Raw genomic sequence first — 57,671 nt, forward strand, 5'->3', positions numbered from 1 at the left:
GTATTTCCTCTCCAGGTAGTAGTCGCGCTCGTCTTCCGGGATGTCGTTGGGGTGACGGTTGTCACCTTTTTTCTTCGGAGCCCAGCAGCGCCCGTCGTTTCTGAGCGACTCGGACATGAGGGTCAGTTTGGACTGGTGCTCACCGTGCTGCGGGATGCAGGTCGGGTGGATCTGGGTGTAGCAGGGGTTGGCGAAGAAGGCGCCCTTTTTGTGGGCACGCCAGTTCGCGGTGACCGAGCAGCCCATCGCGTTGGTGGAGAGGTAGAACACGTTGACGTAGCCGCCGGTGCAGAGCACCACGGCGTCACCCACGTGGGTACGGATCTCGCCGGTGATGAGGTCGCGGATCGTGATGCCTTTAGCCTCGCCGTCAACCACGACCAGGTCGAGCATCTCGGTACGGGCGAAGAGCTTCACGGTGCCGGCCTTCACCTGACGGGAAAGAGCCGAGTAGGCGCCCAGAAGGAGCTGCTGACCTGTTTGGCCACGGGCGTAAAAGGTACGGGAGACCTGGGCGCCGCCGAAGGAGCGGTTATCCAGGTAACCTGCGTAGTCGCGGGCGAACGGGACGCCCTGTGCGACGCACTGGTCGATGATGTTGTTGGACACCTGGGCCAGACGCCAGACGTCAGCCTCACGGGCACGGAAGTCGCCACCCTTGATGGTGTCATAGAACAGGCGGTAGATGCTGTCGCCGTCGTTCGGGTAGTTTTTCGCGGCGTTGATGCCGCCCTGTGCTGCGATGGAGTGGGCGCGGCGCGCGCTATCCTGGTAGCAGAAGGCTTCGACGTTGTAGCCGAGCTCACCCAGGGTAGCTGCGGCTGCGCCACCGGCCAGGCCGGTGCCTACAACGAGAACTTTGTACTTACGCTTGTTTGCGGGGTTAACCAGCTTCAGGTCGAAGCGGTGCCTGTCCCACGAGGTCTGAATCGGTCCTTTCGGACATTTTCCGTCGAGTATCACTTGAACCCCCTAAAGTTTCAATAAGCCAGCCAGGATGACGGCAGGAATCGAGATGTATGCGAGCATGAGAACGGCGGAGATAACCTTGCCGCCGGTACCGAAGGCCGGGATGGTCTTCTCGTTGTTCCAACCCATGGTCTGCAGGAAGCTCGGGATGCCGTGGGAAAGGTGGAGGAACAGCATGATCATGGCGAAGGCGTAGGCCAGTGCGATGAGGCCGTTGCCGAAGCTGGTGACCACCATCCTGAAGACGTCCGGACGGTTCGCAGAGTCGAGGCCGATAACGACGTCGGGGGTGCCATGCACGGTGAACTGAAGCAGGTGGTACACGATGAAGGCCAGAACGAGCAGACCGGTCCAGATCATGTTCTCGGAGGCGAAGCTCGCCTTGAGGTTTTTCTTCACCGCGTAGGCGCCGGGGTTGGCAGCCTTGTTCTCCAGGGTCAGCATGACGCCGTAGCAGATATGAACGGCGATGGCTGCGCCCATGAAGAGGCGGAAGGCCCAGACGAGCGGCGGCAGGCTATGCAGGTGCTCAGCATAGGCGTTGATGCCGTTGGGGCCGAAGAAGATGGTGGAGTTGCCGATCAGATGGATCAGGATGAAGAGGATCAGGAGCTGACCCGTGATGGACATCAGGATCTTTCTTCCCACAGAGCTAGTTAAGATTCGCATGTTTTTTTGTCCCTTTGCCTTTTTATCTATTGAATCAGATGGTGGAAATGCTTGCGTACACCGGAGGAGTACAAGTCCCGAAGACCCGATGACGGGGCGGACTCGCGGCTTCCGCTTCAGGGGATGGAGGACCTCGCCACGGGATCAGTGTCTGCATAGCTTTTCTCCTTTTATTAAATTCACATGAGCATCTTCGGATGGTATCTATAGCACAAAAATCGGCGGGTTGATAGACGCGCATATTAAATGCCGTTATACGAAAATGCAACAGTTTTTTGTATACAGCATACAATTAATGGTTCAAGCAAGTTAGCCCCCTCTAAATCACACTAACCATGTTTTGAAATTCCGCTTACGCGGCGTTGCTGTTGCTTTTTACACCCCTCTCTGCTAATTAGGATAACAGTCCGCAGTAAAACACGATAAGCAATGGAAGGTTCATGATTTACAAACTACTGAAGAAAGACAAAAGGTCCGCCGCGCGCCGGGGCGTAGTAAAAACCGCACACGGCGAGATCCAGACTCCTATATTCATGCCGGTGGCAACCCACGCCGCCATGAAAGCGATGACGCCTGCCCAGGTCAAAGAGACCGGCGCGCAGATCATCCTATCCAACACCTATCACCTGCACCTGCACCCGGGCGAGGCCCTGGTGGAAAAGGCGGGGGGGCTGCACAAGTTCATGTGCTGGGACGGCCCGATCCTCACCGACTCCGGCGGGTTCCAGGTCTTCTCCCTGCCGAAGAAACGGATCACCGAGGAGGGGGTTTTCTTCCGCCACGAGGACACCGGCGAGGAGATCTTCCTCGACCCGGCCAAGGCGGTCGCCATCCAGGAGGCGCTCGGCGCCGACATCATCATGAACTTCGACGAGTGCATCCCCTACCCCTGCGACAAGGCGTACGCGGAGCGCTCGACCGAGAAGACGATACGCTGGGCGAAGCAGTGCCGCGAGGCGCACAAACGCGAGAACCAGTACCTCTTCGGCATCGTGCAGGGGAGCGTGTTCGAGGATCTCAGAAAGCGCTGCGCCAAGGCGCTCGTGAAGATGGATTTCCCCGGCTACGCCATAGGCGGGGTATCCGTCGGTGAAGGGCTGGAACTTTTGAAGCAGGTGGTCGGCTACACGGCGCCGCATCTTCCCGAGGACAAGCCGCGCTACCTCATGGGCGTCGGCCTTCCCGAGGACATCCTCGAGAGTGTCGAGCGCGGCGTGGACATGTTCGACTGCGTCATCCCGACCCGCTACGCGAGGAGCGCGACCCTCTTCACCAACCGCGGCCGCATCAGGCTAACGAATAAGAACTACCGGCGCGACTTCTACCCGGTCGAGCCGAACTGCACCTGCTACACCTGCCGCAACTTCACGAGGGCCTACCTGCACCACCTGTTCACCTCGAACGAGGTGCTCTCGGCGATCCTTGCAAGCATCCACAACGTGCACTTCTACCTGAACATGATGTCCGAGATCCGGACCGCGATCGAGGAAGACCGCTTCGTCGAGTACAAGGAGCAGTTCCTCGCCGCCTACATGAAGGGTAAATAGGAGGCCGCCATGAATAGGTGCCTACTCGTAGCGGTTATGGCGACCGCGCTTGCCGCCGGTTGTTCCAGGCACGAGGAGACGCAGGCTCCGCAGCAGAAGAAGTCCCCGGCGCAGCTGGAACTTTACGGGGAGGCACTCTTCAACGAGCGCTGCCGGGATTGCCACGTGGTTGGAGACAAGGGGGGAGCGGTCGGCCCCGCGCTCACCCACGTGGGGAGCGCGCGCGACCGTCGCTTCCTCGAACGCGTGATCCGGGAGCCGTCGAAGGTCTATCCCGGCACCGCCATGCCCCCCTACGACACCTTTTCGAAGAAACAAATCGACTCCCTGGTCGACTACCTAAGCGGGCTCAAGTAGTTCCAGACTCCCCCTCCCCTGCCCTCCCCCGCCGGGGGAGGGAATAATTCCTTCCGGAGAACCATCCATGTCCACCGAAACCATTCAAGACCGCTTCGACCGACTCATGACGATCATGCGCCAGCTGCGCGCACCGGGGGGATGCCCCTGGGACGCCGAACAGACCCACGATTCCCTCAAGCGCTACCTCCTGGAGGAGTCCTATGAGGTGATCGAAGCGATCGACGCCAAGGACGACGCGCTTTTGAAGGAGGAGTTGGGGGACCTGATCCTGCAGCCGGTCTTTCACGCGGCGGTCGCCGAGGAGCGCGGCGCCTTCACCATGGACGAGGTGCTCGACGCCATCAACGAGAAGCTCGTGCGTCGCCACCCCCACGTCTTCGGTGACCAGGTGATCGAAAGCAGTGCGGCGCAGGTGGAGAACTGGGAGAAGATCAAGAAGGGAGAAAAGGGAGACGAGCGGAAATCGGCCCTCTCCGGCATCCCGCCGCACCTCCCTGCGCTCATGAAGGCGCATAAGATCACGGAAAAGGCGGCGCGGGTCGGCTTCGACTGGGAGCACACGGACCAGGTCTTCGCCAAGGTAATGGAGGAACTGCAGGAATTCCAGGAGGCGATGGCGGCCGGGGACCAGCAGGAGATGGAATCGGAGCTGGGCGACCTCCTCTTTGCCATCGTGAACCTCGGGAGGTTCATGGCGATCGACCCGGAGGAGGCCCTGAGGAAGACCATCCAGCGTTTCACCCGTCGCTTCAGCCACATCGAGGACACCCTGCACGGCAGGGGGGAACGGCTGCAGGACACAAGCCTCGAGGAGATGGACCGGCTCTGGGAAGAGGCCAAGAAAATGGAGAAACGTTGAATCTAGTTAATGTTTTTGGAGGACCAGAGAATTATCCACACATTTTGTGGAAAAGGTGTGGATAACGGTGTTGACAATTTTAGAAACCTACGCCTTTTAAGCACTTTCCGCGTTCTGCATAAATATTGGCCACGCTGATATTCGAACGAAAAAACAGCTACTTACAAATTTTTGTATACATTTGAGGATTATCACCCCCAACAAAATTAGTCCAACCTAATTAGGCTTAAAGCCATGGTGGAAATCCTGTGCATAAGTGTAGGAATTCTACCGAATCACGCCCCCTCCGACCACGACATTTACCCCTTCCATCATGAGAAGCTCCCGCTTGGAATCGATCCCTCCCGGGGCGGTGAATCCGGTCATGACTCCGCTCGCCCCCACCACGCGATGGCAGGGGATGATGATCGGCAGCCGGTTCTTCGCCATGGCGCCGCCGATGGCCCGCGCCCCCCTCGGTGTTCCGCAGGCGCCCGCCACCTCTCCGTAACTTTGCACCGTTCCGTAAGGTATCGCGGCGACCATCCGGTAGACCTCCCGCTGAAAGGGGGTGAAGCCGGTCAGGTCCAGGGGGAGGTCGAAACCGACCTGCTCGCCGCGGAAGTAACGCTCTAGGAGCGCGGCCGCGGCCCGGGTCAAATCGCTCCCCTCTTTCGCCAGCGGATGGGACATGCCGGCGGCCTCGAGCGCATCGGCGTGCGTCTTCAGACCATAGGGAAGATGATGGGCCAAAAGCCCCTTACTACTTGCCGCGACAAGGCCGAAACCGGCGGCGCTCTCGTAAATGCTCCAGGCGGTGGCTGCTGCTTCCTGTTTCATAGGTCGACTCCATAAAAAAACGCGCAAGATCCGTGACATGCCACAAAGAACAAGGGAGACGATACCATTTCGTCCCCCTTTCTTTCCAGCGGAATCTGCACGTTCTTGCGCGTCCGGTTCTAGTCATGCCCGGTCTATCTTCTTAGCAGCTTTTTCCTCACCAGGGCGACCACGTCCCGCGCCTCGTCGCAACGCAAAAGGTGCGAGGCGGCAAGGAAGACGACGATCCCCACCAGCACCCCTCCCCCGAGTACGCCCCCCTTCAAAAGGCGCCTGCCGGCCATGGACCAGTCGATGAGGCCCATGATCCAGTACACGGCAACGGCCATCGGCACCGAAGCGGCGATCCCTTTCAGGGCGGACACGGTGATCGCCCCCCCACCGAAGCGACCGATCTTTTTCCTCAAGAACCACAGGAGCAGCAGCATGTTGCCGAGCGCCGAGAGGGAAGAGGCGAGCGCCAGCCCCCCGTGCAGCATGGGCCCCATCAGGAGCAGGCTGAAGAGTAAGTTCAGCAGGAAGGCGATGAAGGCGGTGGTAACCGGGGTCTTCGTGTCCTTCAGCGCGTAGAAGGCCGGGACCAGCACGCGCACGAGCGCAACGAAGGTGAGGCCGATCGAGTAGTACAAAAGGGCGACGCCGCACTTTTGCGCCTTAGCGTAGTCGAAGGCCCCGCCCATGAAGAGGAGCGAGAAGATGGGGGTGGCACAGAACATGAGCCCGACCATGGCCGGGATGGTGATGAAGAGGGTGAGCCTCACCCCGTAATTGAGCGACTCCTTGAGGGCGTCCATATCCCCCACCGCGGCCTGCCGGCTCATCGAGGGAAGCACCGCCTGGGCCACCGACACCGTGAAGATCCCCTGGGGGAACTCGAAGAGCCGCTGGGCGTAATAAAGGTAAGAGACGCTACCTTCCGGGAGCAGGGAGGCGAGGATGGAGCCGACGGTGATGTTGAGGTAGTAGACGCCGACGCCGAACACCGACGGTCCCATGAGGAGCGTGATCCGTTTCAACGCGGGGTGGTTCAGGTTGAAGTTCGGGCGGATCGGGAAACCCATCCGGTAAAGCACGGGGAGCTGCAGTGCAAGCTGCAGGACACCGCCGATGAGGACGCCGACGGCAAGCGCCACGATGGGGACCTGGAAGCGGTCGTGCAGCAGCAGGGCCGAGAGGATCATTGAGATATTCAGGAACACCGTGGAGATGGCCGGGGTGAAGAAGTGGCGCAACGTGTTCAGTATCCCCATGCAGAGCGCAACCAGGCTAACGAAGAAGATGTACGGGAACATGAGGCGGTTCAACAGGATGGTGACCGAGAGTTTCTCGGGGTTGCCGGAGAAACCGGGGAACATCAGGTGCACGAGCTGCGGCGAAAAGATGATGCCGAGGATGGTGACGGCCGCCATCACGATGGTGAGCGCGGTGAAGCACACGTTCGCGAGCGCCCTGGTCTCCTCCTCCCCTTTCGTGGTATGCCACTCGGAAAAGGTGGGGACGAAGGCCGAGGTGAGCGCACCTTCGGCGAAGAAGCGGCGCAGCATGTTGGGGATCTGGAAGGCGGCGAAGAAGGCGTCCGTGTAGAGGCCTGCGCCGAACAGGCGGGAGACCACCATGTCGCGGATCATCCCCATGATGCGGGACAGCATGGTGGCAGCGCCCAAAACGCCGGCGGCGCGGGCTATGTTTTTCTTTTCAGACAAAATCCCTCCAAAAAATCAAAAGCATCAAGACTCAACGCAAAGACGCGGAGCCGCAAAGACGCGAAGAAAACCTGAAGTCAGGGTTGAAAGGCGTAATCCGGAGGACGCTGAGCGTTCCGGACTTGTTGCGTCACACGCTGATGCATGAGAACAGGTTTGAAGGCTTTCTTTGCGTCTCCGCGCCTTTGCGTCTTTGCGTTAAAGCATTTCTTCCACCCGCCGGAAGTATTCCTCCCGGCAGAAGTTCTCGACGTCGACCATGGTGGCAAAGGCCTCGCCGAATCCCTCGCGCCCGAGGGTGAAGACGCCGTGCCCGTAGACGATGGCGGACCCGCTCGCTCCGATCACCGGAGGGACGCGCTTTGCCAGCCCCCCGGCGCCGATCTCGCCGGCAACGACCGGCGTTCCGCCCAGGTCGCGCACGTGCGGACAGTCCTTCCAGCAGTCCTTGATGCTGCACTCTTTCTTCCGGTCGCACAGCATGCTCATCACCACGGCGAACTTAGGATGGCCGTGCAGGATCACCCGTGAGCCGGTCTGTTCGTAGATCTTGCGGTGCGCCAAAAGTTCGCTGGAAGCGGTGATCCCGGTGGTCGAGGAGTTGTCGGCGGGAACCGGGTCAATGCACCCTTTCAGTTCGTCGAGGCTCGCGGCGGTCTGCGATATGTAGATGAGCTCTCCCGCCACGGCGGAGATGTTGCCGAAGAAGGAGTCGACGAGGCCGCGTTCCACGGTGTAGCGTCCCACCCGCTCGATCTCGGCCAGAATCGCTTCTTTATCCCCAGGCAACGACGGGACGAAATCGAGCCCTGCTGCCGAGAGAGGCCTAAGCCACTGGCTGCGGAACGCCTCGAACGCCTCCCGCTCGCCCGGAAGCCTGAACCCGTCGGCCAGCACGTCCTGCAGGTATTTTACGAAGGTGGAATGGAACACCGAGGAGTAGTTGATGAAGGCCTGCTCCACGGTGATGGCGCCGACGGCGACGATCCCCACCCCTTCCACGATCACCCCTTTCCGGTTGCCTAGCAGCTTGGCAAGTACGGGGGCGGGATCGCCGGAAAGGTCCTTTTGACGTAGGAAGGGGATGTCGTGCAGGAAGGTCCGCGTCTCGGTGTCCTGGGGGACTATGCACTCCTCCTCAGCGTCAGTGCGTGCGATGAGGAAATCGGCAAAGGGGAGCGAGGGGCGCGCGGCGACGAGCGCCAGGGAGTTCAGGCGCGAAAGCGTGTTTCCCGCCAGTTCGGCAAGCCCCGGCGCGCCCGCCGTGATGAGGACGTCATCCTGCGCGGCGAAGGCGATGCCGTCGGGGCAGGCGGAACGGTCGGCAAGGAGTTTTCCCATGTATTTATCGATCTGGTCTCGCATCTCTCACTTCGCTCCCTGTTTAGGGGATCTCCTCCAGGATGTTGCGGCCGCCGAAAGAGCCGTTCTCGTCGAGGCCGCGGATCCGGTAGTACTTCTGCAGCTCCTCCGAGAAGCGCTCCCGGTCCACGGGTGGAACGTCGATCCCTTCGCCGCCGCTCCCCGGTTCGGTGAAGAAGCGCTCCGGAAGCGTGTCATCGGCCCGGGAAAAGCCGTTTTCGCAGTTGTAGAAACGCTCGGTCAGGTAGATGCGCTCCCCGATTGTCTTGAGCAATTCCGGTCCGTACTCCACGCCGGTCACCGCTGTCAGGAGCTCGCCGTACTCCTCGAGCGTTGCGCCGAAGAAGGCGAACTTGCAGGCGACGAGGGAGTCGACCGCGGCGTTCACATCCTCGGCGATCTTGATGATGCGGGCCTTGCCCGAGAAGGAGAAGCGGTCGGTCGGGACCGGTTTTCTCAGGATCTCGTGCGAGATGGGGTAGGCGCGCAGGTGGCAGCCGCCGCGGTTCGAGGTCGCGTAGGCGAGCGCCATGCCGTAGGCGCCGCGCGGGTCGTAGGCCGGCAGCTCCAGGGATTTCACCGACATGGAAACCTCCCGGCGCCCCAGATGCTCGGCGGCGCGGCGCGACCCCAGACTCAGAAGCTCCCCCTCTCCCCTGCGGCAGGCGATGTCGGCTAGAAGAGTCGCAACCTCCGTGGGGTCCGGGAAGCGTCCCCGTGCCTCACCGAAAGCGGAAAGCGTGGCCGCCGCAGAGATGGTGTCCATACCGAGCTCGTTGCAAAGCGAGTTCGCCCTCACGATGGCGTGCAGATCCGAGATGCCGTTCAGGGCGCCAAAGTGGTTCACCGTCTCGTATTCGGGGAGCGCCTCACCTTGAGCGCTCGCCTTCTTGCACTGGATCGGGCAGCCGTAGCACCCCTCTTTTTTGGCGCCGCACTCCCTCTTTATCGCCGGGCCGGAGTAGTTTCCCGAGTCGGCGAAGAAGGTGGCGCGGAAGTTCTCGGTTGGGGCCATACGACGCTGCGCCATCAGGTCGACCAGGGCAGGCGTGCCGTACTCGGATATGCCGAGCTCCCCGAAGATGACCGGCGAGGCGCGGAAGAGGCGCATGACATCGCCGCGGGCGGCTTCGAAGCGCTCCCGGTCTGCGACCGGCGTGGTCCCCTCTCCCTGCACCGTGATCGCCTTAAGTCTTTTGCCTCCCATGACGGCGCCAAGGCCGCCGCGGCCGATGGAGTTCCCCTCCCCCATCATGATGTTGGCGAAGAGGACGCCGTTTTCCCCGGCAGGCCCTATGGCGGTTACCGAGCCGCGCTCCTTCAGGGAGGCCACGGTCTCCTTCACCCCCTTCCCCCAGAGGGCCCCTGCGGGGAGGAGTTCGGTGCGTGCGCCGTCGATGGCGAGGAAGACGGGTCGGTCGCTTTGGCCGGTGATGAAGACAGCGTCGAGGCCCGCGGCCTTTAAGCGCCAGGCGAAGCGTCCTCCGGCCGAGCAGTCGTAGATCGTGCCGGTGAGTGGTGAGCGGGAAACACAGGCGAGGCGGGCCGCGGTGGGGGAGTTGGTGCCGCAAAGGGGACCTACCGCGAAGATGATCGGCATCTCCGGATCGAAGGGATCGAGGCGGAAGAAGTCGCGCATGAGGCGGACGCCCAGGCCCCGTCCCCCGAGGTAGGCGTGCAGGATTTCAGTGGGGATCTCCCTGCGCTCGCAGGTGCCGCGGGTGAGATCGACGTGCAGCAACTTTCCGGTCCAGCCAAACATAAAAACCTCGTAAACCCGTTCAACGTTCAGCGTTCAGCGTTCGACAACGGTTCCCTGTCATCGGCCTGCAACGGTACGGCATCTAGTCGCTTCGTAACACTCAGAAAGCATGATGATGCTGGAATTAGAGGAGGAACTCCCTTGAACGTCGAACGCTGAACGTTGAACGTTTTAAAGCAGTTCCACCTTCCCCTGGCGCTCCAGTTCCTCTACCACCTTCTTCACGTCCTGGGCTGCATCCTTCGCGCAGACAAGAAGCGCATCCGGGGTGTCCACCACGATCAGATCGCTTACCCCGACGAGCGCCACCACCTTGCCGCCGCCGTAGGCGAGACATCTCTTCGCGCCCACCGATACCGCTCCGCTCGCGTTGATCACCACGTGTCCCGCCGTGTCGGCGTCCATCACCTCGGGGAGCGCGCTCCAGGAACCGACGTCGCTCCAGCCGAACGACGCCGGTATCACCTGCACGTCCTTCGCCTTCTCCATGACGCCGAAGTCGATGGATTCCCCCTTGATGGCGGCGTAGATCTCGGCGATCTGGGGTTTGAGATCGGCGATCTCCCAGACGTGGGACTCGAAGCTGAGCCGTGCCAGCGCCAGGGAGAGCTCCGGCATGTGTCGCCCGATCTCGTCCAGTATGGCGCAGGCGCCCCAGACGAACATGCCGCTGTTCCAGTAGAAACGCCCGCTCGCCAGAAACTCCATCGCCCGCTCGATGTTCGGCTTCTCCACGAAGCGCTCGACGGAAGCGGCGCCGGAATTTCCCGCGACGGCGGCCTCGATGTAGCCGTAGCCGGTCTCGGGTCGCGTCGGCGTGATCCCGAGCGTCACCAGGGCGCCGCTCACCGCGACGGAACGTGCGGCAACCAGGGTAGCCCTGAAGGTCTCCTCGTCGACGATGTAGTGATCGGCCGGCAATACCGCCATGATGCCGTCGGGATCGAAGCGGGCGATGATCGAGGCGGCAAGACCGATGGCAGGCGCCGTGTTGCGGCCTACCGGCTCCTCGATGACGTCGACAGGGACGCCCTTTATGTACGCCAACTGGTTCCTGGTCTCGGCCGCCTGCAGGGCGTTGGTTACCACCAGTACCCGCTTCGGGTCAAGCGGCAGGACCCGCTCCACGGTCCGCTGCAACATGGACTTGCCGCCGAAAACCGACATGAGCTGCTTTGGTGTGCTCTTGCGGGACAGGGGCCAGAACCTGGTCCCGGATCCCCCGGCGAGAATGACTATGTACATGGTTTCCTCCATGAGCGACGTTGTCAGGATGAACGTTTGCCGCGTCCGGCCTTGGCCACGAGGGCCGCAGGGACAAAGGCGCAAAGGCTCAGCATCGCCCCCATCTTCGCTGAAGAGGCGAGGTCCTGGTCCGCGAAGGCCTCTCCGGCGACGAACAGGGCGACGGTGAAGCCGATGCCGGCGGTGAGACTGGTCGCTACGAGCTCGCGCACCCCGACGCCTATGGGAAGCGGGAAGCCCAGTTTCGCCCCCAAAAGGCCGAAGCCGGTGATGCCGACCAACTTGCCGGCGATCAGGGAGGCGAGCACGAGCCAGGTGGCGGTACCGACAGCTCCGAAGGTCACGCCTGCGTTCACCAGACCGAAGACGAAGAGCCCCAGGTCGACGAAGAGCTTCCAGTCGTGCTCGAACCGGGAAAGCGGAGTGAGGTCCTCCGGATCGATGTCGAACATGTGGCGCTTTTCCATGCTCGGGTGGGGCAGAAACGGTACCACCAAGGTCAGGGCCAGCGCCGGGTGCAGGTGGGCTAAGTGCAGGCCGGACCAGCTCAGCGTGCCGCCGAGAAGGAGATAGGGCCAGTAGTTGGCCACCTTGAAACGGCGCAGTAAAAAGCAGACGGCGAGCGCCGCGCCGCAAAGCAAAAGCCAAACCGGCTGCACGGGCGCTAGGGGATCGCCGTAGAAAAGGGCGATGATGACGAGCCCCACGGCGTCGTCGGCTATCGCCAGCAAAAGCAGAAAGGCGATGGCCGGATGCCCCTTGCCGAAGATGAACCGGGCGGCAAGCCAGGCAAGCGCGATATCGGTTGCGGTCGGGATGCCCCACCCACGGGCGAGCGCCGGCTCGCCGAGCCAGGCGTTGAAGAGGAGGTAGAGCACAACCGGCCCCAGTATCCCCCCCACCGTGGCGAGCAGCGGGTTCACCGCGCGCTTCAAGGGGTGCAGGTCACCGCCGGGCAGACAACTCTGGGTGATCTCGACGGCGGCGATGCCGAAGAAAAACGCCATGAACAGGTCGTTGGTGACGAAGTGAACAGAAAGACCCGCAAAAAGCGGGTCATGCAGGAAGTGGTGGTACTGCTGCGGGGCGAGGTTGGCCCAGGCGAGCGCGGCGATGACGCCGGCGGCCAGTGGGACCGAAAACTCCCGCAGCAGGCTTAGCTGTTTTTTCATCTATACGACAGGCTCCACGCCGGCACCGACGCTATCGGCCTCGGACTCATGCTCCACGCGGTGGTAGTCGTCCTGGAAACGGACGATATCGTCCTCGCCCAGGTACTCGCCGCTTTGCACCTCGATGATTACCAGGGGGATGACCCCCGGGTTCTCCAGACGATGTGTCGAGCCGATGGGAATGAAGGTGGATTCGTTGATGTTGATGATCTTGACGGTCTCACCGCAGGTGACCCGCGCAGTCCCGGAAACAACGATCCAGTGCTCGCTCCTGTGGTGATGCATCTGCAGCGACAGCCTCTGCCCCGGCTTCACCTCGATGCGCTTTATCTTGTAGCTGCCGTTTTCTTCCAGTACGGTGTATGTCCCCCAGGGACGCTCCCCGCGTTCCATAACGGCCTCCGCTTGCTCTTCTTTCATGGTTTATTTTTCCTCTCTGAGCTCCAGGTAGCGCCTGAGAGCCTCCTGCCAGGGCTGCGGTGTGAAGCCGGTATCCCGGGAGAGCTTGCCGCAGTCCAGGGTCGAATAGAGCGGACGCGGTGCCGGCCTGCCGAGTGCTTCGGTGGTCATGGCAAGAACGGTTACGTCAAGGCCCGCCAGACGAAAGATCTCCTTGGCAAAGCCGTTCCATGAGACGAATCCCGCGTTGGCGGCATGATAGACCCCCTCGCACCCCTCATCTAGGAGGGCCTTAATGGCCAGGGCGAGGTCGCCGGTCCAGGTCGGGGAGCCGATCTGGTCGTCCACCACGGAGATCTCCTTTTTGTCCTTGGCGAGCCGCAGCATCGTTTCCACGAAGTTCTTCCCGCCGTGCCCGTAGAGCCACTGGGTGCGTACGATCAGGTGGTCCGGGTTAAACCAGGCGTTCATCTCGCCGGCGAGTTTCGATTCGCCGTACACGCTCAAAGGCGACGCCAGGTCGTCCTCGAGGTAAGGGGTACCCTTCTTGCCGTCGAAGATGTAGTCGGTGCTCAACTGCACGAGTTTCGCGCCGATCTCCTTGCTGATCATGGCGAGGTGTGCCACCCCCTCGCCGTTGACCTGCAGGGCGAGTTCAGTGTTGTCCTGGCAGCCGTCCACGTCGGTGTAGGCCGCGGCGTTGATCACCACGGACGGCTTGATGGTGGTGAGGACACGCTGCACCGAGGTGAGGTCGGTAATGTCGATCTCGTCGATGTCGACGCCCCGCGCGCGGTCGCCGTAAAGCGCCATCAACTCCTGCCCCAACATCCCTTTGCTGCCGACTACCAGAATCATCTGTCCTCCAGGAAACGTTCAACGTTCAGCGTTCAGCGTTCGACAAAGTGCCTCTGCCACGCGCGGCGGCGCCGTGGCGGCACCGGAAATTAAAACAAGGCTAGATTCTAGCCGAGAACGGGCAGCTTGGAAACCGCCCCGTACTTTTTCGTCACTACACAATCCGACAGTGCCTTACCGGCCGCTACAGATGCAGCGGCAATACTCAGTTCACATTCCGTTGAACGTTGAACGCTGAACGTTGAACGTCCGTTAAAGCCGTTAAGCCTGGCCGTACTGCATCTCGTAATACTCGCGGTAGGCGCCGGAGGCAACTTCCTCGACCCACGCCTGGTTTGCCAGGTACCAATCGATGGTCTCGGCGATGCCGCTCTCGAAGGTGTAACTGGGCTCCCACCCAAGGTCGCGCTTCAGCTTCGAGGCGTCGATGGCGTAACGCCGGTCATGTCCCTTGCGGTCCTTCACGAAGGTGATCAGCCCGCGACTCTCGCCCGACGCACGCCCGAGCCGCTCATCCATCAGATCGCAGACGAGCTTTACGATATCGATGTTCTTCCACTCGTTGTTCCCGCCCACGTTGAAGATCTCGCCCGGCTTGCCCCCCTTCAGCACACACTCGATCGCAGCGGAGTGGTCCTTCACGTGCAGCCAGTCGCGCACGTTTAGGCCATCGCCGTACACCGGCAGTGAACGCCGCTTCAAGATATTGTGGATCATCAGCGGGATTAGCTTCTCAGGGAAATGGTATGGGCCGTAGTTGTTGGAGCAACGGGTATTCAGGGTCGGCAGGCCGAAGGTCTCGAAATACGCCCGCACCAGGAGATCCGCCCCGGCCTTGCTGGCGGAGTACGGGGAGTTGGGAGCAAGCGGAGTCTCCTCGGTGAAGTACCCTTCGGAACCCAGGCTGCCGTACACCTCGTCCGTCGATACCTGCAGGAAACGAAAAACGGGAAGAGTCTCAGCGTGCCTGCGACTGGCCTCGAGAAGGGTCTGCGTCCCGAGGACGTTGGTCTTCACGAAGATGTCAGGTCCGGTGATAGAGCGGTCGACGTGCGACTCGGCGGCAAAGTGGGCGACGGCGTCGATCTTCTCCTCGTCGAGAAGCCGCGCCACCAAGGAGGCATCGCAAATATCCCCTTTTACGAAACGGTACTGCGGATTCCCCTCCACCGCGGTGAGGTTCTTGAGGTTTCCGGCGTAGGTCAAAAGGTCGAGGTTGACGACCCGGCAGCCGGGGTTGCCGGCCATGAAGTGATTGATGAAATTGGAGCCAATAAAACCCGCACCTCCAGTTACCAAAAGCGAGGTGGGGGTGAATGCATCCATCATGTGAACCTCCAGACCAGGATCTGCCGTTGTCCTTAGCGCGGTGTTCCGGCTTTAGTAGCGGCTCCTCTTAGATACACCGGCGAAAAGAATAATGTCAACTTCTTACGGCTTCACTGGGGTTACGCCGGCGGCCCAATTACATGGTCCGCATTGGTCCCAGCGAGCCCAAGCCGGCCAGCGAAAAATTGATGGTGAACTGCTGCTCGCCGTTCACCTGGTGACTCCGCACCCGGTCGGAATAGGCAAGCACCACACTCCAGCACTGCTGCCGGTATTCCAGAGCGTAGCGCGAGCCGAGGAAAGCGCCCCTGTCGAAGGAGTAACGCCCCTCCAGATCGGCGGTGAACCGAGTCCCGAGCGGGAAGACTACCCCGGCGTCCAGATAGTCCAACTCATCCCTGCTGTGGCGATAGGACAGCCGGGCTACCTCCTTCTTCCCCTCCCCCTTCAACTCGAGCCCTATGTTGGCGGTGGAGATGGCGTTGTCGTCCAGGTTGTAGCGCCCATCCAGGAGCAGGGAAAGGTTCTGCATCGGCGAGACCACGCTCTCCAGCATCAGGTCGGTGAGCTTGTTCCCCTCGTCGACCAGGGTGAGGAGGTCGCGGCGCTCGCCCGAGAACTGATACCCCTGGGTTAGCTTCAGGTAGAGGATGTCGCGGTACTCGTCCGGCATCCCCTCTCTTACGTACTTCCTGGTAAAGGTGTTGGAGAGCGAAAGGTACGCGATGTTCTGCCCCAAGACACGGTCGTCGTAGTCGAAGAAGGGGAGATCACGGTCGGAGCGCCGTTCCACGTAGACGTACTGGAGTTCGGGAATCAACAGGTGACGCGTTGTTCCGTCGTAAATCCTCTCCAGGGGGAGCGACAGTGTGGCCCCGCCGTCGGCCTGCCCGATCTGCCGCCACCCCGGATCGGGGCTGTCGCCGCGGGCGTTGTAAAGACGCTGCTGATACCCGCCGTACAGGGAGAAGTCCAATGTCCCCCCTGGTTTGGCGTAGTAGGCAACCCGCGGGTGCACAACGAGGCGCTGTCCGGTCGCCCCGACGTCACGGGTGAAATTGGAGAGGCCTGAGTCCATGGAAAACAGCAGCGGGCCGATCATGTCGCCGGCGGCTATGAAGCTCAGCGTTGGCAAGCGCTGCAGCGTAGCGTCGTTGGTGGCCGCCTCGAGATCCTGGGTATAACGCAGATCTCCGCTCAAGCCGTAGCGGTCCCAGCGACGGTCGAAAGATACCGTCGATTCGAGAAGCTGGCGATTATACTCGCCGGAAAACTCGCCGTAATCAAGGTAGTAACGGCGGTCCGAGATCATATGAATGGTGGAGGCGAGAGTTAACTCCGGCGTGAGGATTTCCAGGTGCCTTTGCTGCACCTCGCCGCGGAATTCGTGCTCGTTTGTGTCGTAGATGCCGAAGGCGTGCAGGTACCCCTGACTGCCGTGCGGCCGCAGATACCGGTACTCTACGCCGGTCCCCACGCCGCGGGAGGTCTCGAGGTCAAGATCGAAAGTCGCCTCCTGGCTCGGGTTTATGGCCCAGTAGTAAGGCTGGTCAATGTAGAAGCCGCGCTTCGAGGAGAAACCGAGCTTCGGTATCATGAGCCCCGACTGGCGATCGGTGTTGGCGGGGAAGACGAGGTACGGGGTGTAGAACAACGGGACGTCGCCTACGTAGAAGACGGCGTTTTTCGCCGTGGCGTATTCGTCCAGGGTGACGTCGACCCTGCTCGCCTCGAAACGCCAGCTCGGATGGTCGCCGTCGCAGGTGGTGAAGGTACCACGCTCCACCCGATAATCGGCGTCACCGGTCTTCATAAGCCGGTCTGCACGGAGACGGAAATTGGATTTTTTCACGAACAGTTCGCCGCTTAAAAGCTCCCCGTGCTGGGTGACCAGGTTCAAAAGGAGCTTCTTGCCGTTCATGGTATCGCCGCCGCGCTCGAGGCGGACATCCCCCTCGGCGACGGCATCTCCGGTCAGCCGGTGATAAATGACGCTGTCGGCAAGAAGGGACGCGCCCTGCTGGGAGATGTGCACGTTCCCCTCGGCGTGGTAGCTGTCGGTTGGAGTGTCCACCGACAGGTGGTCCGCCTTGATGGTCGCCTCCTTGTCAGAGATGGCCATCTCGCCCCGGGCAATCCCGGCGGAGAAAAGAAGGTATGTAAGGAGCCACAAGGCTCTTGCAGGTTTCATCGCACTCCGGTTCGGGCGGGACTTGCCGCCGTGCAGTGTGCCGTCCGGTTTCATCCCCGGAACGGCTCGAAGGTCTTGGATTTCAGGTGGCCCCTCGCCTCACCCACGGTGAAGAGGGAACCGCATACCACGATCAGGTCGTCGTCACCGGCCACGTTTCTCGCAAGCTCGACCCCCTCACCGACGCTTCCGGCCGCCAGTGCCTCGACCCCGGCCCCCAGACAGTAGCCGGCAAGCTCCACGGCGGGCAGAGCGCGGTCGATGGCCGGCGTCACCGCAAAGACCCGCTCGGCAAGCGGCAAAAGCGGAGAGAGGATGCCGGAAAGCTCCTTGTCGGCCATGACGCCGATGACAAGGAAAAGACGCCCGCGCGGGATGTCGTCGAGCGCCTCGGCAAGGGCCCGGGCACCGGCCGGGTTGTGGGCACCGTCTAGCAGCACGCGGGGGGCGTCGCCAAAGAACTCCATCCGGCCGGGCCAGCGCGCGTTGGCCACCCCGGCGGCCATGGCCTGAGGCGTTACCGGAAAGCCGATCGCACCGAGGAGCTCCACGCAGGCGAGGGCGAGGGCCGCGTTGCCGCTTTGATAGCGCCCTAATAGACCGCATTGTAGCCCGTCCAGGGTGAGCGAAACGCCCCGGTAATACAGGGAGTGCTCCATCCAGAAGGCGTCGAAGGCTTCCCCCTGACGGTAAAGCGGGGCGGCAAGGCGGTCCGCGTTGTGCTCGATGATGAACTGCGCCTCGGGGAGCTGGCGCGCCGTGACCACCGGGGCGCCGGGTTTGCAGATCCCGGCCTTCTCCGCGGCAATCTCCTCGACGGTACTGCCGAGATAATCGGTGTGTTCGAGGGAAATCGGGGCGATGGCGCAAAGGATGCCGTTGAGTGCGTTGGTGGCGTCGAGGCGTCCTCCCATTCCCGCCTCAAAGATGGCGATGTCCACCCCGCTCTCGGCGAAATAGAGGGCGGCCAGGGCGGTGACGATCTCGAAGAAGGTACTTTCTTTCGGCGCGGCAGCAAGCACCAGAGCGGCCAGCCGCGCCACTTCATCCTCCTCGATTTCCGCGCCGTTCACCTTCAGGCGCTCGGTGAAGGAGATAAGGTGCGGCGAGGTGAAAAGTCCGGTTCGGTAGCCGCCGGCGCCGAGGATGGAGGCGAGAAAGGAAGAGGTCGACCCCTTGCCGTTGGTGCCGACCACATGCACCGTCTTGAAGGTGTCCTGCGGATTGCCCAGTGCGGCGAGAAGCGGAACGATCCTGTCGAGCCCCGGCTTGATGCCGAAGCGTCCCAGGGCGTAGATGTGCTCAAGGGTCTCCGCGTAGGTCATGACAGGCCGGAATTATAGGTAAAGAGCATGAAAAAGTCCATATCAATCGGGGCTTGAAGGGGCTCAGGCCTCGGGCCAGGCAAGACGCAGTCCGAGGGCCATCAGGATGCAGCCGGCCACCTGTCCGATCCGGTTGCCGGCGCCCGCGCTACGGTTCAGCCAGCGCCCGATCTCCCCGGAGAGAAGTGCCACGAGGCCGAAGCAGAGCATGGTCAGCACGACGAAAGTGCTGCCGAGAACGAGCATCTGCATGGGAACGCCGCCGCGCGAGCGCTCGACGAACTGCGGGAAGAAGGCGAGAAAGAAGAGCGCCACCTTCGGATTCATGATATTGGCGAGGATGCTTTGACGAAAGATCACCCGGCAGGCAAGTTCCGCCGCCGCCCCCTCCGGGACGATGGACGCCTTGCTGCGGAGCATCTTGAAGCCGATGTACATGAGATAAGCGGCACCGGCGTACCTCACGCAGGCAAACGCGGTCGCCGAAGAGGTGATCAGGGCGGAGAGGCCGACGATGGCGAAGAAGGTGTGCGCGAAGTTGCCGAGCGCGAACCCTGCCGCCGCCGCGAGGCCGGCCTTTCTCCCCTGTGCCACGCCGCGCGTCATCACGTAGATGATGTCGGGGCCGGGGGTGAAGATGAGGAGCGTGGAGGCGACGGCGAACAAGGCGAGTTGGGTGAGGGAAACCATGGCGACTCCGTGCGGCTCGAGGTTTGGAGGCTCAAAAAGAGAAAGGTTAAGGTTTGGAAGCTTCCCCCCTCTGCCTTAACCTCTCTGGTACCTCGACCTCGACCTGCTTTTTTAGTTTCTGTAGAGCATCTGCAGGATGCTGGAGAGCTGTGCTTTCATCTTGCTCCGCTCGACGATGACGTCGACCATACCGTGGTCGAGCAGGTACTCGGAGCGCTGGAAGCCCTGCGGGAGCTTCTGGCGGATGGTCTGCTCGATGACGCGGGGGCCAGCAAAACCGATGAGTGCCTTCGGCTCGGCCATGTTGATGTCGCCCAGCATCGCGAAGCTCGCGGTGACGCCGCCGGTGGTCGGGTCGGTCAGGATGGAGACGAAGGGAAGCCCTGCTTCACGGAGCTTGGCAAGGGCCGCGGAGGTCTTCGCCATCTGCATGAGGGAGAGGATGCTCTCCTGCATCCTGGCGCCGCCGGAGGCGGAGACGATGATGCAGGGGGTGCGCTCGGCAAGGGCGCGCTCGATGCCGCGGGTGATCTTCTCGCCCACGACGCTCCCCATGGAGCCCCCCATGAAGGAGAAGTCGAAGACGCACAGTTGCACCGGGGTCCCTTCGATCTTGCCGGAGCCGCAGACGATGGCGTCCTTGCTACCTTTCTTGGCCAGTGCCTGGTCGATGCGCTCCTGGTAGCTCTTGCTGTCCTTGAACTCGAGGAAGTCGACCGACACGATTCCGGCGTCGAACTCGACAAAGGTCCCCTCGTCGATGAGCAGTTCGATCCTCCTCTTGGTGGAGATGCGGTAGTGGTGGCCGCACTTCGGGCAGACGTTCAGGTTGCTCTCGATGTCCTTCGTATAGATGGTCTCTGCGCAGCTGACGCACTTCGTCCAAAGCCCTTCCGGCACCTTCACCTTGTGCTCCGGCCCTCTTGCCTTAGGCGGGTTGTCTCTTTTGAACCAAGCCATATGTGCCCTCTCGTGGGGAAGTCCCCAACTGTTTTATTTAGTCGTAAATCAGCGCTGTTTCTTAGCAGATCGCTTCATGCATGTCAAACAAAACGGTGCACCGTGCGCGCCAACTTACCGAAATAACGTGATTATCCTGCGGACGATTGCCGCACCCCTTGTTTTAGAGCGCCGACGAAGGCGGAGAGCTCCCGCAACAGTTCCGCCCCCTGGTATTTCTCGAAATACTTCACCAGGGCGCTCCCCACCACCACGCCGTCGGCGACCTGCGCCACCTGCCCGGCTTGCTCCGGCGTAGAGATGCCGAAGCCGACCACGAGCGGTAGGCTGAGCGCGTCCCGCACAGAGGTTACGCGTTCGGCGAGGGTGTCGGCCACAGCACTCCTCGCGCCGGTCACGCCCGTCACCGAGACGTAATAGATGAAGCCGCTACCCTGACGGGCAACAGACGCCACGCGCTCGGCGTCGGAGGTCGGCGTCAGAAGGAAGATGAGGTCGAGGCCGCAACGGTCGGTGTGCTCCTTGAGCTCGGGCGCCTCCTCCGGGGGAAGGTCCACGACGAGGAGCGCATCCACACCCGCCTTGGCGGCATCGCAGGCGAAGCGCTCGGCCCCGTAGGTGAAGATCGGGTTGAAGTACCCCATGAGGACGATGGGGATCTGGGTTTTCGCGCGCAGACGCGCGACCAGTTCGAGAATCCCTGGGAGCGTGGTCCCGGAGGCGAGGGCCCGTTCCGAGCTGAGCTGGATGGTCGGCCCGTCCGCCATCGGATCGGAGAACGGGACGCCGAGCTCGATCAGGTCGGCCCCGGCCTTCTCCAGCTCCAGTACCACCTGTTCGGTGGTGGCGAGGTCCGGGTCGCCGGCGGTGATGAAGGTCACCAGCCCCTTTTCCCCTTTTGCTTTGAGTGCTGCGAATCTATCGGCAATCCTGCCCATGGCAACTCCTTAAAACCTTAGAAGACGTTCTAGGTTCTACGTTCTAAGTTCTACGTTAAGGCCTTCCGCTTACTCCGGCAGGCTTCCCCTTATAACAAAAAAGTCCCCCTCGGGGAGAGGGGGATTTGATCGGTACGGCTAAAGTGGACGCCCAAGGCGTCCCTAGATCTTGAATGCTTCCATCTCCTGCTTCAGCATCTCGGTCTGGCGGAAGAGCTTGTACACCGCCTCGTCCATGACGCGGGTCGACTCGAGGTTCTGTTCGGTCGCCTGCTGGATGTCCTCGACGGACATGACGATCTGCTCGGAGCCGCGGGACTGCTCGTCGCAGGCGCGCTTTATGTGACGGATCATCTCGGTGATGCTCTCGGTGGACTGGGCGATCAGGTTCCCCACCTTGTTCTGCTCGCGGGTGGAGGAGAGCACCTGGGAGGTCAGGCTCTTCATGTTCTCGACGGCCGCCATGATGAGCTCGCTCCCCTGCCCCTGCTCGCGGGTCGCCTTGGCGATCTGGGCCACCATCTCGGAGACCTGCTCCATCGCCTCACGGATCATCTGGCTCCCTTTGGCCTGCTCGACAGTGGTGCGGGCAATCTCGGTCACCTGCGCGGTCGCTTCGGTTACCCCCACCACGATCTTGGTAAGCGCCTCGCCGGATTTCTGCGAGAGGAGCTCCCCTTCGGCGATGGAGCGCTCGGATTGATCGATCGCCTCTACCGCGCGCCGGGTCTCGTCCTGCACCGCCCGGATCACCAGGGAGATCTCCCTGGTAGAGCTGGAGGTCCTCTCGGAAAGCTCCTTGATCTCGTCGGCGACGACCGCGAAACCCTTGCCGTGCTCGCCGGCCTGGGCCGCGATGATGGCGGCGTTCAGGGCCAGAAGGTTCGTCTGCTCGGCAACCTCGTCGATGACGGAGAGGATGTCGCCGATGTCGGTGGCACGCTCGGAAAGGGTCTGAATGACCTCGCTCGTGATCTGCGAGGCATGCTTGATTTCCTGCATGCCGTTGATCACCGCCTCGACCGCCTCACGGCCGGTCTCCGCGTCGACGCGGACCGCCTTAGAAATGGCCGCGGTCTCGTTCGCGTTACGCTCGACCTGCTTGATGGAGCTGTCCATCTCCATGACCGAGGATGCCGTCGCGGTGGATACCTCCATGAGGCTCACCACGCCGTTACCCACCTGCTTGATGGAAGCGCCCATCTCGACGATGGAGGAGCTCACCTCGTTCACCGAGAGTGCGAGGTTCTCCATGTTCTGCACGACCTCCTCAACGCTCGAGGCCATCTCAAGAATGGAGGAGGAGCTTTCCGACGCGGAAACGGAGAGGGAATCAACACCCTGGCCCACCCCTTTAACGGAGGTGTTGATCTGTACGATGGCCGCTGAGGTCTTGGAGACGCTCTCTGCCTGCGTCTTCGCCGACTGCACCACGGTGTGGGAGGCCTTGGCCATGGTGTCGGAGATGACCGCGAGTTCGCTCGAGGAGCGGGAGACCTTGCCGATCATCCCGGAGAGCCTGCCGACCATCTCGTTGAAATCGCTGCCTAGCTTGCCGATCTCGTCCTGGTTTCCGAGTTCGATGACGGCGGTGAGATCACCCTCAGCGCCGCGGTTCACGGCGGAGCCCATCGTCCTCACGCGCGAGACGATGTTGCGGGTGATGAGCAGTCCCAGTGCGACGGCAAGCGCCACGGCGACCACTATGACCGCCGCGAAGGTGACCCCGGCGGAGCGCTGGATCTCGGTGACCTGCTTGTTCGCCGCGGTCATCTTGTTACCGACCTCGACCAGCATGTCGTCCAGGTCTTCCTTGGCCTTGTCGTTGGCGGCGGCGATCTCCTCGTTGGCGAGTTTGTTCAGGCGCGGGTCGGCGAGGGCGTCCTTGGCCGCCTGGCTCATCACCCCGGGGGGAACTCCCTTCAGGAGGGCCTCTTTGCGCGCGATCAGCTCGTCGGCGACCTTCTCGAACTCCGCCCAACTCGCCAGGAACTGCCGGGTCCTCTTTTCGACCACGCTCCCCTTGACCGCCGGGAGCACGCCGAGTTTCTTGTTCCCTTCCAGGATGATCTGGGCCTGACTCAGCAGGGTGTCCCGCTTCATCTGGTAGTCGTCGATGTACTCCTGCAGCTTCTCCGGGTCGTTATGAACCAGGGCCGCCTGCATGAGGCTCACGTGGCAGTACTTCTGGGTCACCCCCATGAGGAGCACCAGTTTCTGCTGCTTAGAGAGCTGCTCGAGGATGTTCTGGATCTGGCCGCCGACCCGCTTGATATTGAGGGCACCGAAACCGCCGGTGAAGGCGACCAGCACGGCCATGATCAGGAACGACCCGATCAGGCGGCTGCGCAGGGTCAGGTCTTTCATCTTGGTTACTTCTCCGATTCAGAGAGGAGGTAGTTCATCAGGTCGACGGAGGCCTTCACTTCGGCCTTGTTCATGTTGGAGTCCGGCTTCCTCAGCATCTTGATGCCGTACGCCTTGGTGGCGCTGCGGTCGAAGGGCTGGCCGGAGATGGGAGCGACACCGGTCTGGATGGCGACGATGGTGCGCTCGAGGGTGTGACATTTAACGCATTTCACCCTGACGATCTCGTAGTTCGCCTTCATGGTCGGGGGAAAGGAGGAAGGATCAAGACGCATGGCGTCGCCCCTGCCGATGACTTTGAGACCGGCATGGGCCGAGGTTGCGGTAGCTGCAACGAGGAGCATGGTAACAAGGAGCTTTTTCATAGTGGTGCCGAATCCTCCGAGACATTATCTACGACGGCAGAAGCCGCCGTGCTGAGCATTTCTCCGGTGCCTGAGCTAAAGGCTGAAGGCGATGGAGGCGAAGGCGATGTTGCCGGTCCCCTCCGGGGCAATGCTGTGGGTGTACTCAAGTGACAGCCGCAGGTTCTGCAGTGGGGCATAGGCCAGGGCCGGGGTGAAACGTTTGATCGCGCCGTAGCCGGCGTTCAGATATTCGTAGCGCACAAGGGGCACCAGGTTGACCGGCGCACCGAGGTAGTACTCTCCTTCCAGGGTGTAGGCACGGCTGTCCACGCTCGTCGCGAAGAGGGAGAAGTAGGGATTGGAGTCACGGCCGAAGCTGCCGCTTCCCTTGAGATGCAGCCGTTTGTAAAGGATGTCCGCCTCGGCGCCGATGCGGCGGAAGTTGTTGAGGTTCCGCGCGATGCCGTCGCCGTCGAACTCGCCGTTTTGTCCCCAGTAGCCAAAGCCGCCCAGGGTCACGCTCAAAAAGTCCCAGATGCTGTCATGCTCCAGGTCCACCTCTGGCTCCTGCCCCTTCAGGTCGGTTCCACCGATCTTGTAGGAGATGTGCCCGTAGCCGTCCTCGCGGTCCTGGCCGTTTCGGTCCACGACGCCCGCCGCGACGAAGAGACGGTTGCCCAGAAGCGCGTTCAGCTCGACGCCGTCCTCGGTGGCATCGCTGCTGAACGGGGAGAAACCGACGCGGTAGGTGGTTGAGGCGTAAGAAGGCACGGGTAGGATGCGGTTACTCTTCTTCCAAAGGGAGAGCTTCGGCTCGAAACGCCCCACCTTCACGTTGACCGGCGTGCCGGCCGCCTGGCGCCAGACCAGGAAAAGCTCGTCAAGGTCGGGACTGTTGCCGGGAGGTACGTTGGTGTTTTCTGCGGGGGTAGTGAGAATCGATGCCCGCTGCATCCCCTGGGAGTAGAGATTGTAGGTCGCGAAGAAGCCGACCAGGTCGCGGAAGGAGCCACCCGCCTGCAGCGTGATGGATCTTGCCGAAAGGTCGAGCTTGTTGCCGTCGGCGGCGTCCTCGTCATAGGCGAGATCGGCGCTCGCGGTAAGCGAGATCGGGATCTGCTGCGGCAGGCCGGAGATGACGGCCCACTCGTTGCCCGCCGCTTCGGTGCCCTTCGACGCCTCACCCTTCTTGTGGGGCCATACATATCCGTTTTTCAGAAAGGCGTCGCCGAACTCGTTCAGTTCAGGGTAGATGGTATGGCAGGTGGAACATTCGGTCTTGTGCTGCCGGCTGAAGGCTGGGATGGCATCGGCATGACCGGGGACCAGCAGGGGAGCGAGGGAGATACCGAGAAAGAACATGACTGCGGAAGTATGCTTTCTGAGAAACATGATGGACTCCTGCATTGCAATCAGCACTGAAAATTAAATACAACCAATGACACTGGCCCGGCTGAATTCCCCGCCTGATGCATACTTGGCGCAATTGGACGGATGATTATTACAATATTGACGAAGTGAAGTCAACTTAACAAAAAGGAGGAAACAGAAAAGCGGCGCCCCTGTGAGTTAACGCTCATTTTTCTCTACTTTTTTGCTGTGGAAAATGCTATAAGGTAGCGTCTGAAAGTCTGGGAGGGCATGCTATGTTGCTAAGAAATATTGTATTCATAATCTTTATTCCTCTCCTCCTCGCCGCATGCGGGGGCAGCACAGCCGATACCTCGGGGAGTGTTTCCAAGCTCGCCCAATCCCAGAAGTGCATGGACGCAAGCTGTCACGGCGGCTCGGTCTCCCCCGGCACAGGCGAACTCATCGTAAAGGAGTGGCTTGCCTCATCCCACAATACCGCCAACGCGGCAGGATGCGCCGATTGCCATGAGCCCCACCCCGGGCACCCGAGCTCCTGCTCCAAGTGCCACGGCGGCGGCAGTGGTGTGGCGCTCCAAAATCCTGACGCCTCGGGCAAATGTGGCAAGTGCCACGGTCTCGCCTTCCCGAACGATCTCATGGTCAGGCTTGCCCCGCAGCACTTCGGCAACATGACGACCAGCTTCTCCGACAGCAAGTACCGCGCCTCATATGTGAGCTCAAACTATGTCGGCAACTGCCGCAAATGTCATAACCCGCACAATCCGACCGCTGCCATCAACGTGAACAGGGCCTGGGCCGACTCCGGGCACGGCAACGTGACCAAGGCCAGGACCAACTACGATTTCAAGACCCGTGGCACCTACGAACCGGCCGCCACCACCTTCCAGTACTACTGCGTGCGCTGCCACACCTCCACCGGCTATATCAACTTCGTGACTAGCGGCTTCAAGGTCCAGAAGCCTTTTGCCGGCCCTGGCTACCAAGTGGTGCAGAACTACCCACAGAAGGTGGCTCCCGGCGCGGCACAGCCTGCGGACACCCCGTCGCCGGACAAGAGCAAGGAAGTCACCGGCTGCGACGTATGCCACGATAACGGCAAGGGACGTGCCTACAGCTGGGCGGCACGCACCGTTGCCCCAGCCGTCATCTATTACAACTTCTCGTCGGCCAACAGCTCTCCGACGGTGAAACTGAACAACAAGGCAACGACCTACCCCGACGTCACCGCATCCAACATCTGCGTCCCCTGCCACTCCGGCCGTGGTATCGGCTCGATGATTTATGACGCGGTTGCCGCCGGGATGGACTTCAGCAACACCAACACCCCGGGAGCCCACGACCGCGCCGCGGCAACCCTGGTCTTCCGCACCGGGGGGTACGAGTTCCCCGGCCGCAACTACGTTCCGGACTATTTCCTGCACAGGCTCATCGGGGTAGCAAACGAGCACGGCACCGGCAACAGCGGCCCCTGCGTGACCTGCCACATGAACAACAACGCCACGCACACCTTCCTCCCGGTGGAAGAGGACAGCGCAGGCATCATCTCGACCATCACCAGCAAGACCTGCGCCAACTGTCACATCGGTGAGCATGAGCTGAGCCCAGCATTCCTGCAGTCCGAAAAGGACGGTTACGCCGCAGCCCTCGCGATGTTGAACGTTCTGAAGACCGACCCGTCCTTGCCGGCCAGCACGCTCAACCCCTCGCGCTCCAAGGTGCGTCCCCTGGCCAACAAGAATTCTGACTACAACGCCGCGTTCCCCGGCGGCGGCGCGAACACCATGGGTGCGTTCTTCAACTCGAGCCTGCTGCAAAACGACCCCGGCGCCTTCGTACACAACCGCATCTACACCAAGCGGCTCATCTACGATTCGATCGACTGGCTCAACAACGGCATCCTCGATAACGACGTGGAAAGCGCCATCAACAACGCCACCCTTGCCGTAAACAGCGGCACCGGCAAGGTATCGCTCAGCAACCCGATCATGGGAGGGTACTACATAGCGGCACAGCTTCCCGGCACGGCCTACGCAGACGCCTTTGCCAAGGTCAAGGCGGATGCCATAAAGTACCTGTTGGGTGGGCCAGGGGGGGCGCGTCCATAGGGCAGACCATGAAGATACTTCTGCACATATGCTGTGGCCCCTGCGCCATCTATCCTGTGAAGGAGCTGCGCTCCGCCGGGCTTGACGTCACCGGGCTCTTCTTCAACCACAACATCCACCCCTACACGGAGTACAAGCTCCGTATGGAGGCTTTGAAGAGCTACGCGCAGATGGTGGAGCTCGAGGTGATCTACCGGGAGGAGTACCTCCTGGAGGAGTTCCTCTCCAACGTGGCGGGCGAGCCACAGGGGCGTTGTGCCTACTGCTACCGCTCGAGGCTCGAAGAAGCGGCGAAAACCGCGGCGGAACTGGGCTTTGCCCGCTTCAGTTCCACCCTTCTCTACAGCAGGTATCAGAACCAGCAGATGATACGCGAACTGGGTGTCAAACTTGGCGAGCGTTACGGGGTGGAATTCCACTACGAGGACTTCAGGACCGGCTGGCAGGAAGGGATCAACCTTTCCAAGGAGATGGGTCTTTACCGCCAGAAATACTGCGGCTGCATCTACAGCGAGAAGGAACGCTACGTCAGGAAGTAGGACGTTCCCGGGCAAACCTCAAGGACCACACCATGCCCTCCTTCGGCAAATCCCTCATCATACTAGGGCTCATCATCGCCGCCATCGGCGCCATCTTCACCCTTGCCGGCAAAATCCCATGGCTTGGTCGACTGCCGGGAGACATCTACGTGAAGAAGGAGAACTTCACCTTCTACTTCCCGCTTGCCACCAGCATCATCATCTCCCTCTTGCTGTCACTGATCCTCTGGTTCTTCCGCAAGTAAACGCCGACTCCTCCCCCAGCGTCCCCCTCCCCCTTCCCTCCGGGGGCGGGAGCATTGAGTGGCGGTTACCTGTCGGGGGTTGCGCCAAGCGGCACAATCTTCCCGCCCTTCTCCAGCTCGAAGAGGTCTCCGCGCCAGCGCACGCGGTTGCCGATGAGCGACAATCCCCACACCGCAAAAGAGAGCGCGTCGCGCAGCGGCACGAGCCACAACCAGCGCGGCAGGAGCCGGTCCTTGACGAGCGTCCGGCTGTACGCCGTCGATACCACGGAGCGCACGAGGTAGAGGAGCGCCGCAGCCCCCCACCCCGCCGCCGAGAAACCGGAAACGAGCAACGCGAGGAGCGCCCCAGGGAAAGGCAAGGTTATGCCGGACGCGAGATACCCGCCCGGACGGGAGACGCGCATGGTGCGTCCCCAGCGCAACTGCCGCGACAACAGCTCGGAGAGCTTCTCGTCCCCGCGCATCATGCTCTCCACGAAGTACGGTGAAAGTTCGAGCCGGTACCCCGCCTTGAAGATCATGTTCCCGAGCTGGTAGTCGTCGGCCAGGTAATCGACCAGCGCCTCGAAGCCCCCTATTTTCTCCAAAGCCTCCCGACGCACCGACATCGACGCCCCGAGGGCGAAGGAAAGCCCCTCGAGCTTCAGCGCCGTCATCACGTTGGGCATCATCTCGCAGCAAAAGCCGAGCGCCTCGATGGCGCACCCCGCCCCCCGCACCTCGGTGCTGCGGTAGAGCGAGGTGACAAGCCCGACCTTTGGATCGGCGAAGGGGGCGCAAACCGCGCGCAGGTACCCCTTCTCCACCCTGATGTCGCTGTCGCAAACGACGATGAGCGGGTGCTTCGCCTTAGCGTAGGCGTGCATGAGGTTGCAGACCTTGTAGTTGGCGCCGTGTATGGACGGATCGACGACGAGTTCGATGTCCCGCTCGGAAAAGGAGGCGATGAGGCGGCGGATGATGGGGATTACCGGGTCGTCGTCCGAGGCGACGGCAAAGACGATCTGGTATTCGGGGTAATCCTGGACACAGAAAGAGGAGAAATTCTCGAAGCTGTCGCCATCGACGCCGCGCACCGGCTTCAGGATGGAGACCGGCGGCGCGTGATCGGGCAGCGGTTTGATGCCGCGGAAGAAACTCCGCCCGCAGTGCAGGGTGATCGCGGCGTAAGCGAGCGAAGGAGCGACCAGGAGAAACGGGAGGGCGTCGCGTAACATCAGCGGATCCTTTCCACGAAGACGAGATAGGGTGCGGTTTCGGGGCGGTTCAACTGCCGGTGCCGCCAGACGTTGAAGCGACCGGGGTGCAGGGAGGCCGCCCAGTTCTCGACGGCCTGCGCCTCCTCTGGACCGCCGTCGTGCCCGGTATAAATGGCGATGGTGACGATCCCCCCCGGTGCGAGGAGTTGTGCTGCCTGCTCTAAAGCGGCGACGGTATTGGCGGGATCGGTGATGAGGGCGGCGTCCCCGCCGGGGAGGTAGCCCAGGTTGAAGACGGCGGCCGTAATTCCCTCCGGTACGAACTCGCCGAGCCGCTCGTGTCCCGCCTCGATGAGCCGCACCCGGTCCGGGCACCCTTCCCGCTCGATAAGCTCGCGCGTCGCGGCGATGGCGGAGGGCTGCACGTCGAAGGCCCAGACCGTCCCGGATGCACCGACCAGTTGTGCCAGAACGAGGGTATCGAAGCCGTTGCCGCAGGTCGCGTCCACGACCAGGTCCCCCGGGCGCACCCGCTCCCTCAGGAAATAATGCGACAAGGGCACCGCCCCCCGCAGCGTTTCATTTTTCATCCCGACCGTGCCCAAATTTCCCCCAACCTCCCAACGTCCTGTCGCCCTCCGGGAGAGGGGCAGCGGTGAGGGCGTAGCCTTCAAGAAGGCCCTTGCCCAAGTACTAGACCGATCTCACGAAGCGCTGCAGGCGACCTCACGCCCCCCCCTTTGCGAAGGGGGGACGGGGGGGATTTGCTTTTGCTCCCGGTATTGCCAGTTTAAAACTTATTGCAAACGCCCGAACCGAAGGCATCTCGCGTCTGTTCCGCGGTGTGTGCAATGGACTCTTCAGCAGGTACTTGTGTGGAATGACAAGGCTAAATCCCCCCTGCCCCCCCTTCGCAAAGGGGGGAACGTGATGCCATGCTCACTGCTCCGATACGACGCACACATGCGTCCCCCCCCCCCCTGCAGAACCTCCGCAAGGTCGGAGCTTGAAGAACTCGCTTTTATTTACTTCTTCGCGGCAAGCGTCAGCACCGCCGGCAGCGTGACCATGAAGGCAATCTGGCAGGCAACCATGCCGAGCGACATCACGGCACCGATGCTGAATACCCCCTGGTGCCGCGCCACCATGAGCGCACCGAAACTCGCCATGATGGTGAGGGTGTTAAGCAAGACGCCGACGCCGGTGGAGCTTAGGATCACGCTCCCCGCACTCCCCTCCTCGCGCCGGTAGCGGTTGATGATGTAGATACCCGAATCGACCGCGATGCCGAGCACCAGGGGCATCACGATGATGTTCGCCGAGTTGAAGCTGATGCCGAAGATCCACATGCCGCTCACCATGAAGAGGAGCCCGACGACGAGCGGGACGAGCCCGATGAGCGCGAACTTTATACTCCTGAAGGCGATGAGCAAGATGCACACGATGGCGGCGAAGGCGTAGATGAAGGCGAGGCGGTAGGAGTCGCGCATGATGGTCATCGACTCGTAGACCATAACCGGCTCACCGGTCGCGTGGGCGTCGACGCTGCGCACATCCTTGAGGAAGGCCTCGAGCGGCTCGCGGTTGAAGATCTCCTTTTTCGGCGCCACCTGTAGCATGAGCTTCCCGGTCTTGCCGACGAAGCGCGAGCGCAGTTCCTTCGGGACGTCCGCCTCGGTTACCGGTTTCGCGGCGAGGCTCTGCTTCAGCATTTCGATCTTAGCCGGAAGGTCGCGGAACATCCCCCCCTGGAAATCCTGCAGCATGCCGACTGCGTTTTTGTCGCGCTCCTTCTCGAGACCGGCGAAGAACCGGTCCAGGGTCGCCACAAAGGCGGCCGCCGGCTTCGCCTCGGGACGGTGTTCCTTCTCCAGGCGCTCCTTCACCGCCACGGAGGCGTTTCGGAAGGCCTCGAAAACGCGGGGGAGCTCCATCAGGGAGAGGTCCTCCTCATACGGGGCGGGCTTCACGTCGGCAAGCTCCCGGCGTACCGCTTCCAGTTCCGCGAGTTTCTCCGCCTGGTGGTCCGGCACTAGCGTATTTATGCTCACCACGTGGTCCACGGTCGGGAGCGCCTCCAGCCTCGCTGTCTTCGCGCGCGCATCCTCGGCGTCCTTCGCCATGACTACGGCGAAGTAGCCGCTATTCTCCTTGCTCCTCATCAGCTTGTAGGCGTAGTTGACCGATTCGAGCCCCTTCGCCTGCAGGTTCATCAGGTTGTAGTCGAAGGAGACGCGCGAGAGCGGGTAGAGCGAGGCTACGCAAAGAAGGGCGGTAAGCCCGATCACGGTCTTCGGGTTGCCGAAGACGATGCGGGAGAGCAGCCTGTCCTCCAACTCGATGGATCCTTTCACCGGGGACGGCTTCTTGCGGTAACGCACCAGGAGTACCAGCATGGCGGGAAGCACCGTGAAGGTTACCAGGACGCAGATGACGACCCCACCGGCGGCGATAATGCCAAGTTCGGAGATGCCGCGGAAGTCGGTGAAGACGAAGGTCAAAAAGGCGGCGGCGACGGTGGCCGCTGCCATGACGATGGCCCAGACGTTACGGGTGAGGCCGGTCTCGAGGGCTGGAAGCTCGGGGGCGCCCCGGCGCAGCTCCTCCTGGTAGCGCAGCACCACCTGGATGCCGTACTCGATGCCGATGCCGATCAACATCACGGCAAAGACCATGGAAAGTATGTTCAGGTGCCCGACCGCCACGGTGGCGAAGCCGAACGAAACCGAGATGGCGACGAGCAGCGAGACCATGGCGGCGACGACGTTCAGCACCCCGCGGAAGGCGAAGAGAAGCAGGACCGTGGTGAGCGCCAGAGAGACCACGGTGGCGAGCGTGATGTCTTTCTCGCTCGTCGCCATCTCCTCGTTTTCCAGCACCGGCGTGCCGGTGAGCCCAGCGGTCACCCCTTTGAACTCGGGAAGCGCCTTCAGCCGCGCCACCTCGGCCCGCACCACGGCGATGGCCGCCCCGGCCGGGACGAAGCCGGACATGTCGCGCACCGGGAGCGCGGTGAGGATCTGCTGGCGCCCCGCACGCGCGAAGGCCGAATCCTTGTTCATGAAGACGCTTTCCATCGAGGGGACGCTCCCCTTCCCGGTCCCGAAGCTCGTGAACCCGGCACCCAGCTTGTCCAGCATGAACATTATCTCGGGGAGTTTCTTCTCATCACCGGCCAGGTACTGATCCATGCTCCCGGTCAAGTGGGTGAAGAGTGTCTGTACCGAAGGCTTCGCGGAAAGCGCGCGCAGGACCGGCGCGGCGAGGGTCAGGTTGCGGCGCAACTCCTTTATGTCCTCAAGCGGCATGAACAGCAGGCCGTTGTCCCGGAAAAACGGGAGTGCGTAAGGGTAGAAGACGTCCGAGAAATGCGCCCTGTCCTTCGCCAGGACGTCGTGCAGCCGGGTTCCGAAGGCCCCCACCCGCTCCGGGTCCTGTCCCTCGATCACCACGACGATGTCTTCCATACTGCCGAACTCGGCGCGGAAGGCCTGGTAGTCGCGGTTGAAGGCGGTGTTGCGGGGCATGAGGTCGTCCCGGCCGGTCAGAAACTCCATGCGCTGGGAGGTGAGCCAAAGCGAAAGTACGGAGAGCACGAGTGCGATGGCGAGAACCAGCCAGGGGCGCCGCGCCGCGAAGGAGAAGAGGAGGCTGCTTTTAGCCGTTTCTTTCATGGGATCGTTGCCTTTGCGTGGGGAAAGTTAAGACGCCGCAACCTAGCACACACGACAAACACAATCAACACCGCGAAGCAACTCATTGTTTTCATTAAGAAAAAAAATAATAATTCGGAAAAAACAGTGTATTTTTCTGGAAAAGCGTGATAGATTTCGATCCTTGTAACTATCTGCAAAACGGATACACTGAGTTAATCTAGACCAATCCGGACCAAAGGAGTATGTGGTGAACGCACCATTCAAACACCCCATATCACATGCACTCACCTCATTTAACGGCATCGTTAGTGAGCCGGAACAGACCGCCGAACAAAAGGCAGGGGCAACGGTGCATCAGTTCCCCGCGTCGCTCTGGAAGAGTAAGCCTGGAAAGGCAAAGAGTCCCCTCGATGTCGCGATAGAAGGATGCCGTGACTTCTTCTTCAGGGAACAGCTCCCCAAAGGTTACTGGTGGGCCGAGCTCGAATCCAATGTCACCATCACGGCTGAATATATCATGCTGTTCCACTTCCTCGGGCTCGTTGATCGTGAGCGCGAAAGGAAGATGAGTGCATACCTCCTCTCCAAACAGACAGAGGAGGGTTCATGGACTATTTACTTCGGTGGACCTGGGGACCTTTCCACCACCATCGAGGCGTACTTCGCGCTGAAACTTGCAGGCTACCCGGCCGACCACCCCGCCATGGAGAAGGCCCGCGCCTTCGTCCTTGAGAAGGGCGGCATCATCAAGGCGCGCGTCTTCACCAAGATCTTCCTCGCCCTTTTCGGCGAGTTCGACTGGCTCGGCGTCCCGAGCATGCCAGTGGAACTCAACATGTTGCCCAACTGGGCCTACATAAACATGTACGAGTTCTCCAGTTGGGCGAGGGCGACCATCATCCCGCTCTCCATCGTGATGCACCACCGCCCGGTGCACGGGATCGCCCCGTCCCAGCGGGTGCAGGAGCTTTTCGTACGGCCGCCTCGCGCCATCGATTACTCCTTCACCAAGGAGGAGGGGATCCTCACCTTGAAGAACTTCTTCATCGGGCTCGACCACGTGCTGAAGGTCTACGAGAGAAGCCCGATCCGCCCCTTCAGGAAGGCGGGCATTGCGAAGGCGGAGGAGTGGATACTCGAGCACCAGGAGGAAACCGGGGACTGGGGCGGCATCCAGCCGGCCATGCTGAACGCGGTCCTTGCCTTGAGCACCCTGGGATACGAGAACGACCACCCGGTCATGGTGCAGGGGCTGAAGGCCCTGGACAACTTCTGTATTGAGAACGACGACAAAATCGTGCTGCAGTCGTGCATCTCGCCCGTGTGGGACACGGCCCTCGCGCTGAAGGCGCTGGTCGACGCGGGCGTTCCGACGGATCACCCATCACTGGTTAAAGGGGCCCAGTGGCTTCTGGAGCGCGAGGTGAGAAGGCCGGGAGATTGGCGCATCAAGTCGCCCGAGCTCGAGCCGGGAGGATGGGCCTTCGAGTTCCAGAACGACTGGTACCCGGACGTGGACGACTCCGGCTTCGTCATGATGGCCTTAAAGGACATCAAGGTGAAGGATCCCAAGGAGCTCGAGGAGTCGGTGCGGCGCGGCATCGCCTGGTGCCTCGGCATGCAGAGCAAAAACGGCGGCTGGGGCGCCTTCGACAAGGACAACACGAAGCACTTCCTCAACAAGATCCCGTTCGCCGACCTCGAGGCGCTCATCGATCCGCCGACCGCGGACCTCACCGGGCGCATGCTCGAGCTAATGGGGAGCTTCGGCTATCCGAAGAGCTACCCCGCGGCGGTCAGGGGGCTCGACTTCCTGAAGAAGAACCAGGAGCCGGAAGGCCCCTGGTGGGGCCGCTGGGGGGTGAACTACCTTTACGGCACCTGGAGCGTGCTTTGCGGGCTCTCCGCCATCGGCGAGGACATGGAAGCGCCCTACGTGAAGAAGGCGGTGAACTGGATCAAGTCGCGCCAGAACATCGACGGCGGCTGGGGCGAGACCTGCGAGTCGTACCACGATCCTTCCCTTGCGGGCATGGGCGAGAGCACCGCTTCGCAGACGGGCTGGGCGTTGCTCGGCCTCATGGCTACGGGCGAGGTGAACTGCGCCACCGTGGTGCGCGGCATCCAGTACCTCATCTCGACGCAGAACCCGGACGGGACCTGGGACGAGACGCAGTACACCGGGACCGGGTTCCCGAAGTACTTCATGATCAAGTACCACATCTACCGCAACTGCTTCCCGCTCATGGCGCTCGGTACCTACCGGACCCTGACCGGCGGGCTGTCCGAGGAGTAGATGAAGGCTTTCGTCACCGGAGCCACCGGCTTCATCGGCGCGAGCATCGCGCGCGAACTGCTGAAGGACGGCTGGCAGGTGCGCCTGCTCGTTCGCCCCGGCTCGGACCGGCGTAACCTCAAAGGGCTCGACGTCGAACTGCACGAGGGGGACCTCTCCGAACGTGAGCCTTTGGTCAGGGCGCTTACCGGCTGCGACGCGCTCTTTCACGCCGCCGCCGATTACCGGCTCTGGACGAGGACGCCGCAGGCGATGTACGACGTGAACGTCACCGGGACCCGCAACATCCTCTCCGCGGCGCTTGCCGCCGGGGTGGGAAAGGTGGTCTACACGAGCAGCGTCGGCACCCTGGGGAACCCGGGCGACGGCACCCCCGGAAACGAGGAGACGCCGGTCGGCTTCGACGACATGGTAGGGGACTACAAGAAGAGCAAGTTCCTGGCCGAGCGCGCCGCCGAATCGTACCTCGACAAGGGATTGCCCCTCGTCATCGTGAACCCCTCCACGCCGGTCGGGCCGATGGACGTGAAGCCGACGCCGACGGGAAAGATCATCGTCGACTTTCTGAACGGCAAGATGCCGGCCTATCTCGACACCGGGCTCAACCTGATCGACGTCGAGGCCTGCGCCCGCGGACACCTGCTCGCCGCGCAGAAAGGAAGGATCGGGCAGAAGTACATCCTGGGGAACCGCAACCTCACCCTCGCCGAGATCTTCGAGATGCTCTCGGCGATCACGGGGCTCAAGGCGCCGCGGGTGAAACTCCCCTACTACCCGATCCTCATGGCGGCCTACGCGAACCACGCCATCTCCGCGGTTACCGGGCGGGAGCCGCTCATCCCGCTCGCCGGGGTGCAGATGGCAAGGAAGTTCATGTTCTTCGATTCCGGCAAGGCGACAGCCGAGCTCGGGTTGCCGCAAACCCCGGTGGAAGACGCGCTCGAACGCGCCGTGCGGTGGTTCAAAGATAACGGCTATGTCCCTTCGCCCTAAAGGGCTACGGGCCACAAGCTGGTTTTGCTTTTCGCTTCTTAACCGTTACGGGTTCTCAAGGAGATCCATGTACACACTGCTAAGCAAGATAAACGGTCCCGACGACCTGAAGAAGCTGGATGCCGAGGAGCTCACGCCGCTCGCCGACGAGGTGCGCAGCTTCCTCATGGAAAACGTGGCCAAGACGGGCGGGCACCTCGCCTCGAACCTGGGCGTCGTCGAGCTCTCCATCGCGCTGCACTACTGCTTTAATTCCCCTAAGGACAAGATCGTCTGGGACGTCGGTCACCAGGCCTACACCCACAAGATCCTGACCGGGCGGCGCGACAGCTTCCACACCCAGCGCTGCTACAAGGGAATCAGCGGCTTTCCTAAACGCTCCGAGTCCCCCCATGACCCCTTCGGCGCGGGGCACTCCTCCACGTCGATCTCAGCGGGGCTCGGCCTCGCGGTCGCGAACGCCCTCAAAGGGGGTGACGCGCGCTCCATCGCCGTCATCGGCGACGGCTCACTCACCGGCGGCATGGCGCTCGAGGCGCTGAACCAGGCGGGACACCTCAAAAAGAACCTGATCGTCGTCTTGAACGACAACGAGATGTCCATCTCGAAGAACGTCGGCGCCCTCTCCTCCTTCATCTCACGGAAGATGACCGGTACCTACTACCGGAACCTGAAGAAGGAGATGGAGGGACTTCTGGCCGGCATCCCGGCCATCGGCGGCAACATCCTGCACTTCGCCAAGAAGGCGGAAAACTCGCTCAAGGGGTTCCTCACCCCGGGGACCCTTTTCGAGGCGCTCGGCTTCGAGTACGTAGGCCCCATCGCCGGGCACGACATCCAGAGCATGCTCGCCGTCCTCGAAAACGTGAAGCGCCTGGAAGGGCCGATCCTCGTGCACGTGATGACCAAGAAAGGGAAAGGCTACGCACCGGCCGAGGACATGCCGGACAAGTTCCACGGCGTGGCCCCCATGAAACCCGCGAGTGCGGCCCCGGCCAAACCGGCGCCCCCCTCCTACACCCAGGTCTTCGGCGACACCCTGGTGAAGCTTGGCGAGAAGGACGACAAGATCCTCGCCATCACCGCCGCCATGCCCGACGGCACCGGACTCACCCCCTTCGCGAAGCGCTTTCCGGAACGCTTCTTCGATGTGGGGATCGCCGAGCAGCACGCGCTCACCTTCGCGGCCGGTCTCGCCGTAGAGGGATTCCGTCCGGTCGCCGCGATCTACTCGACCTTCACCCAGCGGGCCTACGACCAGGTGTTCCACGACATCTGTCTGCAGAAGCTCCCGGTCACCCTGGCTCTTGACCGCGCCGGTCTCGTCGGCGACGACGGCCCGACGCACCACGGTGCCTTCGACATGTCGTACCTGCGCCACCTCCCCGAACTCACCGTGATGGCCCCGAAGGACGAGAACGAGCTGCAGCACATGCTGAAGACCGCCATCTACCACGGCCGTCCCATTTCGCTTCGCTACCCGCGCGGCGCGGGTTACGGCGTCACCATGGACAAGGATCCCAAGGGGCTTGAGGTCGGCAAAGGCGAACTCCTCGTCGAGGGGAGCGATCTGACCCTGGTCGCCATCGGCTCCACCGTCTACCCCGCCCTCGAAGCGGCATCCATGTTGAAGCAGAAAGGGATCTTCGCCTCCGTGGTGAACGCCCGCTTCGTCAAGCCGCTCGACCGCGACCTTATCCTCGCCCAGGCGGGCCGTACCGGCTGCGTCGTCACCGTCGAGGAGAATGCACTGATGGGTGGCTTCGGCAGCGCCGTACTAGAGGCGGTAGCCGACGCAGGGATGACCGCCGTGCGCGTGAAGAGGATCGGGATACCCGACAAGTTCATCGAACAGGGAAGCCAGGCGCAGTTGAGAGCCGACCTCGGCATCGACGCCGCAGGCATCGCCGCCACCTGCCAGGCCTTCCTACAGGGTGCGGGAAGCGCGCATCCCCAGCTTACCGTAGTGAAGTAACGCAACTTTGAAGCGGACCGACAACTAGAGCGGGACAGGCTGAAAGAAGAGTAACCTCGGCCTGTCCCGCAGCCGTGTCAGAAGCAGAAAAAAACCAGAGACGAGAAGGATAAATCTACGATGCGTTTTCCGATGCGATTGAATTACGACCTGACCCGCTACATCATGAGCAACAAGATGAAAAAGGTGGAGAAGTATCCCCTGGTTCTCATGCTTGAGCCCACCCATCTTTGCAACCTCGCCTGTTCCGGCTGCGGCAGGATCCGCGAGTACGCAGACACCATTCAGGAGATGATGACCCTGCAGGAGTGCCTGGACTCGGTGGACCAATGCCCGGCACCGGTAGTCACGATAACCGGCGGCGAGCCCTTCCTCTACCCGCACATCTTCGAGCTCATCGATGCGGTCCTTGAGCGCGGCAAGCACATCTACCTCTGCACCAACGCCCTCTTGCTGGAGAAGGCACTCGACACACTGAAGCCCCATCCGAACTTCGTCCTGAACGTCCACCTGGACGGCATGGAAGAGACGCACGACCGCATCCTGGAGCGCCCCGGCACCTTCAAGATCGCCATGTCCGCCATCAAGAAGGCCAAGGCGCTCGGCTTCCGTCTCTGCACCAACACCACCATCTTCAAGGAAACGAACCTCATCGAGATCGAGATGCTCTTCTCGCACCTGCGCGACACGGGCGTTGACGGCTTCCTTGTTGCCCCCGGCTTCGGCTACGAAGCGGTAGGCGAGAAGCTCTTCTTGGAGCGCCGCGAGATCCAGAAGAAGTTCGAGGAAGTGTACGAGATGAGCAAGCGCTTCCGTTTCTTCTCCACGCCGATGTACCTGAGGTTCTTGAAGGGCGACAAAGATCTCGAGTGCACCCCGTGGGGGAACCCGACCCGCAATCCGCGCGGCTGGAAGGCCCCCTGCTACCTGATAACCGACGAGCACTACGGCAGTTTCGCCGAGATGATGGAGAAAACCCAGTGGGACAAGTACGGCGTAGGCAAGGACCAGCGTTGTGCCCAGTGCATGATGCACTGCGGTTTCGAGCCGACCGTCGTCTCCGAGATCGGCAAGAGCTGGAAAGACATGTGGGAAATGTTTTTGTGGAACCTGTCCTAGTTTGGACTTTGATCAACGTTGAAAGACGAGAAGGGGCAGCCGCAGGGCTGCCCCTTCTCGCGTTTGTAATGTCGGCTGTTCAAATCTATAATCCCAAACGCCCCTGCGCACCGCGCCCCTGTCCTATACCGCCCCGGCAGCCTGAATTTCTAGGTTGGGGTTTGATACACAAATAAGGTATATTATGAGTTATACGGNAGTTTGGACTTTGATCAACGTTGAAAGACGAGAAGGGGCAGCCGCAGGGCTGCCCCTTCTCGCGTTTGTAATGTCGGCTGTTCAAATCTATAATCCCAAACGCCCCTGCGCACCGCGCCCCTGTCCTATACCGCCCCGGCAGCCTGAATTTCTAGGTTGGGGTTTGATACACAAATAAGGTATATTATGAGTTATACGGTTAGGCTGACTCGACAGGCGAATAAGCAGAAAGAAAAGCTGCCAGAAAAGGCGAAGACCGCTCTCCTCTTCCTGCTGCACGAGATATCGAGATGTGGGCCAGTCAGAGGCGACTGGCCGAATTATGGAAAGCTCAGCTCCCAAAGACACCACTGTCATATCAAGAAGGGAAAACCTACTTACGTTGCCGTATGGGAAGAGATCGGCGGAGAAATCAACCTTGTGGAGCTAACTTATGTTGGAACGCACGAAAAAGCCCCCTACTGACAAAAAAGCAGAAGCCCGCTTCATCGGCAGTCAGGACGAGATCAAACTGCTCAGAAGCTACGCCAAAGAGATCGGTGTACTGGAGTCAAACGAGTACGTTACCATCGAAGAAGCCTTTCCGGGCTATGCGGAAAACGCTCAAGGGATGGCGCTGAAAGGTGCACGGCACAGGGAGGGGGTGACTCAGAGGCAGCTCGCGGAGTTGACGGGTATTCCGCAGAGGCACATCTCGGAGTTGGAAAATGGCAAGCGGCAGATGGGAAGAGAATGGGCCCGAAAGCTGGCCGAGGCACTCAACGTAAACGACTACAGGGTCTTTTTATAATCGAAAGTCAAAGGTTTACCTTTTTTCCAGAGGCTAAGGACGTTGTGGGGCTCTCCCCTCTGCCATCTGTGGTGATAAAAGTAGCCCGTCCCCTTTTCACTTCATCCTCTCATCCTAATCCCTTCTCTTTTGTGCGTGACTAATAGCCGCCAGATGCACCGCCTCCTCCGAAGGTGCCGCCGCCCGGTTGGAATCCCTTGGGCTGCGACATCCTGGGCTCCTGAGCGAGGGGCTGGATTGCCGCTAGCGCCTCGGCATCGAGACCATAAAGGCGCGGTTCGAGAAGCGATTCGGCGGTAAACGCGCCCCGGCAGCGCTTCGAACCGGCGCGCAGCCAACGCAGCAGGCCGAAGGCGAGGCCGACCACCAAGAGCCCTGCAGTCGTCAACTCCTCGGGAAGATGCCCGAGATGTACGTAGTACTTCAGGGTGAGGATCGACAAGATGGCGGATACAACGCCGAACCAGAGCAGTCCCCGGTCGCGGCGGCCGATTCCCATCGCCAGGGAAGCCATCGGCAGGATGGCGGTAAGCAGGGCGCAGATGTCATCGCTCCAGGAGAATATCGATTCTCCCGTCGTCCACCCAAGCCATTCCCGCCAGAGGAGTCGGTGAGCAAAGAGGTTCACGTCAAGGTAGATCCCAGCCCAAGCGGAGATGCGCACTGTTTCCAGAGACCAGACGTATCCCCGGTGCAGGCTGTCACGGCGGCCAAGTCGCCGCTGCGCCCAGATAGCCGCTGTACCGAGCATCAGCAGGAGGACTAGGCGAGTCAGGTGCGGCTGCTGCCAATGGAGAATGTCTGCAAGATGGAAGGGAAGGCCGGCGAGGGCGAGCATCGCCCCGAACGCCATCAGGGCATAGCCGTAGCGGACCGTCAGCAGAATCGCACCGGCTAGGAAGATCATGTGCGCCGTCAGCAAGGCCAGACGTTCAGTATCGTGCCCCCAGTCATGGGCGGGGATGGCGACCGCCAGGGCGAGCATGCCGACCGCCAGCAGTAGCAACGCCTCCTCGGCCCCACAGCGGTAGAGGCGGCGACCGGCAATGAGTTCGTGATCCGCGACCCAGGCGCAGAGTGGGGCGAATATCAGACACAACAGGGTGAAACCGGTTTCCTCAACCTTTAGAATTACGGCGGGCATCGCCACGAGGGCAACCACTCCGACCACGGTGAACACGGCGAGGAGGATGCGAATGAAGAGGTTTACCCGCACCAATTCCGGACGATAGCGCTCTGCCACCGCAGCGGCCTGCTCCGCGGTGATCATCCCGGCCTCCTTCCAGCGCCGGGCCTCCTCCACCACAGCCACCCGGCGCTCACCTTTCTCGTAGAGGTCGATCATACAGCACTCCCGAAACGGCGATGCAAGGCCACCAAGGCCGTTAGCAGCGTCACCGCGCTGACCAGAAAGTAGAATATGATCCCTTCACTGCTCCAGTGCCCCAGATCAAGCATGAAGATAGTGATACCGACATAGCCGTAAAGGACGGCGTAGAGGAGGAAGGCGAAGCTACGCTCCCGGAGGGCGTAGAAGACGCTGCCGCTGCCGGTCAGCAGCAATCCTGCAAGATAGGCCGAGCCGGCGGCGCGAGAGCCGACCCCGGCTACCAGGGCGGTGAGGAGTACGTTGACCCCGAGGTGCAGATGAACGGGAAGGAAGTGACGTTTCCAGCCAAGCCGGGTCTGAGCCGCCCCCGCCGCAATGACCAGGGCTCCAAAAAAGAGAGCGCTTTCGCGCAAAGCACCATCCCATAGCCCCGAACCCAGGTGGCTGGTTTTGACCCCGAGCCAGGCACCAAGGGTGGAGAGGCCCAGGGAGAGGACCAAGCGGTTATCGAAGTAATGGGCGCAGAGGAGATAGATCAGGGCGGAGGCCAGCAGCCACCAGTTCCAGTATTGGGCGAGGAACTGGTAGCGGAGTTCCAGATACCCCTGTAGCGTCCCGAGGAGGAGGCAGCCAAGCAGGAGGACGTAGTCGTAGGCCGCGTCGGGCGTCGCGAGACTTTCGGGGGAGAAACCGCCACCGTGGCGCAGGCAGTAGGCAAAACAGGCCACGCACCCCAGGGCTATCGCCACGAGCAGGGTGAGGTGGCCGATGGAGGCAAAATGTTCGGCGACAGGCAGACCGAGTCCGGTAGTCAGGATCAAAATGCCGCCATAGAGGAGCAGCCGCAGTTCCCAGTGCACAGAAAATAGCTCTCGACCGTAGATCCTGCGTAGCAGCGCAGCCTGCTCTCGACTCAGGATTTCGCTACTCTCAAGATCATTCAGTGCCTCTTGCACCTTTGCCTCCCTTCATATTCTTCGATGGGCAATGCATAATTTCAATGGCGTCCCCCTTCTCCCCTATCTTACAAATAACCATCGCTGAACAAGCCTTGTATAGCGAGGCATTACTACGTACACCATAAGGAAGACGACAACTCCAGTTACTGCCAATGTAGCTAGAAAACGGTTATTGGGAGCCCCAAGGTAATCCATAATTGGATTAACTACGAACGGCATACTTAACGCTAGAGGATAGATGGCTGACCATGTAACCAGAAACTGTTTCCAGCGTACCGGTATCTTGGCTTTCGCCCCCACTGGTGTAAACCAGAAATCCAGCCCGCTACTGATAAAGAAATCGTCGTCGGTCACAAACAGAGGCCGTACCTTTTCTATCAAACGAGCGCGCGTCGGAGATTCCATCCACTCTCGCAAGTGCTCTTCGGTATCGAATCGAATGATGACCGTATAAGTTTCAGTCAATCCCGGTATTGGACGAACGATGTGCCAGTCCAAATGACCTGGCGAAGCTTTGCAAAGAGGCGCAATCTCCTCAAGCCACCCTTCGTATTCTGCCTGCTTGTTTTCCCGCAAGCGATGAGTAATAACAACCGTCGCGCCGTCACCGTTTTTCCTATCAGTCGATAACTCTGTGCTCATGTTTTTTCCTCTCTTCAGGGCCGGAGGGGACGTGCTTGAGTTCCTTGAGGGGAAGCAGGGGGACACGTAAACCTGATAAGATTCCAGAGAACAAACTTATTGTCTTACGGGTCCACCACGTTTCTTATACAAGCTACCAACGCCCCCCACTCCACACGTACTGCTCTCGGGAGACATCGCCCGCAACGGCCTCATGGCGCCGAGAACGCCAACGCCCCTCGCCTACGCCACCGCATTTCAATGAACATTGATCGCAGTAAGCGTCGTCGTAGAGCCTTGTGCGCTGTACCCCTCAATATAGAGGATACCGCGGGGAGACAGCGCAAGATTCCCCGCCGACGGGTAACTCCACACCACGTGGTGCGTCGAGCGATCGATCGCGTACGTCGAGAGATTCGTGCTAACGATCACGGCATCCTTCGTGAGCAGAACCTCGCTCACGAATCTCGTATCACCCGATGCAGGAGGCGCGCAAGACCAGATCAGCTTACCGTCAGCCTCGGAGCGCGCTTCCAAGCGCAACGGATTGTTGTTAGCCACGTAGACAACTCCACTGTCGTAAGCAGGCGTCGACGGGTAGACGCCCCTGATGCTCCAGTCGACCGTGTTTGATACTAAATTGAAGTGCACGAGCGAATTGCCTATATCGCCGCCGTTGAGATTGCTGTTGCCGTACACCGCGGCGAACACTGAGTTGGCAGCCCCCAGCACGGCCGATCCATTAATTATGTAAATGTAGTTCGTGAATGTTGTGTCTGTGATGCTTGCCTTGAGCGTACCTAGGACCGGATCGAACACACGCAGAGCATCACCAGTGTAGACGTACACCGAGTTGGCATCGACTGCTGGGGTCCAAGCGGACTGCTGGTCGGCCCCCGCGAAATATAGCCGATCCCCTTGGAAGTTGAACGCGTACAATCCACCGTACGTGCCCGCGTTGGTATAGACTCCCGATGACCCCACTGTGGGAGCGAGGTAGTGTTCCCACTGGGAGGACATGGCGGATTGGAATAACTTGGAGCCGGTCATGGCATCCAAGGCGTACATGTAAGTCGATGATTGTTGTCCAGCCGCCACGTAGACGACGCCATTGCTGACGGCGGGCGGGTTTACAGAGGGATTTGGCAGTCCGCTGAAGCTGTAGCTCCACAAAGTGGATCCGTCGTACTCGCTGCGAGCAGTGACCGCATCGTTGCCTGCCATGTAGAAGTTCCCACCCTCCGTTGTCACTGTGGCTAGGTTGCACCAGCTGTTGTAATAGAGGAGCGCAGGGACTGAGATCTGCCAACGCGTACTGAACTGGTTGGGGTCCAGCCTTACAGGAACATATCCCGTATGGGCGGCATTGCCCTGAAACGTGGCCCATTCGGAGGCACCCTGAATAGACGAAAGCGCAGTCAAGTGATTGCCTGGCCACGCACCGCCCGAATCGAGGACGTTCACCGTGTAATTTACCCACACGCTCGGCATCTTCTGGGGCCTTGTGCAAGCGGCATCCGTGTATAGGTTCACAACAACCTGCCCGGTATGGAGGCCCGTGCTCACGGAACTCAGGGTCGAGAGCTCGAGAACGTAGTTGCCGGCGCTGGCATTCACCGTAACAGGCACACTGAAAACACCGTCTGGATCAATAGCCTTTGCGTAGACGTTGCCACTAAGACCTGTGGATGCGGCGTTGAGCGTCACGAGCGGAGCGACCGACGTACTGGCCACCACCATCCTGGAGACGGAGACCACAGGCACTACGGTGAGGCTCAAGTTGGTCGTTGTGGAACCGCTTGGTCCAGTAACCCTGATCGTATAATCAGCGGTTTTCGCGGCGGCTACAGGCGTACCTGAAATAGAGCCCGTTGTCGCATCCAGTACCAGACCGGCAGGCAGCGAAGGGGTCACACTATACGATGTCGCCGTACCGGTGATCGTCGGCACCAATGACGATATAGGTTGTTTCTCCCCGTAAACCTGGGGCGAAGCATACGACGCTTGCGGCGCCGCAGAATCTCTTGGAGAACCGCCTCCACCGCCGCTACACCCTGCCAAAATTACGGTGCAAATTACTACAACCCATAGGCTGACCGCTTTCACACCCGCCCTCCCGGTCTCATTGATGGTGTATGTGAAGACAACGTCGGGACGCTTACCCCGCATACCTGCTGCAACTGTCTGGCAATCTCCTCGGCAACAGTTCTCCCTTCCACTCCGTCTCCTAGGGTGATGGTCGTGCCATTGCCGCAATCGGCCGTGATCGTATAAATCAGTTTCGCAGATGTTCCTGTGCCGCGGGCCCCATACTTCACGATTTCAACTCTCCTGATTTGAGCAGTCTCTATGGAGGAGCTGTTGATAGGGATGCCTAATAGCCGACGCACTACGAACAGTTCGCCTGCTCCTACTGTCACCTGAAGCGAGTTGCTTAAGAGCCATACGGCATAAAGCAGCAAACCAGCGCCGATCATGCCAAAAATGGGCAGGACCACGAGTCCCATTCCGGGCGATTTGAACATGAAGATTGATACTCCACCCAGAAACCAGCAGCTGAAAAATACGCACAGTAAGCCGGTCTTCAGATTCCTGCGGCAAGGATAGCGGAACATCAGTCTTTCGCCTTGACGATTGACCTGTACTGTCCCAATAGGGAGCTCTTCGCATGGCATCAGGTCAGGAGCTAGCGGCACGTTCAGACTGGATGTCCTAGGCGATTTGTCCCGGATCACCGGAATGATAAAGCTTCGATCCAGGTCCAGGCCGGGAAGTTCGGCGGTGATTCTTAGCGTCCAAAGATGGGAATCGCTGCTTGGCGGCTCGGTGGCTGGAACGGCGACCCGGAACGCGATCTGTGTGCCGGCAGGCCCAAGCGTTGGCACAGCGCGGCCAGCCTCCTGCCATATCAGTTCCTTACGGTTGCCATCACGGTGCTTTATAACCTGTTCACAGCAGAGAAAAACTGAGAAGACATTGCCGCTGCTGAAGTTGATCGGAAGATCGATTGTACCGCCGGCCTCTCCGCCGATTGCAGCGGGGAACGGGTCCATCCGGAGCTGGATATCACCGAAAATCCGTATCTGAAGTGTCCTTCTAGCGGCTTCCCATAGGAGCCAGAACCCAACCAGCGGGAACATCAGCCCGATTGCCGCCAGACGATTGCCTTCGTAAATGACTGCGTTGAGGCAGATGAATCCAGTAGGCAGGGCTATGGCGTTCCAAACGGCGGCAAACAGCCAGAAAAATGCCCCTTCCCTGCCGGTGGACGACCTGATCGTTGCCAACTGCCAGTCCGATTCAGCCTGCCACTCCGGCACCCCCTTCTGCAGCAGCGCCTCTTTCTTTTCCGCATCCTTTACGGAACGGCGAATGGCATAGATCATCCCCCCGCCAATCCCGCTGAAAGCAAGTCCGAGGGCTGAGAGGATTATGACCGGCATCCAGAGGGGGATGAAGCTCTTGATTTCGGCGTTCCCCTCGTTTGCCGGGTCGTAATAGACCTCTAGCCGCTGCCCGACGTTGTATGCCGATTGACTGCCGCTTATCTGGGAAATGAACCTGATCAACCGACCATCCGGGGTATTAAAGGTGATTGAGGGGGCGTAGGTGATCGATTTAGAGCCATGTTTGGCCACAAGATCTTCCACAGTTCCTGTGGTAACGGCTGCATTCCGTATGAAGATGAGTGTCTTTACCGCCTTGACTGGGGCATAGAGCAGACAGCAGCTACCAATAACGAAAAAGATGGAGAGGAAGAGATAGAGAGGCCAGACCTTATGGCTTGTTTTGGCGGGCATGCGATTAGATGTGTTAGTAATTGCCATAATTTTGTGCTCTACGATAGGGCCTGTCCCCTTTTCCTCAGGGCCGCCGGGGACTACAGGCCTTGTTTTTTAGATTCCAGGACCTGAGTCAGGACCGGCTCTCGACAGCTAGATTCCACATTCCAAAATTTCTGTAATAATAAAGATCAGCATTAAAGCTCGTCAAGGAGGTCACATGCCACTGAAAGATACCTTTCATACCTTTGCCCGTTCGTCGGCAGAGGCGCTCGGCTCCCCCTATGCGTTCGCGATCGCCATCGCGATTTTACTAGTATGGGCGGGCATGGGGCCAATTTTCGCATTTTCAGATACCTGGCAACTCATCATCAATACCGCTACGACCATCGTCACGTTTCTGATGGTGTTTCTTATACAAAACACACAGAACCGTGATGCACGGGCTCTTCATCTCAAGCTCGATGAGCTTCTCAAAGCACAGAAAGGCGCAAGGAACTCGCTTGTAGACCTGGAGGATTTGTCCGACCATGAACTGGACCGTCTCCAGGCCGAATTTGAACGGATAAGAAAGAAAAAGTCCCCTGAGAAATAATTCCCCGCCACGTCGCATTAGCCATGGGAGCTGAAATTTTCCTGATTCCCCCTTCCACACGACTGCGGATGAAAGATACCTGCGGTGCGATATCCTGTGCTCCAGCCCCCGCCCACTTCTCGAAATTTCATCTAACGTGATGTGCGTGTTATCAATCGTGGTAAACGTGTTATCCATCGCGTTGTATGACTTATCCATCGCGTTAGATTAATCATCCATCGCGGTGTATGACTTTTATATTGCGTTAGATTAATCATCCTACACGGTATATTAATCATACACCGCGGCATATTACTCGTGCATCGCAGTGTATGACTTCTACATCGTGTTAGATTAATCATCCTACGCAGTATATTAATCGCATATCGCGGCATATGAATCGTGCATCGCGATGTATGACTTCTCCATGACGTTAGATTAATCATCCATCGCGGCATATTAGTCATACGACGCAGTACATTAATCATCCAACGCGGTGCATAACTTATTCATCGCGTTAGATTAATCATCCATCGCGGTGTATGACTTTTCCATCGCGTTAGATTAATCATCCTACGTGATGTGCGACCTATCTGCTGGAGTGTACGGGTTTCCACCCAAGGATGTAGAGATCGGGAGGCGGGCAAGATAGTAAGATGTGCGGGGCGGAGCCCTGACAATTGTACATCGTGACCACGCCGTACCCTAGAGGTCCTCCGCGGTGCTCGGCAGCACGCCGCAGGCCTCGCGCAGCTGACGTGCAACTTCCTCGGCTACGCGTCTTCCTTCCACGCCATCTCCAACGGTGATGCCGGTGCCATCACTACATTGAGCCGTGATCCGGTACAGCAGCCGCGCACAGGGGCCTGTACCGTGCGCGCCGCTTCTCACCGGCTCGACTCTCCTGACTGCAACTGCGGCGATGCGGGATGCGGGGAGGGAGAGCCCCAAGAAACGGCGTACTACGTTCAATTCACCGGCACCGGCGCTCACTTCTATGGAGTTCCCCGACAGCCAGACGGAATAGAGCAGCAGGCCACCACCGATCAACCCAAACAGAGGCAGCATGACGGCTTCCGCCCCAGGGTTCTTCACCACGATAATGACGACGCCACCCAAAAACCACGCACTGAAAAATGCGGAGAGCAAGGCGCTCTTCGCATTGCGCCGACAGGGAAATAGCAACTGCACTCCTGCGGGGTGATGTTGGATTCGGACCGTGCGGGAGGGGAGATCCATGGGGGGCTTGAGCTCGCAAGCCAGGGGAACCGCCAGTTGGGAGCGCTTAGGCCGACCATCACGCAGCACTGGTATGATGAAGCTTCGGTCGAGCTCTAAACCAGGCAGTTCCGCAGTAATCCGCACTGTCCACACATGCACGTTGCTGCTCGATAACTGATTGGCGGGAACGGCAAAGCGGAACGCGATTCTTGTGCCGGCGCCAGCAGGCATCGATGTGGCGTAGCCTCGCTCATCCCACATCAGTTCCATGTGGGTGTCATCATCTCTTTTGATGCCTCTCTCGCAGCGAAGGGAAACAAGAAAGACGTTGTCGGGGCTGTAGCGGACGGGGAGGTCGATACTCCCTCCGGCTTCGCCGCCGATCGACGCAGGAAAGGGGTCCATGTGCAGGCGGATTTCGCCGAGGTCCCGCATCTGACGCTTTTTCTTGAATGCCTGCCAGAGCAGCCGCAGCCCCACCAACGGAAACAGCAGGCCGAGTGCCGCCAACGCCTCGCCTTTGATGAGCGCATTGAGACAGATGAAGCCGGTGGGTTGCGCGATGGCATTCCATAAGATGGCACCCCACCAGCAAAAGGCTACCTCCCGGCCGTTTGCCGGTGGTATCGCCGCATCCCCGGTCGTCGCCTGCTCGTGGTCAAACCGGATCATGAAAAGGCTCCCCCCTGAACCAGATTTTTTCCTACAAGTCTTTTAATTCTTTTTCATTTTCCTGTCAAAGAATATCTAAATATTCAGTTATAAACCCCAACCAATTTGGCCGGGCAAAGAAAAACTGACATCCTTAAGCAGCAAAGCAAACAGGAGACAAAGTGCTATAGTCATATCTGCGGTCGATGTCTCAACAATCACAGGAGGAATTGAAGATGGGTCAACACCAGATTGGAGTAATCGTGGGGAGTCTGCGTCGGGATTCCATCAACAGAAAGCTTGCCAATGCGCTGGTAAAGCTGGGCCCTGCGGAGTTCTCTTTCAAGTTTTTGGAAATAGGTGACCTGCCGCTCTACAATCAGGATGATGATGACAAGCAGGCCCAGTCGGTGGTCCGACTCAAGAGCGAAGTAAAAGGATGCTCCGGTCTCATCTTCGTGACGCCGGAATACAACCGCTCCATGCCGAGCGCGCTTAAAAACGCCCTCGACAACGCCTCGCGCCCCTACGGGACGAGCGTCTGGACCGGCAAACCGACCGGCATCCTCGGGGCATCCATCGGACAAATTGGTTCCGCTATGGCACAGCAGCACCTGCGCAACACGCTCGCCTACCTAGATGCACCGACCATGGGGCAACCCGAGGTGTTCATCCAGGTGAAGGATGGCTTCTTCGACGGGGATGGGAACATCGCACCCCCCGACACCGTGAAGTTCCTGCAGGGGTGGATGGACCGCTACGTCCAGTGGGTGAAGCGGCACGCAGAGTAAACCTGTGACAAATAATAATATGGCGCAGAGAAGAAGGCCCCTGTCGTATAGCCGGGGGCCTTCTTGTTCCAGATGTGTGACTCAAAGCCTCGGACTCGACTAGCAGGTTCCCTTTTACGGGTAAACATGCTATTAATGAGCGCCGAGAACTCTATGAGAAGTGACCGCATCCCCCATATTCGCCCCCAGATTCTGGTGATACTCCTGGTCGTCCTGTCCCTGTTCTGTGCAGGCGCACGGGTGCCCGACCTCTCGCGCCCCTATCGCCCCAAGCCGCTACATCGCGTCACCTTTGAACTCCAGCAGAAGAATCTTTCCAGCCAGCTTAAGCAGCACCACGACCTGGTCGCCGTGTTGCCGAAGGTGGTCGAGGCCGTTGCCGTCACCTGTTACGGCGCCGTTGTCGAGTCCACCCCAACGCTGCACCGCTCCCCCGCCGTCATCCCTCACTCCGGCCGTGCCCCTCCTGAACAACTCCAAGGCTGATCCACACTGACAATTCGCATCCTACGCCGCCAACGTCGGTAAAGGAAATGCCGGCTCACGCCACGGCACCGGCACAGTACCCGAATGCGCCACGCACAGCGCTTGGATCATCGCGTCCGCGGCCTAAGGGCCGCATGCGCGCGTTAAGCGCCCGAGCCGCGTAGGTGCACCTCTGCGTGGTGCACTGCTCCCGCCATGTTGCCTGCCGGGGCGGCCGAGCCAACGTCTGCGCATCTCCTGCGCTGGACGGCAAAGCTTTATGGAGAACCGCATGAAAAGCAGTATTTTGATCTTTCTTTTTCTGATGATTTTTCTGATGACTTTCGGCATTCGGACCTCTCATGCCGCCTGCAACTGCGAGGACTGGATGGACCGGGGAGGATATTGCGTCGATTACGTCAAGTCGAGGATTCCCTCGTTTCCCATACCGATGCGTGACGACATGCCCACCCTCAGGAACGCGGAGGTCACCGAGGTCACCGAGGGAGACGTCGCCATTTTCACCATAAAGAGCTACTGGCATGTGGCTTATGTGGAGAGGGTGCACCGCAACGCACAGGGCGAACCGATATCGATAGATGTGAGTGAGATGAACTTCGGCGACGAGCCGACCTTCCAAGAATTCAGGTCCAAGTGGAGATCGGCGAGCAGGGAGGAGTGGAACAGGGCGCTTTGTTGCGGCATTACCGACAACTACGACGAGATCACCACACGTAAGAACGTGGATATAGCGACGGTGCGCCAGATTTGGTCCCCCGACGATGCCGCGCGTGAAGACACTGCGCGGGGCCGTCTCAAGGCGCTCATGGGAAGGGTAAAGGAAGTAATCAACCGCTTCTACGACCTTGCGGATATCTAGTGGAAAGTGGCGTGGCGAGATGGGAACGGCGTAACGAGCTTTCCGTTACGACGACCGGGCCTGCAGCGGGCTCAAATGACGCGTTTTGCCCCCAAGTACCGGGAGCTGTAGTAGTCGCTATTCATGTCGGAGACGGTGACTTCTCCTCTCCCGGATGATGCGTGGATCATCTTGCCGTCGCCAAGATAGATGCCGACGTGCGACGGATAAGAGGCGTAGGTCTGAAAAAAGACCAGGTCGCCCTTTTGGAGGTCGCCCGGGGCGACATTGCTGCCAACGGTGATCTGTTCGCGCGCCGTCCTGGGGAGGTTTATGTGATGAGCCTGGAAGACCTGCTGGACGAAGCTCGAGCAGTCAATGCCGCTCGCCCCTTCCCCGCCGAAAAGGTAAGGGGTGCCGAGGAACTCCGCGGCAGTCTGGCTGATGCCGTCAGCCTCGGCGTCTCGTGTCGTAGAAGTTGCCGGCATCGACGCCGTCCACTCCTGCGCTTCCGCCGTCTCCAACGCCGCGGTACTACGCATTTGCCTGCCGGGTATCTGGTCGAGCCCCTGCAGGAGCGCAGCAATGGCCCGCTCGCTCTGGGTGGCAGTATCTTGGCGATCGCCGGACAGGGCAAGGGTACTTTGCATCATCTGGATACGGAGGAGTTCTGCCGCGGTCTGCGGCGATACCGACTTCGCCTCTTCGGGGGCGCTCATCGACTGTAGCAGGGACTGGAAGTCCGTAGTGACGGGGTCGTTCTTCTTCTGTAAGCGGACATCACGCGGCGATGCGGGCACGGCCTGTGTCTGCAGCGGGTTGATTGCCATTCATTTTTCCCATTCGGCCGGGTCCGCACGTGGGAGACTCAGCCGGTTTTTTTGACGCGGAGTCAACGCTCCGTCACCGACAAAGGTGTTCGGAGCCATAATCTACCGGTTTTGCCGGCGAAAGTGATCGGTTCCGCGTCAGGTATTGCAATTTGGTAGCCAACTTGGCCTGGGGAAAAGTGCTATTGATTGGCGGGAATAGTGAACGGGGTTTCAGTCGCCGAAGGCTTCGCTGTCGAAAATCTCTTGGGACTCGCGTGAGGCCTTTACCACGGTCCCCCGGTACAGTATGTACTGTCTGTGGCAAGCGCATGAGTATGACAGTTTCACACTCCAGTGAGACTGGACGTAACCCGGATATTCGTTGCGCAGGCCGCACTCGCAGGTGAACCCGCTTTCGTCGTGCTCTATGTCAGCCATGACTTCCTCCAGCCTGCCACCACAAAAGAATGAAGAAACCAAAGAGATACTATCGTGCCGGCATTTATCCTTCTGGTATATGAATCATATTACTAGAGACAGTGCGGATAAGTCCCATTAAAAGCGATGACTTTTTCCGTATACGATTCTATGCGCCCTCCTTCGAAAGTCAACTTCGCCGCTCCAAAATGACAGGAATTTTGTACCTGTCCACTTCGGATCATCCCGTCGTCCCGCACCCGTTTCTGTAGACAAAAGGCCATTGCTTTACCATATGCAATTAGGGTAATGTATTCAGGCTCCTACATAAAGGGTTCCCTCTGTGGGTGCTCTCATACCGACCGATACACGACAATACTAAACCATCCGCGAGGGTGGGGCGGAAAGCCCATTGGGTCTCATGCAGACAGCCGGGTTGCCGAAATATCATTTATAAGGCGACGCGGTTTTTTTCATTCGGTAACCGATAATTTCATACGGGTACTGGAGGTCTCATGCTGGCACTGGATAGCACCATCGGCTGTATCGAAGTCGCGGAGTCCGAGGTCCTCGACCTATTTCGCTCCGCCCCCGTCACCAGAAGTTCCTCGCCTGGCTCCCGGCCCGAATCGATGGAAGCGCACGTTTGCGCCCTAAGGAAGAAGACGCTGGTCAAGGTCTATCTCGCCTTTGTCGTCAATGACCGCAAGGTCTTCGTCTATACGACTTCCGGAAAGGGGACAAGCGAAGCCGAATACTCTCGTGACCTGGAAGAGGCTCTGGAGTGTGCCAAGGGCATGGGCTTTTCACCTGAGCGCGTAGACCTAAGCTACAGTCCCGCCATGCGCGAGGTAGTCGTACGCAACTCGAAGATCTTACGCCTCCCCGGGGCTAAGGGGGCAGCCGCGTTAAAACAGGGGCTGGCCGGAGCGCCCACCCTTCCAATCGCCCAGAAGACTTTGGTAAAGGACACACCGCAGTCCACAACACCCCCCTCTACACTCCTCTCTCCTACCATACCGGTACCACCGGCATCCCGACCAGAAGCATCGGAGCCAGTCAATCAGTCGAAGACCGAGGCGAGCAAGGCGCACCAGGCCCTCCTAGCTGAGCGCGACACCCTTAACACCCAGTTGCAACAGCTCTCCTTCCAACGCCAGCAGGACGCTGAAGAACTATCCACGGCAAGAAAGGCTTGCGCCGCCCTGACCGCGGAGAAAGAGGCAATCCTTAGTCAAGCAAGGCAGGCAGAGGAGGAGCTTCGCGCAAAGGAAGTCCAGACAGCCCGGGCGCTTAACGAGGCGGCCGATCTGGCGACGCGGCTCGATGAACTGACGCGGCAGCACGCCCGCACGGAGCATGAGCACGAGGCCATGGTGGAGAACCTGGCCCAGGCCAGACAGGATCTGGCGCAGCTTGCCGAAGAGCGCGAAACGGCACTCGAGTCGGAACGAAAAGTAGGGGCACTGCAGCGTGAGACGGCCGCGAAGCTGGAAGAGGCCCACCGGGAGATCGCACGGCTCAGGCGGGAGAGTGAGGATGCGTCACAGCGGTTGACCACTCTGACGCAGGAGAAGGAAGCTCTGGATCAGGAATTCGCTGAATTGCACCGTGTCCTCTCCGAAGCGAGAGCGGAACAGGATGCCGCACAGGAGCGTGCCGCCGTGCCGGAGGAGCAGAAAGCGACCGCCGAGGCGGGATCCGAAGACCTGCGCGGAGAAATCCAACGGCTTGGCAATGAAAGGGATGATGCTCTAAGGCACGCCGCGGCCTCGGAAGAAAAGCTAAGCTTCACCGAGACTGAACTGGCCGATCTGCGTAGGGAACTGGAACGGGTCCAGGCGGAACGCGATCAGGCCCTTAGGCCAACGGCTGCACCGCACGTGGAAGAGAGCCCCGCCGATAACTGGCCTTACCGGCCGCACATCGAGTCCCCCAAGGTGCAGCAAAAGGACGAAGGGACGCGGCAAGTTCCTCTCCCCCTTCCCCCGAACCCGGCCTTCAGCGAAGTGGTGCGCTTCGAGGAATTCGATGTCCCGCAGCAGCGTGAGCATGACTGGTCCGCATCGCACCCCTCAAGTGGCGCTTCGACAGACGCCGATCCAGAGTTCCCGCCGCCCGGCCAGGAGGAGCCTTTCTTCCTCCCCTTGGGCGAGCTTGCAGGGGGCGGCTTCGCATCCGGAGCAGACGACGGGGCACCGGTTCTGTTCATACTGGAAAGCGGCCTCTCGGTCATTGAAGTGCGGAGTGCGGAGGACGTGCTGGAACTGCACCAGTCCATCAACAATGCCTATCTATCGCCGGAAGGAACCGGAGGCCAGGAAAACTGCCGGGGGTATATCTGCTGTTTGCGCAAAGGGGAGACGAAAGAGGTCTTCGCGGCGATCTATGGAACGCAGAGCAAGCGGACCAGGGTCTACCTCCCTGAAGAGCAGCCGCACGATGACGACTCATATGCGAGAACGGTGAGAGGGGCCATCTGTTTTACCGAGGATGTCGGCTTGATGATGGAGCCGGTACCGCTTGATGCATCACCCGCTAAAAGGGTGGAGCGTCTCAAGCGATGCCCGGCTCTGCGTTTGAAGGAACCTGCCTGAAGCTAGGACTGCAGATTTCTCTTGAAAAGGAAGTCGCTCCACCGCTCCCCTGATCTGGTAAGGGGTTGCTGCGATTTTCTGATCGGATCACGCCCGATTTCAACCCATCCCGAGGACCTCAGAAAGGCGATGATTTTCCTCTCCCGGATTAGGTAGTCCAGCATATAAGAAGGGACATTCTTCTCTTCTCCGTTTTCAAAAATCACCGTAATACCCATTTCTAACACGCTCCTTTGTAACCGGTGAAACTCCTCCCGCCTCCTTCCTCATGAATCATTCTCATCGACCAGTGTCATTCTAGCCTACTCCGGCTATCTATTCAACAGGACATCGTCTTCTACGATACCACGCATCGCCCACCCCAATAACCACAGATTGTCCCTCCGCTCACGCGCCCTCTTTTGAGCTCCCAAAAAACCGCCTCAAACCGCTTGCCATTTCATGAACAACTGCTAAGTTTCTTCACTGTGTTTGAAATCACTAATAAAACTGAGGAGGTGCTCACATGAACGTGACGGTCTATGACAGCTCATAAGCCACCCTCCCCCGCTCTCACGGAACACTCTGATCCGGTTATGCAGGCCAGACCCGAGACAAGGAGGAATTATGCTACGCAAGGTTTTAGGGAAATTCTCGTCTTTTTTGATTGCCTCAACCGCTGCAGCCGCACTTTTCCTGGGCGGCTGCGAAGGGGACAGGGGGCCCAAGGGGGAGCCCGGTGCACCCGGCGGCGCCTTTACTAACCTGAGCACCGCCACCACTGATCAACTGGCAAACATCACCTTCGACCAGAATGCCAGCACGGTTGACAGCGTCACCATCCAAAGCCCGCCGGTAGTCACCTTCACCCTCAAAACGACCAGCGGCCAAGCCGTCGAAGGGATCGGAAGCAGGGACGCCTCGTCGGGGCGGTTAAACAACCTCGGCTTCTCGCTCGCAAAACTGATACCCGCCTCGAATGGCACGCCTTCGCACTGGGTGAACTACATCGTGACCACCGTCCCCACAGGCGGGGCTGCGGTAGCCGCCTCCAGACCAACGTCCGACCGTGAAGGGAAGCTCGAATATCTGGGCAACGGCAAGTACCGCTACACCTTTGCCCGAGACATTAAGCTGATCCAGAGCCAGGTGAACGCCATGACCTTCACCGGCAGCAACCGCAGAAACGACCTTGGCGATCTCACCTACGATCCGACAAAGACGCACCGCCTCGTAATCGCCTACGGCGGAAACATCCCCGGCACGAGCCCGGCCGTCGCGTACAAGAACGCCATCAACCTCGTCTACGACTTCGTTCCGGCTACTGGGACCCGCGTGACCTCTTCAACCACGAACGCGGCGCAGCGCAACATCGTGCTGACCAAGTACTGCAACGAGTGCCACGGCAACCCGGGCGATCCGAATAACCTGAACGAACAGGGGTGGGGGTTAGGTGTCACCACGCCTCACGCCGACCGGGTCGACACACGCTACTGCGCCATCTGCCATACGAGTCAGCGCGCCTATGGAAGGGCGATCTCGACCGCCACGAGCGGCGCCTTCACCGGCAACACCTACGTGACCGCCGACGTGAGCACTGCGGACCCATCGACGGACGAGACTCAGATCCTGGGCGAGTTCGTGACCATGGTCCACAAGATCCACATGGGCAGCAACCTCACCCAGACCGGCTACAGCTATGCAGGGGTCCACTTCAATGAGGTCGCTTACCCGCAAAGCGCCGCGCTTTGCCGCAAATGCCACCGCGCCGACACCGCGCAGGAGCAGGCAGTGACGCCGCAGGGCAACAACTGGCGCACCATGCCGAGCAGAAAGGCCTGCGGTGCCTGCCATGACAACGTACACTTCTCTACCGGCACCATCACTGAGGGCACCACCACGATCACGCATCCGGTGCAGTTGAACGATGCGAGCTGCAACGCCTGCCACACCCCGACCGCAATCACCGAATCACACGCACAGCAGATTGTGACGCCGCTCAACCCTGAAGCGCCTGCAGGGCTCACCAGCTTCACCTACGAGTTGGACAAAGCCACAGTCGATGCGAACAACAACCTGACCATCAGGTTCCGCATCCTGAACCAGGCGACCGGCACGCCAATCACCCTGGCGACCCCGGCTGCAGGACTCACCACCGCTCTTCCTGGCTTCAGCGGCAGCCCGACCTTCCTTCTGGCCTACGCGAAGCCGCAGCTCGAGACCGACCCTGCGATCCCGGCTGACTACAAC

Annotated in this window: 49 protein-coding genes and 1 riboswitch (2 of these 50 cut by a window edge); of the genes, 18 read left to right on the forward strand and 31 right to left on the reverse strand. The window is 60.2% G+C overall.

The window, feature by feature from the left end; genetic code table 11:
• Together E8K79_RS10340 and E8K79_RS10345 are read right to left on the reverse strand one after the other, a co-directional pair.
• Positions 1-963, reverse strand: the 5' portion of a protein-coding gene (locus E8K79_RS10340; RefSeq protein ID WP_136514674.1) for a fumarate reductase/succinate dehydrogenase flavoprotein subunit. The gene continues 951 nt to the left of window position 1, outside the view; 963 of the gene's 1,914 nt are visible here — the first part of the coding sequence; its start codon is at positions 961-963; the stop codon falls past the left edge of the window.
• Positions 964-972: 9 nt separating this feature from the next.
• Positions 973-1,638 (reverse strand): succinate dehydrogenase cytochrome b subunit, encoded by a 666-nt coding sequence (locus tag E8K79_RS10345; protein WP_135870541.1) that lies wholly within the window; start codon positions 1,636-1,638, stop codon positions 973-975.
• 440 nt (positions 1,639-2,078) lie between these two features.
• On the opposite strand from E8K79_RS10345, the gene tgt reads away from it, so the two are divergent.
• From tgt to mazG, 3 genes are all read left to right on the forward strand, one after another.
• The gene (tgt, locus tag E8K79_RS10350; RefSeq protein ID WP_135870540.1) at positions 2,079-3,185 is read left to right on the forward strand and encodes a tRNA guanosine(34) transglycosylase Tgt; all 1,107 of its coding nucleotides are present in this window, start codon (positions 2,079-2,081) and stop codon (positions 3,183-3,185) included.
• A 9-nt stretch (positions 3,186-3,194) separates the two neighbouring features.
• Positions 3,195-3,542 (forward strand): c-type cytochrome, encoded by a 348-nt coding sequence (locus tag E8K79_RS10355; protein WP_136514675.1) that lies wholly within the window; start codon positions 3,195-3,197, stop codon positions 3,540-3,542.
• Positions 3,543-3,609: 67 nt separating this feature from the next.
• Entirely contained in the window at positions 3,610-4,404 is a 795-nt protein-coding gene (gene mazG / locus E8K79_RS10360; protein ID WP_135870538.1) for a nucleoside triphosphate pyrophosphohydrolase, read from the forward strand.
• A 267-nt stretch (positions 4,405-4,671) separates the two neighbouring features.
• On the opposite strand, the gene E8K79_RS10365 is transcribed toward mazG, so the two are convergent.
• The 17 genes from E8K79_RS10365 to E8K79_RS10445 all read right to left on the reverse strand — a co-directional run bounded on the left by E8K79_RS10365 (position 4,672) and on the right by E8K79_RS10445 (position 25,263).
• Positions 4,672-5,223, reverse strand: a complete 552-nt coding sequence (locus E8K79_RS10365) for a methylated-DNA--[protein]-cysteine S-methyltransferase (protein ID WP_136514676.1) — start codon at positions 5,221-5,223, stop codon at positions 4,672-4,674.
• A gap of 134 nt (positions 5,224-5,357) precedes the next feature.
• Entirely contained in the window at positions 5,358-6,926 is a 1,569-nt protein-coding gene (gene murJ, locus E8K79_RS10370; RefSeq protein ID WP_136514677.1) for a murein biosynthesis integral membrane protein MurJ, read from the reverse strand.
• A 198-nt stretch (positions 6,927-7,124) separates the two neighbouring features.
• The gene (locus E8K79_RS10375; protein ID WP_136514678.1) at positions 7,125-8,291 is read right to left on the reverse strand and encodes a class II aldolase/adducin family protein; all 1,167 of its coding nucleotides are present in this window, start codon (positions 8,289-8,291) and stop codon (positions 7,125-7,127) included.
• Positions 8,292-8,310: 19 nt separating this feature from the next.
• Positions 8,311-10,050, reverse strand: coding sequence for an aldehyde ferredoxin oxidoreductase family protein (locus E8K79_RS10380; RefSeq protein WP_136514679.1), 1,740 nt, complete (start codon positions 10,048-10,050; stop codon positions 8,311-8,313).
• 171 nt (positions 10,051-10,221) lie between these two features.
• On the reverse strand, positions 10,222-11,295 hold the full coding sequence (locus E8K79_RS10385; RefSeq protein ID WP_136514680.1) for a mannose-1-phosphate guanylyltransferase: 1,074 nt from the start codon (positions 11,293-11,295) through the stop codon (positions 10,222-10,224).
• A gap of 23 nt (positions 11,296-11,318) precedes the next feature.
• On the reverse strand, positions 11,319-12,467 hold the full coding sequence (locus tag E8K79_RS10390; protein ID WP_136514681.1) for a Na+/H+ antiporter NhaA: 1,149 nt from the start codon (positions 12,465-12,467) through the stop codon (positions 11,319-11,321).
• On the reverse strand, positions 12,468-12,860 hold the full coding sequence (locus tag E8K79_RS10395; RefSeq protein ID WP_246043800.1) for a cupin domain-containing protein: 393 nt from the start codon (positions 12,858-12,860) through the stop codon (positions 12,468-12,470).
• Between the two features lie 30 nt (positions 12,861-12,890).
• Positions 12,891-13,724, reverse strand: coding sequence for a dTDP-4-dehydrorhamnose reductase (rfbD, locus tag E8K79_RS10400; protein ID WP_136514683.1), 834 nt, complete (start codon positions 13,722-13,724; stop codon positions 12,891-12,893).
• 261 nt (positions 13,725-13,985) lie between these two features.
• A complete protein-coding gene (gene rfbB / locus E8K79_RS10405) occupies positions 13,986-15,053 on the reverse strand; it encodes a dTDP-glucose 4,6-dehydratase (RefSeq protein WP_136514684.1) in 1,068 nt (355 codons plus the stop codon).
• A 136-nt stretch (positions 15,054-15,189) separates the two neighbouring features.
• Complete coding sequence (locus E8K79_RS10410) at positions 15,190-17,244, reverse strand: LPS-assembly protein LptD (RefSeq protein WP_136514685.1); 2,055 nt, start codon at positions 17,242-17,244, stop codon at positions 15,190-15,192.
• Between the two features lie 50 nt (positions 17,245-17,294).
• Complete coding sequence (locus tag E8K79_RS10415) at positions 17,295-18,569, reverse strand: bifunctional folylpolyglutamate synthase/dihydrofolate synthase (RefSeq protein ID WP_136514686.1); 1,275 nt, start codon at positions 18,567-18,569, stop codon at positions 17,295-17,297.
• A gap of 63 nt (positions 18,570-18,632) precedes the next feature.
• Positions 18,633-19,259, reverse strand: a complete 627-nt coding sequence (locus E8K79_RS10420) for a LysE family translocator (RefSeq protein WP_135870526.1) — start codon at positions 19,257-19,259, stop codon at positions 18,633-18,635.
• A 111-nt stretch (positions 19,260-19,370) separates the two neighbouring features.
• Positions 19,371-20,219 carry an acetyl-CoA carboxylase, carboxyltransferase subunit beta gene (accD, locus tag E8K79_RS10425; protein WP_135870525.1) on the reverse strand — a complete coding sequence of 283 codons (849 nt, stop codon included), beginning with the start codon at positions 20,217-20,219 and terminating at the stop codon, positions 19,371-19,373.
• A gap of 131 nt (positions 20,220-20,350) precedes the next feature.
• Complete coding sequence (trpA, locus tag E8K79_RS10430) at positions 20,351-21,157, reverse strand: tryptophan synthase subunit alpha (RefSeq protein WP_136514687.1); 807 nt, start codon at positions 21,155-21,157, stop codon at positions 20,351-20,353.
• A gap of 162 nt (positions 21,158-21,319) precedes the next feature.
• The gene (locus E8K79_RS10435; protein WP_136514688.1) at positions 21,320-23,524 is read right to left on the reverse strand and encodes a methyl-accepting chemotaxis protein; all 2,205 of its coding nucleotides are present in this window, start codon (positions 23,522-23,524) and stop codon (positions 21,320-21,322) included.
• A gap of 5 nt (positions 23,525-23,529) precedes the next feature.
• A complete protein-coding gene (locus tag E8K79_RS10440) occupies positions 23,530-23,889 on the reverse strand; it encodes a cytochrome C (protein WP_136514689.1) in 360 nt (119 codons plus the stop codon).
• A 75-nt stretch (positions 23,890-23,964) separates the two neighbouring features.
• Positions 23,965-25,263 carry a cytochrome C gene (locus tag E8K79_RS10445; protein WP_136514690.1) on the reverse strand — a complete coding sequence of 433 codons (1,299 nt, stop codon included), beginning with the start codon at positions 25,261-25,263 and terminating at the stop codon, positions 23,965-23,967.
• Positions 25,264-25,634: 371 nt separating this feature from the next.
• Here E8K79_RS10445 and E8K79_RS10450 point away from each other — a divergent pair, with 371 nt between their 5' ends.
• Genes E8K79_RS10450 through E8K79_RS10460 form a run of 3 tightly spaced genes read left to right on the forward strand, consistent with a single transcriptional unit; the run spans position 25,635 to position 28,134 of the window.
• A complete protein-coding gene (locus E8K79_RS10450) occupies positions 25,635-27,350 on the forward strand; it encodes a cytochrome C (protein WP_246043792.1) in 1,716 nt (571 codons plus the stop codon).
• A gap of 8 nt (positions 27,351-27,358) precedes the next feature.
• Positions 27,359-27,889, forward strand: a complete 531-nt coding sequence (locus tag E8K79_RS10455) for an epoxyqueuosine reductase QueH (RefSeq protein WP_135870519.1) — start codon at positions 27,359-27,361, stop codon at positions 27,887-27,889.
• Between the two features lie 32 nt (positions 27,890-27,921).
• On the forward strand, positions 27,922-28,134 hold the full coding sequence (locus E8K79_RS10460) for a DUF2905 domain-containing protein (RefSeq protein ID WP_136514692.1): 213 nt from the start codon (positions 27,922-27,924) through the stop codon (positions 28,132-28,134).
• 65 nt (positions 28,135-28,199) lie between these two features.
• On the opposite strand, the gene hpnI is transcribed toward E8K79_RS10460, so the two are convergent.
• The 3 genes from hpnI to E8K79_RS10475 form a co-directional block, all read right to left on the reverse strand.
• A complete protein-coding gene (gene hpnI, locus E8K79_RS10465) occupies positions 28,200-29,354 on the reverse strand; it encodes a bacteriohopanetetrol glucosamine biosynthesis glycosyltransferase HpnI (RefSeq protein ID WP_136514693.1) in 1,155 nt (384 codons plus the stop codon).
• Positions 29,354-29,899 (reverse strand): class I SAM-dependent methyltransferase, encoded by a 546-nt coding sequence (locus tag E8K79_RS10470; RefSeq protein ID WP_281276070.1) that lies wholly within the window; start codon positions 29,897-29,899, stop codon positions 29,354-29,356. The genes hpnI and E8K79_RS10470 overlap by 1 nt, the downstream gene beginning before the upstream one ends.
• A 462-nt stretch (positions 29,900-30,361) precedes the next feature.
• On the reverse strand, positions 30,362-33,010 hold the full coding sequence (locus E8K79_RS10475; protein ID WP_136514695.1) for an MMPL family transporter: 2,649 nt from the start codon (positions 33,008-33,010) through the stop codon (positions 30,362-30,364).
• A gap of 229 nt (positions 33,011-33,239) precedes the next feature.
• Between E8K79_RS10475 and shc the strand changes: the two genes are divergently transcribed.
• The 6 genes from shc (at position 33,240) to E8K79_RS10505 (ending at position 40,363) form a co-directional block, all read left to right on the forward strand.
• Positions 33,240-35,288 carry a squalene--hopene cyclase gene (shc, locus tag E8K79_RS10480; RefSeq protein ID WP_136514696.1) on the forward strand — a complete coding sequence of 683 codons (2,049 nt, stop codon included), beginning with the start codon at positions 33,240-33,242 and terminating at the stop codon, positions 35,286-35,288.
• Entirely contained in the window at positions 35,289-36,281 is a 993-nt protein-coding gene (gene hpnA, locus E8K79_RS10485; protein ID WP_136514697.1) for a hopanoid-associated sugar epimerase, read from the forward strand. It abuts the gene before it with no gap.
• A 67-nt stretch (positions 36,282-36,348) separates the two neighbouring features.
• On the forward strand, positions 36,349-38,256 hold the full coding sequence (gene dxs / locus E8K79_RS10490; RefSeq protein WP_136514698.1) for a 1-deoxy-D-xylulose-5-phosphate synthase: 1,908 nt from the start codon (positions 36,349-36,351) through the stop codon (positions 38,254-38,256).
• A 120-nt stretch (positions 38,257-38,376) separates the two neighbouring features.
• Positions 38,377-39,375: an adenosyl-hopene transferase HpnH gene (hpnH, locus tag E8K79_RS10495; protein WP_135870511.1), complete on the forward strand. Its 999-nt coding sequence runs from the start codon at positions 38,377-38,379 to the stop codon at positions 39,373-39,375.
• A gap of 384 nt (positions 39,376-39,759) precedes the next feature.
• Positions 39,760-40,038 carry a cytotoxic translational repressor of toxin-antitoxin stability system gene (locus E8K79_RS10500; RefSeq protein WP_136514699.1) on the forward strand — a complete coding sequence of 93 codons (279 nt, stop codon included), beginning with the start codon at positions 39,760-39,762 and terminating at the stop codon, positions 40,036-40,038.
• Positions 40,007-40,363 (forward strand): helix-turn-helix domain-containing protein, encoded by a 357-nt coding sequence (locus tag E8K79_RS10505; RefSeq protein WP_136514700.1) that lies wholly within the window; start codon positions 40,007-40,009, stop codon positions 40,361-40,363. The genes E8K79_RS10500 and E8K79_RS10505 overlap by 32 nt, the downstream gene beginning before the upstream one ends.
• Positions 40,364-40,502: 139 nt before the next feature.
• Here the strand turns inward: E8K79_RS10505 and E8K79_RS10510 are convergent, their stop codons facing one another.
• The 5 genes from E8K79_RS10510 to E8K79_RS10530 form a co-directional block, all read right to left on the reverse strand.
• Complete coding sequence (locus E8K79_RS10510) at positions 40,503-41,708, reverse strand: hypothetical protein (protein WP_136514701.1); 1,206 nt, start codon at positions 41,706-41,708, stop codon at positions 40,503-40,505.
• Entirely contained in the window at positions 41,705-42,649 is a 945-nt protein-coding gene (locus tag E8K79_RS10515; RefSeq protein WP_136514702.1) for a DUF2157 domain-containing protein, read from the reverse strand. Before E8K79_RS10515 ends, E8K79_RS10510 begins: the two co-directional genes overlap by 4 nt.
• A gap of 63 nt (positions 42,650-42,712) precedes the next feature.
• Positions 42,713-43,294 carry an antibiotic biosynthesis monooxygenase gene (locus tag E8K79_RS10520; RefSeq protein ID WP_136514703.1) on the reverse strand — a complete coding sequence of 194 codons (582 nt, stop codon included), beginning with the start codon at positions 43,292-43,294 and terminating at the stop codon, positions 42,713-42,715.
• Positions 43,295-43,531: 237 nt separating this feature from the next.
• Positions 43,532-45,379, reverse strand: a complete 1,848-nt coding sequence (locus tag E8K79_RS10525; protein ID WP_162604648.1) for an outer membrane protein assembly factor BamB family protein — start codon at positions 45,377-45,379, stop codon at positions 43,532-43,534.
• A complete protein-coding gene (locus E8K79_RS10530; RefSeq protein ID WP_136514705.1) occupies positions 45,376-47,100 on the reverse strand; it encodes a DUF3592 domain-containing protein in 1,725 nt (574 codons plus the stop codon). Before E8K79_RS10530 ends, E8K79_RS10525 begins: the two co-directional genes overlap by 4 nt.
• A 175-nt stretch (positions 47,101-47,275) precedes the next feature.
• On the opposite strand from E8K79_RS10530, the gene E8K79_RS10535 reads away from it, so the two are divergent.
• Entirely contained in the window at positions 47,276-47,650 is a 375-nt protein-coding gene (locus E8K79_RS10535) for a low affinity iron permease family protein (protein ID WP_135870499.1), read from the forward strand.
• 684 nt (positions 47,651-48,334) lie between these two features.
• On the opposite strand, the gene E8K79_RS10540 is transcribed toward E8K79_RS10535, so the two are convergent.
• A complete protein-coding gene (locus tag E8K79_RS10540) occupies positions 48,335-49,522 on the reverse strand; it encodes a hypothetical protein (RefSeq protein ID WP_136514706.1) in 1,188 nt (395 codons plus the stop codon).
• Between the two features lie 215 nt (positions 49,523-49,737).
• On the opposite strand from E8K79_RS10540, the gene E8K79_RS10545 reads away from it, so the two are divergent.
• From E8K79_RS10545 to E8K79_RS10555, 3 genes are all read left to right on the forward strand, one after another.
• Complete coding sequence (locus E8K79_RS10545; protein ID WP_136514707.1) at positions 49,738-50,292, forward strand: NADPH-dependent FMN reductase; 555 nt, start codon at positions 49,738-49,740, stop codon at positions 50,290-50,292.
• 153 nt (positions 50,293-50,445) lie between these two features.
• Complete coding sequence (locus E8K79_RS10550; protein ID WP_136514708.1) at positions 50,446-50,778, forward strand: hypothetical protein; 333 nt, start codon at positions 50,446-50,448, stop codon at positions 50,776-50,778.
• A 271-nt stretch (positions 50,779-51,049) separates the two neighbouring features.
• Positions 51,050-51,637, forward strand: a complete 588-nt coding sequence (locus E8K79_RS10555) for a hypothetical protein (protein WP_246043793.1) — start codon at positions 51,050-51,052, stop codon at positions 51,635-51,637.
• A gap of 71 nt (positions 51,638-51,708) precedes the next feature.
• Here E8K79_RS10555 and E8K79_RS10560 read toward each other — a convergent pair whose 3' ends face one another.
• Together E8K79_RS10560 and E8K79_RS10565 are read right to left on the reverse strand one after the other, a co-directional pair.
• On the reverse strand, positions 51,709-52,446 hold the full coding sequence (locus tag E8K79_RS10560) for a C40 family peptidase (RefSeq protein WP_136514709.1): 738 nt from the start codon (positions 52,444-52,446) through the stop codon (positions 51,709-51,711).
• Between the two features lie 213 nt (positions 52,447-52,659).
• Positions 52,660-52,866 carry a hypothetical protein gene (locus E8K79_RS10565; RefSeq protein WP_136514710.1) on the reverse strand — a complete coding sequence of 69 codons (207 nt, stop codon included), beginning with the start codon at positions 52,864-52,866 and terminating at the stop codon, positions 52,660-52,662.
• Between the two features lie 346 nt (positions 52,867-53,212).
• Positions 53,213-53,289: riboswitch (cyclic di-GMP riboswitch) on the forward strand.
• Positions 53,290-53,360: 71 nt separating this feature from the next.
• On the opposite strand from E8K79_RS10565, the gene E8K79_RS10570 reads away from it, so the two are divergent.
• Positions 53,361-55,442, forward strand: a complete 2,082-nt coding sequence (locus tag E8K79_RS10570) for a coiled-coil domain-containing protein (protein WP_136514711.1) — start codon at positions 53,361-53,363, stop codon at positions 55,440-55,442.
• Between the two features lie 2 nt (positions 55,443-55,444).
• On the opposite strand, the gene E8K79_RS10575 is transcribed toward E8K79_RS10570, so the two are convergent.
• Positions 55,445-55,660, reverse strand: a complete 216-nt coding sequence (locus tag E8K79_RS10575) for a GSU3473 family protein (protein WP_136514712.1) — start codon at positions 55,658-55,660, stop codon at positions 55,445-55,447.
• A 388-nt stretch (positions 55,661-56,048) separates the two neighbouring features.
• On the opposite strand from E8K79_RS10575, the gene E8K79_RS10580 reads away from it, so the two are divergent.
• Positions 56,049-57,671, forward strand: the 5' portion of a protein-coding gene (locus E8K79_RS10580; RefSeq protein WP_136514713.1) for an OmcA/MtrC family decaheme c-type cytochrome. 1,137 nt of this gene lie beyond the right edge of the window; only the first 1,623 of its 2,760 coding nucleotides appear in the window; the start codon lies at positions 56,049-56,051; the stop codon falls past the right edge of the window.

It is taken from the genome of Geomonas edaphica, from assembly GCF_004917075.1.
GTDB classification, from domain to species: Bacteria; Desulfobacterota; Desulfuromonadia; order Geobacterales; family Geobacteraceae; genus Geomonas; species Geomonas edaphica.

Bases quoted from the DNA above. Each gene is read 5' to 3' on its own strand.
- E8K79_RS10345 (WP_135870541.1), bottom strand. From the start codon at position 1,638: ATGCGAATCTTAACTAGCTCTGTGGGAAGAAAGATCCTGATGTCCATC.
- tgt (WP_135870540.1), top strand. From the start codon at position 2,079: ATGATTTACAAACTACTGAAGAAAGACAAAAGGTCCGCCGCGCGCCGG.
- E8K79_RS10355 (WP_136514675.1), top strand. From the start codon at position 3,195: ATGAATAGGTGCCTACTCGTAGCGGTTATGGCGACCGCGCTTGCCGCC.
- mazG (WP_135870538.1), top strand. From the start codon at position 3,610: ATGTCCACCGAAACCATTCAAGACCGCTTCGACCGACTCATGACGATC.
- E8K79_RS10365 (WP_136514676.1), bottom strand. From the start codon at position 5,223: ATGAAACAGGAAGCAGCAGCCACCGCCTGGAGCATTTACGAGAGCGCC.
- E8K79_RS10375 (WP_136514678.1), bottom strand. From the start codon at position 8,291: ATGCGAGACCAGATCGATAAATACATGGGAAAACTCCTTGCCGACCGT.
- E8K79_RS10380 (WP_136514679.1), bottom strand. From the start codon at position 10,050: ATGTTTGGCTGGACCGGAAAGTTGCTGCACGTCGATCTCACCCGCGGC.
- E8K79_RS10385 (WP_136514680.1), bottom strand. From the start codon at position 11,295: ATGTACATAGTCATTCTCGCCGGGGGATCCGGGACCAGGTTCTGGCCC.
- E8K79_RS10390 (WP_136514681.1), bottom strand. From the start codon at position 12,467: ATGAAAAAACAGCTAAGCCTGCTGCGGGAGTTTTCGGTCCCACTGGCC.
- E8K79_RS10395 (WP_246043800.1), bottom strand. From the start codon at position 12,860: ATGGAACGCGGGGAGCGTCCCTGGGGGACATACACCGTACTGGAAGAA.
- rfbD (WP_136514683.1), bottom strand. From the start codon at position 13,724: ATGATTCTGGTAGTCGGCAGCAAAGGGATGTTGGGGCAGGAGTTGATG.
- rfbB (WP_136514684.1), bottom strand. From the start codon at position 15,053: ATGATGGATGCATTCACCCCCACCTCGCTTTTGGTAACTGGAGGTGCG.
- E8K79_RS10410 (WP_136514685.1), bottom strand. From the start codon at position 17,244: ATGAAACCTGCAAGAGCCTTGTGGCTCCTTACATACCTTCTTTTCTCC.
- E8K79_RS10415 (WP_136514686.1), bottom strand. From the start codon at position 18,569: ATGACCTACGCGGAGACCCTTGAGCACATCTACGCCCTGGGACGCTTC.
- E8K79_RS10420 (WP_135870526.1), bottom strand. From the start codon at position 19,259: ATGGTTTCCCTCACCCAACTCGCCTTGTTCGCCGTCGCCTCCACGCTC.
- accD (WP_135870525.1), bottom strand. From the start codon at position 20,219: ATGGCTTGGTTCAAAAGAGACAACCCGCCTAAGGCAAGAGGGCCGGAG.
- trpA (WP_136514687.1), bottom strand. From the start codon at position 21,157: ATGGGCAGGATTGCCGATAGATTCGCAGCACTCAAAGCAAAAGGGGAA.
- E8K79_RS10435 (WP_136514688.1), bottom strand. From the start codon at position 23,524: ATGAAAGACCTGACCCTGCGCAGCCGCCTGATCGGGTCGTTCCTGATC.
- E8K79_RS10440 (WP_136514689.1), bottom strand. From the start codon at position 23,889: ATGAAAAAGCTCCTTGTTACCATGCTCCTCGTTGCAGCTACCGCAACC.
- E8K79_RS10445 (WP_136514690.1), bottom strand. From the start codon at position 25,263: ATGTTTCTCAGAAAGCATACTTCCGCAGTCATGTTCTTTCTCGGTATC.
- E8K79_RS10450 (WP_246043792.1), top strand. From the start codon at position 25,635: ATGGACGCAAGCTGTCACGGCGGCTCGGTCTCCCCCGGCACAGGCGAA.
- E8K79_RS10455 (WP_135870519.1), top strand. From the start codon at position 27,359: ATGAAGATACTTCTGCACATATGCTGTGGCCCCTGCGCCATCTATCCT.
- E8K79_RS10460 (WP_136514692.1), top strand. From the start codon at position 27,922: ATGCCCTCCTTCGGCAAATCCCTCATCATACTAGGGCTCATCATCGCC.
- hpnI (WP_136514693.1), bottom strand. From the start codon at position 29,354: ATGTTACGCGACGCCCTCCCGTTTCTCCTGGTCGCTCCTTCGCTCGCT.
- E8K79_RS10475 (WP_136514695.1), bottom strand. From the start codon at position 33,010: ATGAAAGAAACGGCTAAAAGCAGCCTCCTCTTCTCCTTCGCGGCGCGG.
- hpnA (WP_136514697.1), top strand. From the start codon at position 35,289: ATGAAGGCTTTCGTCACCGGAGCCACCGGCTTCATCGGCGCGAGCATC.
- dxs (WP_136514698.1), top strand. From the start codon at position 36,349: ATGTACACACTGCTAAGCAAGATAAACGGTCCCGACGACCTGAAGAAG.
- hpnH (WP_135870511.1), top strand. From the start codon at position 38,377: ATGCGTTTTCCGATGCGATTGAATTACGACCTGACCCGCTACATCATG.
- E8K79_RS10500 (WP_136514699.1), top strand. From the start codon at position 39,760: ATGAGTTATACGGTTAGGCTGACTCGACAGGCGAATAAGCAGAAAGAA.
- E8K79_RS10505 (WP_136514700.1), top strand. From the start codon at position 40,007: ATGTTGGAACGCACGAAAAAGCCCCCTACTGACAAAAAAGCAGAAGCC.
- E8K79_RS10510 (WP_136514701.1), bottom strand. From the start codon at position 41,708: ATGATCGACCTCTACGAGAAAGGTGAGCGCCGGGTGGCTGTGGTGGAG.
- E8K79_RS10520 (WP_136514703.1), bottom strand. From the start codon at position 43,294: ATGAGCACAGAGTTATCGACTGATAGGAAAAACGGTGACGGCGCGACG.
- E8K79_RS10530 (WP_136514705.1), bottom strand. From the start codon at position 47,100: ATGGCAATTACTAACACATCTAATCGCATGCCCGCCAAAACAAGCCAT.
- E8K79_RS10535 (WP_135870499.1), top strand. From the start codon at position 47,276: ATGCCACTGAAAGATACCTTTCATACCTTTGCCCGTTCGTCGGCAGAG.
- E8K79_RS10540 (WP_136514706.1), bottom strand. From the start codon at position 49,522: ATGATCCGGTTTGACCACGAGCAGGCGACGACCGGGGATGCGGCGATA.
- E8K79_RS10545 (WP_136514707.1), top strand. From the start codon at position 49,738: ATGGGTCAACACCAGATTGGAGTAATCGTGGGGAGTCTGCGTCGGGAT.
- E8K79_RS10550 (WP_136514708.1), top strand. From the start codon at position 50,446: ATGAGAAGTGACCGCATCCCCCATATTCGCCCCCAGATTCTGGTGATA.
- E8K79_RS10555 (WP_246043793.1), top strand. From the start codon at position 51,050: ATGAAAAGCAGTATTTTGATCTTTCTTTTTCTGATGATTTTTCTGATG.
- E8K79_RS10560 (WP_136514709.1), bottom strand. From the start codon at position 52,446: ATGGCAATCAACCCGCTGCAGACACAGGCCGTGCCCGCATCGCCGCGT.
- E8K79_RS10565 (WP_136514710.1), bottom strand. From the start codon at position 52,866: ATGGCTGACATAGAGCACGACGAAAGCGGGTTCACCTGCGAGTGCGGC.
- E8K79_RS10570 (WP_136514711.1), top strand. From the start codon at position 53,361: ATGCTGGCACTGGATAGCACCATCGGCTGTATCGAAGTCGCGGAGTCC.
- E8K79_RS10575 (WP_136514712.1), bottom strand. From the start codon at position 55,660: ATGGGTATTACGGTGATTTTTGAAAACGGAGAAGAGAAGAATGTCCCT.